This window comes from Amycolatopsis pretoriensis (assembly GCF_900107925.1).
In the GTDB taxonomy this organism is placed as follows: domain Bacteria; phylum Actinomycetota; class Actinomycetes; order Mycobacteriales; family Pseudonocardiaceae; genus Amycolatopsis; species Amycolatopsis pretoriensis.
This window is the reverse complement of record NZ_FNUJ01000008.1, coordinates 168,939-224,473: the sequence shown is the minus strand read 5'-3', so window position 1 is coordinate 224,473 and position 55,535 is coordinate 168,939. Positions and strand designations below refer to the sequence as shown.

At 71.5% G+C, this 55,535-nt stretch carries 59 protein-coding genes and 1 pseudogene (2 of these 60 cut by a window edge); 32 read left to right on the top strand and 28 right to left on the bottom strand.

Annotated features, from left to right (window positions below):
• A protein-coding gene (locus BLV96_RS34505; protein ID WP_208608397.1) for an anhydro-N-acetylmuramic acid kinase crosses the window boundary here: on the bottom strand, positions 1-1,054 show its 5' portion. It extends 146 nt beyond the left edge of the window; the window shows 1,054 of its 1,200 coding nt (coding positions 1-1,054); the start codon lies at positions 1,052-1,054; its stop codon lies beyond the left edge, outside the window.
• A gap of 140 nt (positions 1,055-1,194) precedes the next feature.
• Between BLV96_RS34505 and ftsY the strand changes: the two genes are divergently transcribed.
• Complete coding sequence (gene ftsY, locus BLV96_RS34500) at positions 1,195-2,466, top strand: signal recognition particle-docking protein FtsY (RefSeq protein WP_086679960.1); 1,272 nt, start codon at positions 1,195-1,197, stop codon at positions 2,464-2,466.
• Here ftsY and BLV96_RS34495 read toward each other — a convergent pair.
• Positions 2,463-3,278, bottom strand: a complete 816-nt coding sequence (locus BLV96_RS34495; protein ID WP_086679958.1) for a hypothetical protein — start codon at positions 3,276-3,278, stop codon at positions 2,463-2,465. The two genes, ftsY and BLV96_RS34495, sit on opposite strands and share 4 nt — an antisense overlap.
• Positions 3,279-3,467: 189 nt before the next feature.
• On the opposite strand from BLV96_RS34495, the gene BLV96_RS34490 reads away from it, so the two are divergent.
• Complete coding sequence (locus tag BLV96_RS34490) at positions 3,468-3,968, top strand: GNAT family N-acetyltransferase (protein WP_086679956.1); 501 nt, start codon at positions 3,468-3,470, stop codon at positions 3,966-3,968.
• 88 nt (positions 3,969-4,056) lie between these two features.
• Here the strand turns inward: BLV96_RS34490 and BLV96_RS34485 are convergent, their stop codons facing one another.
• Entirely contained in the window at positions 4,057-4,833 is a 777-nt protein-coding gene (locus BLV96_RS34485) for an IclR family transcriptional regulator (RefSeq protein ID WP_086679954.1), read from the bottom strand.
• Between the two features lie 112 nt (positions 4,834-4,945).
• Here BLV96_RS34485 and aceB point away from each other — a divergent pair, with 112 nt between their 5' ends.
• Positions 4,946-6,523, top strand: coding sequence for a malate synthase A (gene aceB, locus BLV96_RS34480; protein WP_086679952.1), 1,578 nt, complete (start codon positions 4,946-4,948; stop codon positions 6,521-6,523).
• The gene (locus BLV96_RS34475) at positions 6,523-7,710 is read left to right on the top strand and encodes a DUF6986 family protein (protein ID WP_086679950.1); all 1,188 of its coding nucleotides are present in this window, start codon (positions 6,523-6,525) and stop codon (positions 7,708-7,710) included. Before aceB ends, BLV96_RS34475 begins: the two co-directional genes overlap by 1 nt.
• Positions 7,711-7,740: 30 nt before the next feature.
• On the opposite strand, the gene BLV96_RS50035 is transcribed toward BLV96_RS34475, so the two are convergent.
• From BLV96_RS50035 to BLV96_RS34460, 4 genes are all read right to left on the bottom strand, one after another.
• Positions 7,741-7,890 carry a hypothetical protein gene (locus BLV96_RS50035; RefSeq protein ID WP_158104201.1) on the bottom strand — a complete coding sequence of 50 codons (150 nt, stop codon included), beginning with the start codon at positions 7,888-7,890 and terminating at the stop codon, positions 7,741-7,743.
• Between the two features lie 127 nt (positions 7,891-8,017).
• Positions 8,018-9,142: a DUF2786 domain-containing protein gene (locus BLV96_RS34470; protein WP_086679948.1), complete on the bottom strand. Its 1,125-nt coding sequence runs from the start codon at positions 9,140-9,142 to the stop codon at positions 8,018-8,020.
• Positions 9,143-9,164: 22 nt separating this feature from the next.
• The gene (locus BLV96_RS34465) at positions 9,165-9,647 is read right to left on the bottom strand and encodes a MarR family winged helix-turn-helix transcriptional regulator (protein WP_244180692.1); all 483 of its coding nucleotides are present in this window, start codon (positions 9,645-9,647) and stop codon (positions 9,165-9,167) included.
• Positions 9,648-9,649: 2 nt separating this feature from the next.
• Positions 9,650-10,966 carry a PucR family transcriptional regulator gene (locus BLV96_RS34460; protein WP_086679944.1) on the bottom strand — a complete coding sequence of 439 codons (1,317 nt, stop codon included), beginning with the start codon at positions 10,964-10,966 and terminating at the stop codon, positions 9,650-9,652.
• Positions 10,967-11,087: 121 nt separating this feature from the next.
• On the opposite strand from BLV96_RS34460, the gene BLV96_RS34455 reads away from it, so the two are divergent.
• Genes BLV96_RS34455 through pucD form a run of 4 tightly spaced genes read left to right on the top strand, consistent with a single transcriptional unit; the run spans position 11,088 to position 16,001 of the window.
• Positions 11,088-11,951, top strand: coding sequence for an FAD binding domain-containing protein (locus BLV96_RS34455; RefSeq protein ID WP_086679941.1), 864 nt, complete (start codon positions 11,088-11,090; stop codon positions 11,949-11,951).
• Positions 11,942-12,409 carry a (2Fe-2S)-binding protein gene (locus tag BLV96_RS34450; RefSeq protein ID WP_086679939.1) on the top strand — a complete coding sequence of 156 codons (468 nt, stop codon included), beginning with the start codon at positions 11,942-11,944 and terminating at the stop codon, positions 12,407-12,409. Before BLV96_RS34455 ends, BLV96_RS34450 begins: the two co-directional genes overlap by 10 nt.
• Positions 12,406-13,746, top strand: a complete 1,341-nt coding sequence (locus BLV96_RS34445) for an 8-oxoguanine deaminase (RefSeq protein WP_086679937.1) — start codon at positions 12,406-12,408, stop codon at positions 13,744-13,746. The genes BLV96_RS34450 and BLV96_RS34445 overlap by 4 nt, the downstream gene beginning before the upstream one ends.
• A complete protein-coding gene (gene pucD / locus BLV96_RS34440) occupies positions 13,743-16,001 on the top strand; it encodes a xanthine dehydrogenase subunit D (RefSeq protein ID WP_086679935.1) in 2,259 nt (752 codons plus the stop codon). Before BLV96_RS34445 ends, pucD begins: the two co-directional genes overlap by 4 nt.
• Here the strand turns inward: pucD and BLV96_RS34435 are convergent.
• From BLV96_RS34435 to BLV96_RS51475, 7 genes and pseudogenes are all read right to left on the bottom strand, one after another.
• Entirely contained in the window at positions 15,994-17,568 is a 1,575-nt protein-coding gene (locus tag BLV96_RS34435) for a glycoside hydrolase family 27 protein (RefSeq protein WP_086679933.1), read from the bottom strand. The two genes, pucD and BLV96_RS34435, sit on opposite strands and share 8 nt — an antisense overlap.
• 102 nt (positions 17,569-17,670) lie before the next feature.
• Positions 17,671-18,255 (bottom strand): TetR/AcrR family transcriptional regulator, encoded by a 585-nt coding sequence (locus BLV96_RS34430; protein ID WP_482746378.1) that lies wholly within the window; start codon positions 18,253-18,255, stop codon positions 17,671-17,673.
• A 192-nt stretch (positions 18,256-18,447) separates the two neighbouring features.
• Positions 18,448-19,329, bottom strand: coding sequence for a factor-independent urate hydroxylase (pucL, locus tag BLV96_RS34425; RefSeq protein WP_086679929.1), 882 nt, complete (start codon positions 19,327-19,329; stop codon positions 18,448-18,450).
• Positions 19,330-19,332: 3 nt separating this feature from the next.
• Complete coding sequence (gene uraH / locus BLV96_RS34420) at positions 19,333-19,650, bottom strand: hydroxyisourate hydrolase (RefSeq protein ID WP_086679927.1); 318 nt, start codon at positions 19,648-19,650, stop codon at positions 19,333-19,335.
• Entirely contained in the window at positions 19,647-20,099 is a 453-nt protein-coding gene (gene uraD / locus BLV96_RS34415; protein WP_086679925.1) for a 2-oxo-4-hydroxy-4-carboxy-5-ureidoimidazoline decarboxylase, read from the bottom strand. Before uraD ends, uraH begins: the two co-directional genes overlap by 4 nt.
• A gap of 55 nt (positions 20,100-20,154) precedes the next feature.
• Positions 20,155-20,613 (bottom strand): helix-turn-helix domain-containing protein, encoded by a 459-nt coding sequence (locus BLV96_RS51575; RefSeq protein WP_425266206.1) that lies wholly within the window; start codon positions 20,611-20,613, stop codon positions 20,155-20,157.
• Between the two features lie 39 nt (positions 20,614-20,652).
• Positions 20,653-20,883, bottom strand: a pseudogene (locus BLV96_RS51475) (helix-turn-helix domain-containing protein); the annotation flags it as partial.
• Positions 20,884-21,012: 129 nt separating this feature from the next.
• Between BLV96_RS51475 and allB the strand changes: the two are divergent.
• On the top strand, positions 21,013-22,341 hold the full coding sequence (gene allB / locus BLV96_RS34400) for an allantoinase AllB (RefSeq protein ID WP_086679972.1): 1,329 nt from the start codon (positions 21,013-21,015) through the stop codon (positions 22,339-22,341).
• Between the two features lies 1 nt (position 22,342).
• Positions 22,343-23,356, top strand: coding sequence for an allantoicase (gene alc / locus BLV96_RS34395; RefSeq protein WP_086679923.1), 1,014 nt, complete (start codon positions 22,343-22,345; stop codon positions 23,354-23,356).
• Positions 23,357-23,389: 33 nt separating this feature from the next.
• On the opposite strand, the gene BLV96_RS50030 is transcribed toward alc, so the two are convergent.
• The 4 genes from BLV96_RS50030 to BLV96_RS34380 form a co-directional block, all read right to left on the bottom strand.
• Positions 23,390-23,563: a hypothetical protein gene (locus BLV96_RS50030; RefSeq protein WP_167379832.1), complete on the bottom strand. Its 174-nt coding sequence runs from the start codon at positions 23,561-23,563 to the stop codon at positions 23,390-23,392.
• Between the two features lie 448 nt (positions 23,564-24,011).
• A complete protein-coding gene (locus BLV96_RS34390; RefSeq protein ID WP_091389937.1) occupies positions 24,012-24,767 on the bottom strand; it encodes an MBL fold metallo-hydrolase in 756 nt (251 codons plus the stop codon).
• 36 nt (positions 24,768-24,803) lie between these two features.
• Positions 24,804-25,280 carry a CoA-binding protein gene (locus tag BLV96_RS34385; RefSeq protein WP_086673006.1) on the bottom strand — a complete coding sequence of 159 codons (477 nt, stop codon included), beginning with the start codon at positions 25,278-25,280 and terminating at the stop codon, positions 24,804-24,806.
• Positions 25,277-26,563 carry an O-acetylhomoserine aminocarboxypropyltransferase/cysteine synthase family protein gene (locus tag BLV96_RS34380; protein WP_086673007.1) on the bottom strand — a complete coding sequence of 429 codons (1,287 nt, stop codon included), beginning with the start codon at positions 26,561-26,563 and terminating at the stop codon, positions 25,277-25,279. Before BLV96_RS34380 ends, BLV96_RS34385 begins: the two co-directional genes overlap by 4 nt.
• 278 nt (positions 26,564-26,841) lie before the next feature.
• Here BLV96_RS34380 and BLV96_RS34375 point away from each other — a divergent pair, with 278 nt between their 5' ends.
• The 5 genes from BLV96_RS34375 (at position 26,842) to BLV96_RS34355 (ending at position 30,584) form a co-directional block, all read left to right on the top strand.
• Positions 26,842-27,372, top strand: coding sequence for a DUF3887 domain-containing protein (locus BLV96_RS34375; RefSeq protein ID WP_086673009.1), 531 nt, complete (start codon positions 26,842-26,844; stop codon positions 27,370-27,372).
• A 39-nt stretch (positions 27,373-27,411) separates the two neighbouring features.
• Positions 27,412-28,710, top strand: a complete 1,299-nt coding sequence (locus tag BLV96_RS34370; protein ID WP_086673011.1) for a serine hydrolase — start codon at positions 27,412-27,414, stop codon at positions 28,708-28,710.
• Entirely contained in the window at positions 28,707-29,144 is a 438-nt protein-coding gene (locus BLV96_RS34365; protein ID WP_167379831.1) for a VOC family protein, read from the top strand. Before BLV96_RS34370 ends, BLV96_RS34365 begins: the two co-directional genes overlap by 4 nt.
• A 61-nt stretch (positions 29,145-29,205) precedes the next feature.
• Complete coding sequence (locus BLV96_RS34360) at positions 29,206-29,619, top strand: PPOX class F420-dependent oxidoreductase (protein ID WP_086673013.1); 414 nt, start codon at positions 29,206-29,208, stop codon at positions 29,617-29,619.
• Positions 29,620-29,726: 107 nt separating this feature from the next.
• Positions 29,727-30,584, top strand: coding sequence for a sigma-70 family RNA polymerase sigma factor (locus tag BLV96_RS34355; RefSeq protein WP_086677882.1), 858 nt, complete (start codon positions 29,727-29,729; stop codon positions 30,582-30,584).
• A gap of 6 nt (positions 30,585-30,590) precedes the next feature.
• Here BLV96_RS34355 and BLV96_RS34350 read toward each other — a convergent pair whose 3' ends face one another.
• Positions 30,591-31,217 (bottom strand): (2Fe-2S)-binding protein, encoded by a 627-nt coding sequence (locus BLV96_RS34350; protein ID WP_086677883.1) that lies wholly within the window; start codon positions 31,215-31,217, stop codon positions 30,591-30,593.
• A gap of 67 nt (positions 31,218-31,284) precedes the next feature.
• Positions 31,285-32,136 (bottom strand): putative RNA methyltransferase, encoded by an 852-nt coding sequence (locus tag BLV96_RS34345; RefSeq protein ID WP_341866124.1) that lies wholly within the window; start codon positions 32,134-32,136, stop codon positions 31,285-31,287.
• 173 nt (positions 32,137-32,309) lie between these two features.
• Between BLV96_RS34345 and BLV96_RS34340 the strand changes: the two genes are divergently transcribed.
• The 3 genes from BLV96_RS34340 to BLV96_RS34330 are packed head-to-tail and all read left to right on the top strand — an operon-like array spanning position 32,310 to position 36,353.
• The gene (locus BLV96_RS34340) at positions 32,310-33,698 is read left to right on the top strand and encodes an ammonium transporter (protein ID WP_167379830.1); all 1,389 of its coding nucleotides are present in this window, start codon (positions 32,310-32,312) and stop codon (positions 33,696-33,698) included.
• Positions 33,695-34,033, top strand: coding sequence for a P-II family nitrogen regulator (locus BLV96_RS34335; protein ID WP_086677886.1), 339 nt, complete (start codon positions 33,695-33,697; stop codon positions 34,031-34,033). Before BLV96_RS34340 ends, BLV96_RS34335 begins: the two co-directional genes overlap by 4 nt.
• A 10-nt stretch (positions 34,034-34,043) precedes the next feature.
• Positions 34,044-36,353: a [protein-PII] uridylyltransferase gene (locus tag BLV96_RS34330; protein WP_091389934.1), complete on the top strand. Its 2,310-nt coding sequence runs from the start codon at positions 34,044-34,046 to the stop codon at positions 36,351-36,353.
• A gap of 108 nt (positions 36,354-36,461) precedes the next feature.
• Here BLV96_RS34330 and BLV96_RS34325 read toward each other — a convergent pair whose 3' ends face one another.
• The 6 genes from BLV96_RS34325 to BLV96_RS34300 all read right to left on the bottom strand — a co-directional run bounded on the left by BLV96_RS34325 (position 36,462) and on the right by BLV96_RS34300 (position 42,318).
• Positions 36,462-37,793, bottom strand: coding sequence for an FAD-dependent monooxygenase (locus BLV96_RS34325; protein ID WP_091389931.1), 1,332 nt, complete (start codon positions 37,791-37,793; stop codon positions 36,462-36,464).
• Entirely contained in the window at positions 37,786-38,448 is a 663-nt protein-coding gene (locus BLV96_RS34320) for a VC0807 family protein (RefSeq protein WP_091389928.1), read from the bottom strand. Before BLV96_RS34320 ends, BLV96_RS34325 begins: the two co-directional genes overlap by 8 nt.
• Positions 38,445-39,047, bottom strand: a complete 603-nt coding sequence (locus tag BLV96_RS34315; protein ID WP_208608396.1) for a TetR/AcrR family transcriptional regulator — start codon at positions 39,045-39,047, stop codon at positions 38,445-38,447. Before BLV96_RS34315 ends, BLV96_RS34320 begins: the two co-directional genes overlap by 4 nt.
• 67 nt (positions 39,048-39,114) lie before the next feature.
• Positions 39,115-40,419, bottom strand: a complete 1,305-nt coding sequence (locus BLV96_RS34310) for a GGDEF domain-containing protein (RefSeq protein ID WP_086680503.1) — start codon at positions 40,417-40,419, stop codon at positions 39,115-39,117.
• Positions 40,420-40,957: 538 nt separating this feature from the next.
• Positions 40,958-41,710, bottom strand: coding sequence for a glucose 1-dehydrogenase (locus tag BLV96_RS34305; RefSeq protein WP_086680505.1), 753 nt, complete (start codon positions 41,708-41,710; stop codon positions 40,958-40,960).
• 23 nt (positions 41,711-41,733) lie between these two features.
• The gene (locus BLV96_RS34300) at positions 41,734-42,318 is read right to left on the bottom strand and encodes a TetR/AcrR family transcriptional regulator (protein WP_086680507.1); all 585 of its coding nucleotides are present in this window, start codon (positions 42,316-42,318) and stop codon (positions 41,734-41,736) included.
• Positions 42,319-42,439: 121 nt separating this feature from the next.
• On the opposite strand from BLV96_RS34300, the gene BLV96_RS34295 reads away from it, so the two are divergent.
• Both BLV96_RS34295 and ku read left to right on the top strand, forming a co-directional pair.
• On the top strand, positions 42,440-42,799 hold the full coding sequence (locus BLV96_RS34295) for a hypothetical protein (protein WP_244180691.1): 360 nt from the start codon (positions 42,440-42,442) through the stop codon (positions 42,797-42,799).
• A gap of 53 nt (positions 42,800-42,852) precedes the next feature.
• Positions 42,853-43,725 (top strand): non-homologous end joining protein Ku, encoded by an 873-nt coding sequence (gene ku, locus BLV96_RS34290; RefSeq protein WP_208608395.1) that lies wholly within the window; start codon positions 42,853-42,855, stop codon positions 43,723-43,725.
• A gap of 264 nt (positions 43,726-43,989) precedes the next feature.
• Here ku and BLV96_RS34285 read toward each other — a convergent pair whose 3' ends face one another.
• Together BLV96_RS34285 and BLV96_RS34280 are read right to left on the bottom strand one after the other, a co-directional pair.
• Complete coding sequence (locus BLV96_RS34285) at positions 43,990-44,454, bottom strand: MarR family winged helix-turn-helix transcriptional regulator (RefSeq protein WP_086680511.1); 465 nt, start codon at positions 44,452-44,454, stop codon at positions 43,990-43,992.
• Positions 44,455-44,463: 9 nt separating this feature from the next.
• Positions 44,464-46,254, bottom strand: coding sequence for an ABC transporter ATP-binding protein (locus tag BLV96_RS34280; RefSeq protein WP_086680513.1), 1,791 nt, complete (start codon positions 46,252-46,254; stop codon positions 44,464-44,466).
• Between the two features lie 184 nt (positions 46,255-46,438).
• Between BLV96_RS34280 and ffh the strand changes: the two genes are divergently transcribed.
• From ffh to BLV96_RS34220, 12 genes are all read left to right on the top strand, one after another.
• Positions 46,439-47,974 (top strand): signal recognition particle protein, encoded by a 1,536-nt coding sequence (gene ffh / locus BLV96_RS34275; RefSeq protein ID WP_086680515.1) that lies wholly within the window; start codon positions 46,439-46,441, stop codon positions 47,972-47,974.
• The gene (locus BLV96_RS34270) at positions 47,971-49,047 is read left to right on the top strand and encodes an amidohydrolase family protein (protein WP_086680517.1); all 1,077 of its coding nucleotides are present in this window, start codon (positions 47,971-47,973) and stop codon (positions 49,045-49,047) included. The genes ffh and BLV96_RS34270 overlap by 4 nt, the downstream gene beginning before the upstream one ends.
• A 45-nt stretch (positions 49,048-49,092) precedes the next feature.
• Positions 49,093-49,818, top strand: coding sequence for a CPBP family intramembrane glutamic endopeptidase (locus tag BLV96_RS34265; protein WP_086680519.1), 726 nt, complete (start codon positions 49,093-49,095; stop codon positions 49,816-49,818).
• Between the two features lie 103 nt (positions 49,819-49,921).
• Entirely contained in the window at positions 49,922-50,713 is a 792-nt protein-coding gene (locus tag BLV96_RS34260; protein WP_086680521.1) for a CPBP family intramembrane glutamic endopeptidase, read from the top strand.
• 159 nt (positions 50,714-50,872) lie between these two features.
• Positions 50,873-51,316 carry a 30S ribosomal protein S16 gene (gene rpsP, locus BLV96_RS34255; RefSeq protein ID WP_086680523.1) on the top strand — a complete coding sequence of 148 codons (444 nt, stop codon included), beginning with the start codon at positions 50,873-50,875 and terminating at the stop codon, positions 51,314-51,316.
• Complete coding sequence (locus tag BLV96_RS34250) at positions 51,313-51,552, top strand: RNA-binding protein (protein ID WP_003103110.1); 240 nt, start codon at positions 51,313-51,315, stop codon at positions 51,550-51,552. The genes rpsP and BLV96_RS34250 overlap by 4 nt, the downstream gene beginning before the upstream one ends.
• A 23-nt stretch (positions 51,553-51,575) precedes the next feature.
• On the top strand, positions 51,576-52,088 hold the full coding sequence (rimM, locus tag BLV96_RS34245; protein WP_086680525.1) for a ribosome maturation factor RimM: 513 nt from the start codon (positions 51,576-51,578) through the stop codon (positions 52,086-52,088).
• A gap of 1 nt (position 52,089) precedes the next feature.
• Positions 52,090-52,836, top strand: coding sequence for a tRNA (guanosine(37)-N1)-methyltransferase TrmD (gene trmD, locus BLV96_RS34240; RefSeq protein WP_086680527.1), 747 nt, complete (start codon positions 52,090-52,092; stop codon positions 52,834-52,836).
• Positions 52,837-53,000: 164 nt separating this feature from the next.
• Positions 53,001-53,369: a 50S ribosomal protein L19 gene (gene rplS, locus BLV96_RS34235; protein ID WP_086680529.1), complete on the top strand. Its 369-nt coding sequence runs from the start codon at positions 53,001-53,003 to the stop codon at positions 53,367-53,369.
• Positions 53,370-53,400: 31 nt separating this feature from the next.
• The gene (lepB, locus tag BLV96_RS34230; RefSeq protein WP_086680530.1) at positions 53,401-54,327 is read left to right on the top strand and encodes a signal peptidase I; all 927 of its coding nucleotides are present in this window, start codon (positions 53,401-53,403) and stop codon (positions 54,325-54,327) included.
• A 91-nt stretch (positions 54,328-54,418) separates the two neighbouring features.
• Positions 54,419-55,252, top strand: a complete 834-nt coding sequence (locus BLV96_RS34225) for a ribonuclease HII (RefSeq protein ID WP_086680532.1) — start codon at positions 54,419-54,421, stop codon at positions 55,250-55,252.
• Positions 55,249-55,535 carry the 5' portion of a DUF2469 domain-containing protein gene (locus BLV96_RS34220; protein WP_003096226.1) on the top strand. 37 nt of this gene lie beyond the right edge of the window, so the window shows 287 of its 324 coding nt (coding positions 1-287); it begins with the start codon at positions 55,249-55,251; its stop codon lies beyond the right edge, outside the window. Before BLV96_RS34225 ends, BLV96_RS34220 begins: the two co-directional genes overlap by 4 nt.

Here is a 55,535-nt window from a genome sequence, read left to right as displayed (position 1 = left end):
CGCACCAGGTGAGCCAGCCCAGCAGGGCGGTGAGGTAGGCCTCCTTGCCGTCGCCGGGCAGGCCGAGGTCGTCGCTGGTCTTGAGCACCGCGGAAGGCAGGCGCCGCGTCAGCGCCGTCATCAGCGCCGGGTTCGCGACCCCGCCGCCGGACGCGACGACCGTCGTGACGCCGTGGCGCAGGCACTGGTCGGCGACGGTCACCGCGGTGAACTCGGTCAGCGTCGCCAGCAGGTCGCCCGGGTCGACCGGCGGCAGCCCCGCGAGGGCGGCGTCGAGGTAGGGCGCGTTGAAGTGCTCCTTGCCGGTGGACTTCGGCGGCGCGGCGGCGAAGTACGGGTCGGCGAGCAGCCGGAGGAGCAGGTCGGAGCGCACCGAGCCGCCGAACGCGAGCCGCCCGTCGACGTCGCTGCGCTGCCCGGCGACGCGGTAGGCGGCGATGTCGAGCAGCGCGTTGGCGGGCCCGGTGTCGTAGGCGATCGCCGGCTCGTCCCCGGCGACGACGGTGATGTTCGCGATCCCGCCGAGGTTGAGCGCGGCGACCGGGTGGCCGGTGTCCTGGGCCAGGCCGCGCAGCCACAGCTGGTCGAGCGTGCTCGCCAGGGGAGCGCCGTGGCCGCCCGCGGCGACGTCGCGCGTCCGCAGGTCGGCGACCACCGGCAGCCCGGTGCGTTCGGCGATCCAGGCCGGCTGGCCCAGCTGCAGCGTGCCGCGGACGTGGCCGTCCTCGACCCAGTGGAAGACCGTCTGGCCCAGCGAGGCGACGAGGTCGGCGCTGCCGCCGGCCAGTTCTTCGGCGCCGCGGGCGGCCGCGTCGGCGAACGCCTGGCCGACGCCGGTGTCGAGCCGCGTCAGCTCGCCGGCGGTGCAGGGGTTCGGCGGCAGCGCGGCCAGGAGGGCTTCGCGCAGCGGTTCCGGGTACGGGACCTCGAGCTCGCCCAGCGGAGTCAGGACCACGGTGTCGTCTTCGGCGCGTAGGTCGGCCGCGGCCACGTCGATGCCGTCGACCGACGTGCCGGAAAGCAGGCCGATCACCCGATACCCGTGCGTCCCCATCCGGAGGGGTTTAGTGCAGGCACGCCGTGTGACGCAACCCACGTGGTGAAGTCTTGGCCCAATCGGGATCAACGTCGTTACGAATTGCCTGTGCGGACGGGGTGTCCGGGACCGCGCGGTGCGGATGAAAGGATGGGCGGGTGTCGAGCACCTGGTTCCTGTTCGTAGTCGTCGCCGTCGTCGTGCTGGTCGCCATCCTGGTGACCGGCCTGCTGGTCGCGCGCAAGCGCCGGATCAGCCTGGACGCGAAGCGCGAGGTCGAGGAGAAGCCGAAGGGCGGCTCCTACGCGGCGAGCGGGGGCATCGCGCTCGCGCCCGGCGGGACGGCCGAACACCCCGTCGAAGACCGGCCGGAAACCGACGGCCAGCCCGCCGTGGGCGACGACGCCGCCGTGCCGCGCGACTCGGCGCAGCGCACGGTCCGCGACGTCAAGCTGCCCGAAGCGCCTTCGGAAGCCGCCCCGGTCGTCGAGGAGATCGAGCCCGCGACCGGCCGCATGGAGCGGCTGCGCGGCCGGCTGTCGAAGTCGCGTTCGGTGTTCGGCACGAGCCTGCTGGGCCTGCTCGGCGCGGGCGACCTCGACGAGGACTCCTGGCAGGACGTCGAAGACACGCTGCTGATGGCCGACCTCGGCGCGGCCACGACGACCCAGATCGTCGACCGCCTGCGCGACGAGCTGTCCCGGCGGGCGATCCGCTCGTCGGCCGAGGCGCGCGAGGTGCTGCACGAGGTCCTGACGGCGCAGCTGTCGACGGACAGCGAGCGCGCGGTGCGGGCGCTGCCGCACATCGTCGACGGCCAGAAGCAGCCCGCGGTGGTCCTGGTGGCGGGCGTGAACGGCACGGGCAAGACGACGACCACGGGCAAGCTGGCCCGCGTCCTGGTGGCCCAGGAGAAGACGGTGGTGCTGGGCGCGGCGGACACGTTCCGCGCGGCGGCGGCCGACCAGCTCCAGACGTGGGCCGAGCGCGTGGGCGCGGAGGTCGTCCGCGGCAAGGAGGGCGCGGACCCGGCGGCGGTGGCGTTCGACGCGGTCAAGCGCGGCGTGGACACGGGCGTGGACGCGGTCCTGGTCGACACGGCGGGCCGGCTGCACACGAAGACGGGCCTGATGGACGAGCTGGGCAAGGTCAAGCGCGTCGTGGAGAAGCAGGCGAAGGTCGACGAGGTCCTGCTGGTCCTGGACGCGACGACCGGCCAGAACGGCCTGATGCAGGCGCGCGTGTTCGCCGAGGTCATCGACGTGACGGGCATCGTGCTGACGAAGCTGGACGGCACCGCCAAGGGCGGCATCGTGTTCCAGGTGCAGAAGGAGCTGGGCGTGCCGGTGAAGCTGGTCGGGCTCGGCGAGGGCCCGGACGACCTGGCGCCGTTCGAGCCCGGTGCGTTCGTGGACGCCCTGCTGGGCTAAGCGATCGGCTTCCCGCTGGACCAGTCGTAGAGGGTCTCGCCGAGCTTCAGGGCGGCGCTGTGGAACGGACACAGGCCGTTCGCGCCGGCCCGGACCGTGCACCGGGGTCCGAGGTCGGCGGTCGCCGCCCGGCACCGCTGAGCCTCGCCGGCCGAGGCCGCCTGGGCGAGAGCTTTCGCGTGGGCTCCCACCTTGGCGGCAGCATCCAGGCGCGCCTGGATCCCGGGCACTTCCGGGAGCTGCCGCGGCGCAGTGACCGGCTTCTGCGGCGCGATCTGGAACGGGCCGGCGCCATCGGGCCGCAGGAGCCCGAGCTGCCCGAGGAGGTCCGGCGTCGGCGCGGCGGTCCGGATGGTCAGCTGCTCGGTCCGGTTGCTCGCCACCCAGTGCCGTACCCCGCCGACGCCGCGCAGCACCGGCTTGCCGCCGGAGTTCGGGGGAGGATCGAGGACCAGCGCGCCGATCAGGTAGTCGCCGCGGGGCAGCGTCAGGTGTGCGGCCTCGCCGAGCAGCATCGGCACGATCACCCCGGAGGTGCGCTCGCCGGCGAGGGGTGTCGCCTGGAAGGTCAGCAACACCCGCTGCCCGCTCGACGGCAGGTGCCGCACGACGATGTCGATGTCGCTGGTCACGTCGCCGAGCCGGTGCCGCGGGGGCGCGTCCGGAGGCTCCGGAACGACGACGGTCTTCCGCCGTCGGTCGTCGAACCGGTCGACGAGCCGGTCCGCGCCCTTCTCGGCGAGCCGGCCGATGAAGACGTCGGCGGCCTTCTGACCCGCCCAGGCGAGCGGCGCGACGAACAGTTCGAGCATTCTTCCCCCTCCGGCCCGGAGACCGATTTTACCAGGTCAGAGGCGGAAAACGGCGTCCCGTGGGAGCGAAAACCGGGTGACGGCCGGCCCGGACCGGCGCAGAATCCCGGTATGCCCGGTTGACGCCCGTCCGCTCGTTCCCCTCCTCGACGTGACGTCCTTCGCCCGTCACGTCGAGAGGAACCGATCATGACCACCATCCACGGCGACCGGGTCGTCCTGCGCCCCGTCGCCGCCGGGGACCGCGCTCGCCTGCGCGAGATCCTCGCCACGCCGGAAGTCGCTCGCTGGTGGGGCGACCCGGACCAGGAGACCGAAGGGCTCTACACCGTCGAAGACGGCTACTCGCCCTACGCCATCGAGCTGGACGGCGAAGTCGTCGGCCTGATCCAGAGCTGCGAGGAACTCGACCCGCAGTACAAGCACGCGGGCATCGACATTTCGGTGCACCCGGACTTCCACGGCCGCGGCGTCGGCACGGACGCGCTGCGCACCCTGGCCCGCCACCTGCTGGACAACGGCCACCACCGGCTGACGATCGACCCGGCGGCGGCCAACGAGACGGCGATCCGGGTGTACACGAAGGTGGGATTCCGTCCGGTCGGGCTCATGCGCAACTACGAGCGTGCCCCGGACGGCACCTGGCACGACGGCCTGCTGATGGACTTGCTGGCCGGGGAACTCGGCTAGCGGGCCGCTTCATGGCGACGAGCTGCTCGGCGAGCACGTCGGACATGCACACAGGGTAGCGGCCGGATGCGATCGGTCACCGCTCGCGTCAGACCGTCACCGCCGACTGGGACAGGCTCGCGCCCAGGGCGTCGGCCACCCGCTGCACCGCCGGGGCGATGTGCGCCACCGCCTCGGCGGTCAGCCGGCCCGACGGGCCCGACACCGAAACCGCCGCCGGCACCGGCGCCCCCGGTACCGCCACCGCCACGCACCGGACCCCCAGCTCCTGCTCCGCCTCGTCCAGCGCATACCCCTGCGAAGCGATCCGCGAGAGCTCGACCGCCAGCGCGTCCGGGTCGGTGAACGTGTGCTCGGTGTACGCCGGCATGCCCGTGCGCGAAAGCAACGCCCGCACGTCCGGCTCGGGCAGGTGCGCCAGCATCGCCTTGCCCACTCCGGTGCCGTGCGGCAGCAACCGCCGTCCGACCTCGGTGAACATCCGCATCGAGTGCTTCGAAGGCACCTGGGACACGTACACGACTTCGTCGCGCTCCAGGACCGCCAGGTTCGCCGTCTCGCCGACCTCCTCGACCAGCTCCGCCAGCAGCGGCCGCGCCCACGCGCCGAACTGCATGCTCGCGTTCTCGCCCAGCCTGATGAGCCGCGCGCCCAGTGCGTAGCGGCGGTTCGTGTTCTGCCGGACGTACCCGAGGTCGACCAGGGTGCGGATGAGCCGGTGGATCGTCGGCATCGGCAGCCCGGACAACGTCGCCAGCTCGGACAGGCTGGCTTCGCCGCCGGTGTCCGCGAGGTGTTCCAGCAGCTCGAAGGCGCGCTGCAGGGACTGGACGCCGCCGTCGCGACCGTTCTTCTCCGCCGGCACGGTGGCCCTCCTTACGTCGGCGTTGAGGTTCCGCTATGCAGAAACTATAGTCCGGCTGGTAGAAAACCGTAGGGCCGTTATCCAAGATTCCGAACCTTCGAGGTGTTTCCCCATGTCTTCTGAAGTCCAGGTGCTGGGCGAGCCGGTCGAGCGCGGCGACGAGATCCTCACCGCGGAGGCGCTCGACTTCCTCGCCGGCCTGCACGACGCCTTCGCCGCCCGCCGCGACGAGCTGCTCCAGGCTCGCGGCAAGCGCCGCGAAGAGGCCCGGACCACCGGCCGGCTCGACTTCCTGCCGGAGACCCAGGAGATCCGCGACGGCGACTGGCAGGTCGCCGGCGCCCCGCCCGCGCTGCGCGACCGCCGCGTCGAGATCACCGGGCCGACCAGCCGCAAGATGACCATCAACGCGCTCAACTCCGGCGCGAAGGTCTGGCTCGCCGACCTCGAGGACGCCAACACGCCGCACTGGGCGAACGTCGTGTCCGGCCAGGTCAACCTCTACGACGCGATCCGCGAGACGATCACCCTCGAGAGCGGCGGCAAGAGCTACGCGCTCAAGGACGACGTCGAGCACGCCACGATCGTGGTCCGCCCGCGCGGCTGGCACCTGCCCGAGCGCGGCCTGTCCTTCGGCGGCCGCGAGGCCGTCGGCGCGCTCGTCGACTTCGGCCTGCACTTCTTCCACAACGCGGCCGAGCTGCTGAAGCGCGGCAAGGGCCCGTACTACTACCTGCCGAAGATGGAGAGCCACCTCGAAGCGCGGCTCTGGAACGACGTCTTCACCCACGCCGAGAAGACGCTCGGCATCGAGCACGGCACCGTCCGCGCGACCGTGCTGATCGAGACCATCCCGGCCGCGTTCGAGATGGAGGAGATCCTCTACGAGCTGCGCGAGCACGCGTCGGGCCTCAACGCCGGCCGCTGGGACTACCTGTTCAGCGTGATCAAGTACTTCCGCGACGCGGGCGAGAAGTTCGTGCTGCCGGACCGCAACTCGGTCACGATGACCGCGCCGTTCATGCGCGCCTACACCGAGCTGCTCGTGCGCACCTGCCACAAGCGCGGCGCGTTCGCGATCGGCGGCATGGCCGCGTTCATCCCGAGCAAGGACCCCGAGATCAACAAGGGGGCCTTCGAGAAGGTGCACGCGGACAAGTCCCGCGAGGCCGGCGACGGCTTCGACGGCTCCTGGGTCGCGCACCCGGGCATGGTCGAGCTCTGCGCGGAGGAGTTCGACAAGGTCCTCGGCGACAAGCCGAACCAGCTCGAGCGCACGCGTGACGAGGTGAGCGTCACCGCCGACCAGCTGCTGGACGTCGCTTCGACGCCGGGTGGCGCGACGGCGGCCGGCCTGCGCGCCGCGGTCGACGTCGGCGTCCGCTACATCGCGTCCTGGCTCGGCGGCAACGGCGCGGCGGCGATCCACAACCTGATGGAAGACGCGGCGACGGCGGAGATCTCGCGGTCGCAGATCTGGCAGTGGGTCAAGAACGGGACCACTTTGGACAGTGGCGACGTCGTGACGGCGGAGCTGGTGCGCGGCGTCCTGGCCGACGTCCGCGGCGAGCTGACCGGCGAGGTCGCCGCCGACCTGCTGGTGCCGGCGATCGAGCTGTTCGAGCAGGTCGCGCTGGCCGACGAGTTCCCGGACTTCCTGACGCTGCCCGCGTACGAGCGGATCAAGTAGTGCGCCTGCCCGAGGACGTCTACGACGCCGCCGACGCGCGCTTGGCCGAGGCCGACGCGCGCGTCGCGGCGTCGTACCCGGGGGAGCGCCCGGGGCGGCAGCCGGTGCACACGGTGTACGTCCCGGCGTCGCGGTACAAGACGCGCCTGGTCGCCGACTGGGGCAAGCAGGCGATGCGCGTGTTCATCGAGCACGGCGACCTCCTCGGCGTCGGCGAGGACGTGTTCGAGCGCGTCCGCGCGAAGCTGCTGACCGAGCCGATCGAGGACCTGCGCATCGACTTCGAGGACGGCTTCGGCCGCGTCGCCGACGACGTCGAGGACGCGGCGGCGCTGGCGGCCGGCCAGACCCTGGCGACGACCGGCGGGACACCGTTCTCGGGCATCCGCTTCAAGAGCTTCGAAGCGGCGACGCGCCGGCGTGGCGTCCGGACGCTGGACCTGTTCCTCACGGGACTCTTGGAACACGGGCCGCTGCCCACGGGTTTCGTCGTGACGCTCCCGAAGGTGACGGCGATCGAGCAGGTGTCGGTGGCCGCGGAAGTGCTGGCGCGCCTCGAATCCGCGTACGGGCTCGCCGAGGGCACGCTGCGCTTCGAGGTCCAGATCGAGACATCCCAGTCCATTGTGGACACCGACGGGACGCTGTCGGTCCCGCGGATCGTCCAGGCGGCGGCCGGCCGGTGTTCGGGGCTGCACTACGGGACGTACGACTACAGCGCCGGGCTCGGCATCGCGGCGGCGTACCAAAGCATGGAGCACCCGGCGGCGGACCTGGCGAAGGGCCTGATGCAGGTCTCGGCGGCGGGCACGGGTGTCCGGCTGTCGGACGGATCGACCAACAAGCTCCCGCTCGGCGACGCGCTCCCGGACGCGTGGGCCGAGCACCTCAGGCTGGTCCGCCGGTCCCTGGAGCGCGGGTTCTACCAGGGCTGGGACCTGCACCCGCACCAGCTGCCGACGCGTTTCGCGGCGACGTACACGTTCTACCGCGAGGGGTTCCCGGCCGCGGTGGAGCGGCTGCGGGCGTACGCGGAGAAGCAGTCCGGGGGAGTGTTGGACGAACCGGCGACCGCGCAGGCGCTGGCGGTGTACCTGCTGCGCGGGCTGGACTGCGGCGCGCTGGACGAGAGCGAGCTGTCGTTCGGGCGCCCGGAGCTGGAGAAGTACGCTCGCAGGGAGAGCTGAGGGAGCACTCCGCCGGAGTGCTCCCTCGCACTACTCACGAGCCGGCCGGCGCAAGGTCACGAAGGCCGGCACGATGAGCTGACCCGCGATCGCCCCGCCCGCCGCCCACGCCGAAAGCCCCGCCGGGGCCGCCGTCAACGTCAACGCCGGACCCAGTGCGGCTCCGAGCACGACCCCCACCTCCCGGATGGTGCCGAGCAATCGACGGGTCCGGCCGGGTGGTACCGCCACTTCGGCGTTCACCGCGGACGTCTCGATCCGGACGCGCGCGAACGGCCGCGACCAGCTGGTGAAGATCTTCCTGTAGTCACTCGCCGAGCCGGGCGCGGTCGGCGGCCTCGCGGCCCGCGTCCCAGCCTTCGGCGCTGCGGACAGTCACCGATTTGCTGACCACCGAGGGAAAGAGCGTGGTGAAGGCCGACTCCACCGCCAGGTCGTGCGACGCCAGCGCCGGCAGCAGCCGGTCCGGGGCGGGCGACTCCGCGATCGCCGCTTCGGCGGCCCGGTCGAGCCGCTCGCCGACGCGCGTCGCGTAGGAGACGAGGAACGACTTCCGGAACGCCCGGTCGCGGCCGGCGGGGTCCGCGATCATCGCCCGTGTCGCCTGGACCAGCAGGGATGTGGTCAGCAGCGCGACCGCGTCCAGATCGTCCTCGTCGCCGACCACGGTCACGAAGTCCCAGCGCGGGTCGAAGACAGCCCGGCAGCGGTTGGCCTTCGCGACCACGTGGACCAGCAGCGACTTCGCGTCGACGTACGGGGTGTCGAGCCAGATCCGGCGGGACGCGGGCACGTCGGGCACGGCTTCGACCAGCACGCGGTCGAGGGCGTGCCGCGTCATCAGCTCCTGCGCCTTCGCCGAAAGCGCCTCGGCCTCCTCCGGGAACGAGCTCGACTCGGCTTTCGCCAGCAGGGCGCGAACGCGGCTCAGCTTCTTCTCGTCCACCGTGTGGCGGGCCGGTGCCGCGGTGCCCGGCGGCGTCAGGACGGGCAGGGTCATCAGGAAGCCGAGGGCTTCGATGACGGAGGTCAGCGCTTCGGCCGGGGTCAGGATGTGCTTCGCCGCCCACTGCGTCAGGTGCGGCTCGGAGTCCGTCCACCAGCGGGCCGCACCCTGGTCGTGCGCGGCCAGCGTGTCGAGCGCGAAGGACCGGGCGAACTCGTCGACCCGCCGCCGGGCCGCCTGGTCGAGGTCGTCGGGCAGCCAGCCGCTCCGGGCGACCCGGGAGATCACCTGGTGCCCGGCCAGCCGCGCGCCTTCGGCCGCCCCGGCCGGCAGGTCGAGGCCGGGCACCAGCCGGTCCGCACGTGCCGCGCCGCGAACACCCCGCGCGGTCGCGGAGGCGGCGGTCAGCAGAGCGTCACGGAATTCCTCGGCGGTCCCGGGCCTCGGGGTCTCCCCGGCCGGAACGCGTCGCTTCTGCTTGCCCACCGGGCGAGTGTGCCGCAGCCCGCTAACGCAGCCGCGGCAGGGCGTCCCGTGCGAAGTGGCTCAAGATCCGCAGGTCCTCCGCGAACCGCTCCCGGTCCTCCGGTGGCAGCGGCTTGACGAAGAACTGCTCGATGTTCTCCACGTGCACCCGGCTGGCCCGCACCGTCGTCTCCTCGCCCAGCTCCGTCAACCGCACCAGCTGGACGCGCCCGTCGCGCGGTGACGGTGTCCGGGTCACCAGCCCCAGTGCCGACATCCGGTCGACCAGCCGGGTCGCCCCGCCCGTCGTCAGCACCTGCTCCTGGGCGATCGACCGCATCGTCAGCCCGTCCTGGCCCGTGCGGCCGACGATCAGCAGCACCTCGTACATCAGGTGCGTGATCCCGCATTCGCGCTCCAGTGCGCGCCCGAGCAGGTACTCCAGCCGGTTCGCCGCGCCCTGCAGCCGCCCGAACGCGAGCACCCTCGGGTCGTACCCGGCCTGCTGTGCCGACGTGATCTCCACACTCACTCCTCCATGCGCAACGCGAGGTAGACGTCGAGCTGGTCGGTGAACTCCGTCAGGTCCGCCCCGAGCAGCTCGCCCGCCCGGCCGATGCGGTAGCGCAGCGTGTTGACGTGGACGTGCAACGCCTTCGCCGCGCGCGTCGGCGAGCCCGAGCACTCCAGGAACACCCGCACCGTGTGCACCAGGTCCGTGTGCTGCTCGGCGTCGTAGGCCAGCAGCGGTCCGAGCACCCGGCGCCGCAACGCCGCGCGCAGCCCCTCCGGGGCGCCCGCCAGCAGCAGCCGGTGCGGGTCGACTTCGGCGGCCGGGACCACCACGACGCGGCCCGCGCGCCGGGCCGCCACCGCCAGCGCGTACCCGGCGACCTCCCGCGCCTCGCCGGGTTCGCCGACACCGCAGAGGATCCGCGGCGCCCGCAGCAACGGCTCCACAGTGGACAGATCGGTGACCGCCGAAGCGGGCCAGTGGCCCGTCGCGTACGAAGTGTCCCCTGTGGACTCCAGCAGGACGCCGTCCGGCAGCAGCTCGCGCAGGACGTCCGCGCTCTCGTCGCTGCCTTCGGTCCGCAAGGCGACAACGCGCGCTTCGCCGGGCAACTCGGCTTCAGGCGTGGCAGCACGCGCTCGCGTGACCCCGACGAGCCCCGCGAGCTCCTCGGCCAGCTCCGCCTGCGCGGTGCTCAACGGCCCGCCGACGGCGATCAGCCACGGCACGGCGTGCCGCCCCTCGACCGGGACCACGGTCAGCGACCCGGCCTCCTTCGCCGCGTGGCGCCGGATGACGTCGGCCGCCGCCACCGGCAGCGGCGCCGTCCCGGCGACCACCCGGCCCAAGCCCGACAGCACCCAGCACGGCAGGCCCAGCTCCGCCGACGCGCGTTCCAGAAGCGTCTCGACCGGCGCGTCCGCCGCGGCCTGCAAACGTTTGCGCGCGCTCTCGGACGCGGCCGCGAGCGCCAGCACCACCTGCTCGGTGATCACCGAGAACGACAGGTCGGTGGGCACTTCCAGCAGCGGGATCCGGTGTCGTTCGCAGGCGTCGGTCACGTCGGCCGGGATGCCGCCGGAGTCGGCGCCGGACGCGGCCAGCGCCGCCGCGCCCGCCCGGGCCAGCGCGGCCACGAACGGTTCGGCGTCGCCCGGGCGCCGCCACCAGAGCAGGCCGGACAGCACCAGTTCACCCGCGGACAGGTACCGTCCGGGGTCGGGCAGCTCCGTGACGTAGATGCGCGTCACCGGCCGGTCGAGCAGGTCGGCCCCGGCCAGCGGGCGCAGCCGCAGCCCCGGCAGGCCGAGCAGAGTTTTCACGGTCGTCATGAGGCTTGTAGGAAAGCACAAACGCCGGGGGTTTCGCTCCTGTGCGTTTCATGCGTGGTGCCGTTGCCGCCCGGACCGGGTTCGGCGTCTACTGGTCTATCGCCCTCACAAAGGAGCACGAGTGGAGTTCCTGCGTCCCACGACGCTCGCCGAGGCCCTGGCTCTGAAGGCCGAGCGGCCCGACGCCGTGCCGATCGCCGGCGGCACCGACGTCATGGTCGAGCTGAACTTCGACCACCGGCGCCCGGACGCCCTGCTGGACCTGACCACGGTCGGCGAGCTGACGGAGTGGTCCACATCGGACGGCACGGTCCGGCTCGGCGCCGGAGTCCCGTACAGCCGCGTCATCGCTGAACTGGGTGAATCCGTCCCGGCGCTCGCCATGGCGTCGCGCACGGTCGGATCGCCGCAGATCCGCAACCGGGGCACGGTCGGCGGCAACCTCGGCGCCGCGTCGCCCGCCGGCGACACCCACCCGGTGCTGCTGGCCCTCGACGCGCGGATCGAGGTGGCCTCCGTCCGGGGGAGCCGGATCCTCCGCGCGGAGGAGTTCTACGTCGGCGTGAAACGCCACGCGCTCGAACCGGACGAGCTGATCACCGCCGTCCACCTGCCCGCGCACGCCGGGCCACAGCAGTTCGCCAAGGTCGGCACACGCAACGCCATGGTCATCGCGGTCTGCTCGTTCGGGCTCGCCCTGCGCGACGGCCGCGTCGGGGCCGCGATCGGGTCCGCCGCGCCGACCCCGCGCCACGCCCGCGAAGCCGAGGAGTTCCTGGCCGCCGAGCTGCCGTGGGGCTCCTCCGAAGCGTTGCCCGACTCGCTGAAACGGCGCTTCGGCGAGTTAGTGGCCGAAGCGACGTCGCCGATCGACGACGTCCGCGGCAGTGCGGCGTATCGGAAGCACGCGCTCGGGGTACTCGCGCGGCGAACGTTGACCTGGGCTTGGGACGAACACCGGACGGGGGAGCGCGCATGCGCCTGAATGTCACGATCAACGGCGAGAAACGCGAGGCGGACGACGTCTGGGAGGGCGAAAGCCTCCTTTACGTCCTGCGCGAGCGGCTCGGCCTGCCGGGCTCGAAGAACGCTTGTGAGCAGGGCGAATGCGGCTCCTGCACGGTCTACCTCGACGACGTCCCGGTCTGCGCCTGCCTGGTCGCGGCCGGGCAGGCCGAGGGCCGCGTGGTCCGCACGGTCGAGGGACTGGCCGACGGCGACACGCTCGACCCGGTCCAGCAGTCCTTTGTGGACGCCGGTGCCGTGCAGTGCGGGTTCTGCACGCCGGGCCTGGTCGTCGCCGCGCACGACCTGCTCAACCGCGTCCCGGATCCCTCCGACGAGGAGATCCGCGAGGCCCTCGCCGGCAACCTCTGCCGCTGCACCGGGTACGAAAAGATCCTCGACGCGGTGCGCGCCGTCGCGAAGGGCGGTGTCGCGTGAAGACCCTCATCGCGAACGCGGCGATCGCCACCGTCAGCGGTCCCGAGCACGAGTCCGGGTACGTGGTCGTCGAGAACGACCGGATCGCCGAAGTCGGCGAAGGCGTCTACACGGGCGAGTTCGACGAGCGCGTCGACGCCTCGGGCTGCCTGGTCACGCCGGGCCTGATCAACACCCACCACCACCTCTACCAGTGGGCGACCCGCGGGCTGGCCGCGGACCACACGCTCTTCGAGTGGCTGGTCGCGCTCTACCCGGTCTGGAAGCGCCTCGACGCGGAGGTCACGCACGCCGCGGGCACGGCCGGGATGGCGCGGCTGGCGCTGACCGGCTGCACGACCGTCGCCGACCACCACTACGTCTTCCCGCGCGACGGCGGCGACCAGGTCGCGGCGCTGGCCGCGGCCCGGCAGCGGATCGGCGTCCGGCTGCACGTGGTGCGCGGGTCGATGGACCGCGGCGAGTCCGACGGCGGCCTGCCGCCGGACAACCTCGTCGAGTCGACCGAGGACGCGCTGACCGGCACCGAAGCGGCGATCGCCCGCTTCCACGACGCCGCGCCGGAAGCCCACCTGCAGATCGCCGTGGGTCCGTGCTCGCCGTTCTCGGTCACCGAACGGCTGATGTCCGGCGCGGCCGAGCTGGCCCGCCGCAAGGGCGTCCGCCTGCACACGCACCTCGCCGAGACCCTCGACGAGGAGAAGCAGTGCCTGGAAGAGGTGGGTTGCACGCCCGCCGAGTACGCCGACAAGCTCGGGTGGCTCGCCGACGACGTCTGGCTCGCGCACACCGTCCACCTCGCGCCCGACGCGATCCGCCGGTTCGGCGCGACCGGCACCGGCGCCGCGCACTGCCCGACGTCCAACGGCCGCCTAGGCTCCGGCATCGCCCCGGTCCGCGACCTGCTCGACGCGGGGGTGGCGGTCGGCCTCGGTGTTGACGGGGCCGCGTCCAGCGAGTCCGGCGGCCTCGCCGAAGAGCTGCACCAGGCGTTGCTGCAGGCCCGCCAGCGCGGCGGCCCGCGTGGGCTGACCACGCGTGAGGCGTTGTGGATGGGCACGATGGGCGGCGCGCGCTGCCTGGGCCGCGCCGACGACCTGGGCTCGATCGAGCCCGGGAAGCTCGCCGACCTCGCCGTCTGGGACCTGACCGGCCTGAACTACGCCGGCATCGCCGACCAGGTCGCGGCGCTGGTGCTGGGCACGACCCCGCCGCTGCGCCGGCTGTTCGTCGGCGGCAAGGCCGTCGTCGAAGACGGCACCCTGCGCGAGGCCGACGAATCCGAGATCGCCCGCGAGCTGGCGGCCGCGAGCGCCCGGCTGAGGGAGGGCAGATGACCACCACTTCCGTCACCACGCAGACCGCGAACGGCGTCGGCGCGTCACCCCGCCGCCCCGACGGCACGGTGAAGGTGCGCGGCGAGTTCGCCTACTCCTCGGACCTGTGGCACGAGGACATGGTGTGGGGCGTGACGCTGCGCAGCCCTCACCCGTACGCGCGGATCACCGGCATCGACCTCACCGACGCCTTGAAAGTGCCCGGCGTCCACGCGGTGCTGACCCACGAGGACGTCCCCGGCGTCAACCGCTACGGCCTGGAGCACGCCGACCAGCCGGTGCTCGCGTCCGACGTCGTCCGCTACCAGGGCGAACCGGTCGCGCTGGTCGCCGCCGACCACCCGGAGACCGCGCGCCGCGCGATGAAGCGGATCGTCGTTTCCTACGAAGAGCTTGCGCCGGTGACGGACTCCGAAGCGGCTGTCGCGGGTGTTGGGCCTTCGTTGCACGACGGCGGCAACGTCGTCCGGCACGTGAAGATCCGCCGCGGCCCGCAAGATGCCGCCGCCGACGTCGTCGTCTCGGGTGTCTACGAGGTCGGCATGCAGGACCAGGCGTTCCTCGGGCCGGAGTCGGGGCTCGCCGTGCCGGACACCGAAGGCGGCGTCGATCTGTACGTCGCGACGCAGTGGTTGCACGTCGACCAGCAGCAGATCGTCGCCGCGCTGGGCCTGCCGGTCGAGAAGGTGCGGTTGACGCTCGGCGGCGTCGGCGGCGCGTTCGGCGGCCGCGAGGACCTGTCGATGCAGGTCCACGCGTGCTTGCTGGCGCTGCACACCGGCAAGCCGGTGAAGATGGTCTACAACCGCGAAGAGTCCTTCTACGGCCACGTCCACCGCCACCCGGCGAAGATGTACTACGAGCACGGTGCCACTTCCGACGGCCGGCTCGTCTACGTGCGCACGCGGCTGTACCTCGACGGCGGCGCGTACGCGTCCTCGACCGGTGCGGTGGTCGCGAACGCGGCGACTCTGGGTGTCGGTCCGTACAAAGTGGACAGTGTGTCGGTCGACTGCTGGGGCACGTACACGAACAACCCGCCGTGCGGCGCCATGCGCGGCTTCGGCGCGGTGCAGGCGGCGTTCGGGTACGAGTCGCAGATGGACAAGCTCGCTCTCGCGTGTGGCGTGGACCCGGTCGAAATCCGCGTCCGCAACGCCATGAGCGAAGGCGACCTGATGCCGACCGGCCAGGTCGTCGACGCGGAAGCGCCGGTCGCCGAGCTGCTGGGCCTGGTGCGGGACAAGCCGATGCCGCCCGAGCGGCCCTTCGACCTGCGGCACATGCCGGGCGGGGTGTCGAACACGACGCACGGCGAAGGCGTCGTCCGCGGGGTCGGGTACGCCGTGGGGATCAAGAACGTCTGCTTCTCCGAAGGCTTCGACGACTACTCGACGGCCCGGGTGCGCCTGCAGCTGGTCGGCGGCGAACCGGCGGCGACCGTGCACACCGCGGCCTGCGAAGTCGGCCAGGGCCTGGTGACGATCATGCAGCAGATCGTGCGGACCGAACTGGGCGTCGACCAGGTGACGGTCCTGCCGATGGACACCTCGATCGGCAACGGCGGCTCGACGTCGGCGTCGCGCCAGACCTACGTCACCGGCGGCGCGGTCCAGGCCGCCTGCGCGGCGGTGCGGGCGCGGCTGCTGTCCCGGTTCGACCAGCGGGTGCGGGTGGTGGGCGGCAAGCTCGTCGCGGCCGACGGCCAGGTGGTCGCGGACCTGGTGGACGTCCTCGCCGACGACGTCTACGACGAAACGATCGAGTGGCGGCACCGGCCGACTTCTTCGTTGGATCCGGAGACCGGGCAGGGGAGCGCGCACGTGCAGTACGCGTTCGCCGCGCACCGGGCGGTCGTCGACGTCGACACGGAACTGGGCCTGGTCAAGGTGGTCGCGCTGGACTGCGCCCAGGACGTCGGCAAGGCGCTGAACCCCCAAGCGGTGCTGGGCCAGATCCAGGGCGGTTCGGCGCAGGGGCTCGGGCTCGCGGTGATGGAGGAGATCCAGACCTCCGGCGGGAAGATCCGGAACCCCTCCTTCACCGACTACCTGATCCCGACGGTCCTGGACATGCCGCCGATGAGCATCGACGTCCTGGAGCGCCCGGACCCGCACGCGCCGTACGGCCTGCGCGGGGTCGGCGAGCCGCCGACGATCTCGTCGACCCCGGCGATCGTGGCCGCGATCCGGGCCGCGACCGGGCTCGCGCTCACGCGCGTCCCGGTCCGGCCGGAGCACCTGACCGCTACTTGAGCTGCCAGTTCTGGTTGGCGTCGTCGTTGCAGCCCCAGAGTTCGAGCTGCGTGCCGTTGACGTTGCCGGCGGGCTTGTCGCCGCCGGTCACGTCGACGCACAGGCCGGTCTGGGTGCCGGTGATCGAGCCGTCGGGGTTGAGCTTGAACTTCTGGTTCGCGCCGCCGTGGCACGTCCAGACGATCAGCTTGGTCCCGGCGGTCGTGCCGCCCTCGTTGGCGTCGAGGCAGAGGCCGTTGGCCTTCAGCTCACCCGCGCTGGTGAACGTCCAGGACTGGTTCGGTCCGCCGTCGCAGTCCCAGATGTCGACCTTCGTGCCGGGCGTGGTGACGTTGCCGTTGATGTCGATGCAGCGTGACGACGACGCGCCCTGGAGTGCTTTCGCCGGGTTGCCGCCGCTCGCGTTGGGCGTGACGCGGTAGATGACGGTGCCGTGCGAAGGGACGTTCGCGCTGATCGTGCCGGTGCTGGTGGTCTGCTCCTTGGACCACAGGTTGGTGAGCCGGTAGCTCGACGCGGCGGGCAGCCCGGCCGCGGCGGTGGTCGTCGAGACGGTCTTCGTGGTGCCGTTTTCGTTGAACAGCACGACGGCGACGTCCCCGTTCTGCAGGGGCTTCTTCAGGACGTCGAGGCCGCCGCCGGACGAGATCCGGGTGGCCTGCTTGCCGAGCGGGTCCTGGTCGACGGCGATGACGTCGGCGTTGAGGTAGGTCGAGAAGGTGGCGACGCTGGCGCTGCGGAGGTCGGCGCCCGCGATCAGCGGCGCGGCCATGGCGGCCCAGAGCGTGAAGTGGGCGCGGTCCTCCTGGAAGTCCATGCCGTCCCCGACTTCGAGCATGTCGGGGTCGTTCCAGGCGCCGGGCTTCGCGGCCGAGGCGAGGCCGACGTTCTGGCGGTAGATCGAGTCGATGCTGCCCCAGTTGTTGGTGATGTCGCCGGTGGTGCGCCACAGGTTGCCGACGTCCGGCGCCCAGGTCGAGGGTGAGAAGTTGCCCCATTCGCAGATGCTGTAGGCGATCGGGCGGCCGGTGGCCTTGAGCGCGTCACGCATCGCGGAGTAGCGGCGCACGTAGTCCTGCTGGTTTTCCCCGGCGGGGCTGCCGCAGTTGTCGTACTTGAGGTAGTCGACGCCCCAGCTCGCGAAGCTGTTCGCGTCGGCCTGCTCGTGGCCGAGGCTGCCGGGGTAGTGCTGGCAGGTTTCGCTGCCGGCGCTCTCGTAGATGCCGAACTTCATCCCGCGGGCGTGGATGTAGTCGCCGAGCGCCTTGAGGCCGCTGGGGAACTTCGCGGAGTCGGCGACGAGGTTGCCGTTGCCGTCCCTCGTCCGGGTCATCCAGCAGTCGTCGAGGTTGACGTAGGTGTAGCCGCGGTCGCGCATCCCCGAGCTGACCATGAGGTCGGTGGTCTGCTTGACGAGCGTCTCGTTGATGTCGCACTCGAAGGTGTTCCAGGTGTTCCACCCCATGGGTGGCGTTCTCGCGAGACCGTTTTCGAGGGCCTGCGCGGGTGGGCCGGCCAGCCCGATCGCGGCGACGGCGGTGGCGAGGACGGCGAGGACTCGGCGCATGGGCAGCTCCAACCGACAGCGGTGGGGGAGGAGAAATTGCAGCTTCCGTGTCCACTGCTGCGCGGTCAAGCGCCATCTTGAGTATTTGTGTTGGATTCCCGACTAAAGTTGTGTGCTTTCTTGCTGGAGTCGCCGGGCGACCTCGACGGTCGCGGCGCCCGCGACGGCCATGGCCTCGGTGTCCCGCAGCGAGCGGCAGAGGACGAAGGCGCCTTCGAGGTTGTTGACGGCGGTGATGGTCAGCGTCCTCGCGGCGGTTTTGGTGAGCCCGAACTTCCCGAACTTCTCGGTCCCGGCGTCGATCCAGGCGGTGAAGACGTCGGCGGTGGCCTGCCGCAGCGGTTCGTTGGTGGAGGCGACCTCCAGGGCGACGGTCGCGATGGGGCAGCCTTCGACGTAGTCGGTGGCTTCGAGGGTGGCGATCCCGGCGGCGAAGAAGGCTTCGACCCCGCTGACCAGATCGGGCGCGGGCGCGATGAAGAGGTCGAAGAGCTGGATGTAGGCGAACCCGGAGGTCCGGACGACTTCCGCCCCGAGCTGTTCCTTGCCCCCGGGGAAGAAGTGGTAGAGCGACCCGAAGGGAGCGTTCGCCTCGGCGACGATCTGCTTCAGCCCGGTACCGCTGTAGCCGTTGCGCCGGAAGAGTTCCGCGCCGGCGGCCATGATCCGTTCCTTGGTCCCTGCCACGGGATCGAGGATACGCGGTCGTTAGAGCGTTCTACCGAGTCCGGCTTGTCCACACCCCCCTCGTGATGTGGACAAGCCGGCCCCGGAGCGGGCTTTTCACGGGTCCTGTCGCCCACCCCCGATACACTGGGTGCGGGGCCGGTCCCCCGGAGAGGGCGGGGGCTGCGTTGGGGGCGGCGGTCCGCCCCGCGGCTAGTGGATGTCCCAGGCCGGGCCCGGGTCCTCGGCGTCGTCGCGCAGGATCGTGCCCTCGATCAGGCCGTACGGCCGGTCCGCCGCGTAGAACACCTCGTTGTCGTTCTTCAGCCCGAACGGGCTCAGGTCCACGAGGAAGTGGTGCTTGTTCGGCAGCGACAGCCGGACTTCGGCGACCTCTTCACGGGCTTTCAGTACCGATTCGCCCATCGCGTACAGCGTCTGCTGCAGCGAAAGGCTGTGCTTCGTCGCGAACGTCTCCAGCATCAGCCGCCGGATCTCGCGGTGACTCTCGGCCCAGTCGACGTCCTCGCCCTCGTAACGCCACTTCGCCGTCACGGCGGTCGCGAGGATGCGGTCGTCGGTCTCGGCGAGCGTCGTGTACTGGTCGCGCGGGAAGCCGTGGAACTCCGAACCCGTGGACTTGAGCAGCGTCAGGCCGTCGATGCCGGACACGACCCACGCGCGACCGTCCCGGATCGAGACGGCCGTGGTGCGCCGTTCGTCGCCGGAGCGGCTGAACGCGTGGTCGTGCGGCTCGCCGCCGACGGCGATCCGGTCCCAGCCGTGCTCGTCGACCTTGACCCGCGCGCCGGTGATGTTGCCCTGCGTGCCGGTGAAGTGCCGCGCGAGGCGCAGGGCGAAGTCCTCGATCTCGCCGACCGGCGCTTCCTTCGCAAAGGCGTACACGGTGTTCTTCTGCGTGTCGGTCGCGAGCACGCCGGCGTTGTCGCCGGTGAGGTGCGTCGCGGCGAGCTCGCCCCGCAGCGACGTCGACACGGTCAAGTCCTTGAGGTGGTGCACGGGGCCGTCGCGGCGCACCGTCACCAGGCGGACCTCCGCCTTGCCGTACTGGTTGGGGCCCAGGGTGATGGCCACGGTTCAGCTCCCTCGGTAGGTCGAATAGGCGAACGGGCTGAGCAGGAGCGGCACGTGGTGGTGCGCGGTGCCGTCGGCGATCCGGAACGTGAGCGTCACTTCCGGGAAGAAGGCGTCCGGGCCCAGGTAGGCGCCGGTGTCGAAGACCAGGCGGTAGACGCCGGGCTCGAGGGTTTCCGGGCCGAGGTCGCGGATGCGGCCGTCGTCGTCGGTGCGCCCGTCGGCGATCGGCTTCCCCTCGGCGGTTTCGAACCGGACGGCGATGCCGGTGGCGGGGCGCCCGGTCGCCGTGTCGAGGACGTGGGTGGTCACGAGGCTCACGCGGTCACCGCTTTCGCGAGTCGGAGTTCGGCGATCTTGAGGAGTTCCCGCCCGGCGACGGCCAGTTCGGTCGCGGGATCGTTGTCCAGCCGTTCCCGGAGGATCTTCAGCAGCTCTTCGCCGCTGCGGCCACTGGCGCAGACGAGGTAGACGTGGCCGAACTTGGCTTCGTACTCGGCATTCGCGGCGGCGAAGGCGTCGGCATTGTCCACACCGGACTGTTCCGAGCGCGCCCAGCCGTCCGCCGGCTTTTCGCCGATCCGCGGGTGGGCGGCCATGGCCTGCCGGATTTCGTCGCCGCTCAGCGGACGGTCGGCAGCGGCCGTCAGCGCGTCCAGGTCGGCGTACGGCCGGTTTTCGGCGATGGCGTCCACCCAACGGGGGACGGCGAGGCAAGCCGTCAGCAGCGGCCGGACGTCGTCGGCGGTGTTGAACTCGGTGAGCAGCACGGCCTGACCGTACGTCGGTGCCGGAGTTCCGTCAACATTTTGTTGAAAGCGCTGGTCAGTCGGCTTCCCGGTTGAGGTAGTTGTAGACGGTGAACCGCGTGACGCCCAGCGCGTCGGCCACCGAGGAGACGGATTTCCGCAGGCCGAAGGCCCCGCGTTCCCGCAGGATCCGCACGGCCCGCTGCTTCCCGGCGCGGTCGAGTTCGCCCAGCCTGGCGCCCATTTCACGTTCGAGGTCGGCGATGAGCCGGGCCAACGCATCGGTCAGCTCGACGACGGTTTCCGGCGTGCCGGCGGTGCTCGTGCCGCGCGGTCCGGCCGTTGCTCCCGGCGTTCTCACGCTGGTTGGGTCGGAGGCCATGTCCGCGTCGGTCGGCTCGGCGGCCGTGCCTGCGCCGCGCGGCTCGGCGGCCGTGCTTACGCCGGCTGGTTCGTCGGCACCGGCCCGGCTCACTCCGGCCGGTCCGGCGGCCCTGCCTGTGTCGGCTGGTTGGTCCACATCGGCCCGGGCCACTCCGGCCGGTCCGGCGGCGTCGGCCGTGTCCGTGCCGGCGTGGCGCACCTGCAGCGTCACCTGCGTCGCGCCGCCCTCGAGCGCTGCCTTCGCGATGGCCGGAATGGCGTCGAGCAGAGCCTTCGCCTCGCCCCTCGCGAGCGTCCCGAGCGGCCCGAAGTCGGTCTCCAGCCCCGCTTCCACCGCGGCGTCGCGCGCGGCGAGCGCGTGCTCGGGCGGCGCACCTTCGCCGCGGAACGGTTCGCTGGTGAACTCCGCTTCCAGTCGCACGAGGATGACCGTAACGCGCCGCGTCCGTCGTTGACGAGCGGCGCGCGCCGTGGTTACTGTCGTTGTGCGAAACCGTCTTTCCGTTCTGTGGAATCGATGGTGCTCATCCTCCCGGCGAAGGGCTTTCGGATGGATCTTGTGGTGCGCGCAGCCCGGGCCGTGACGGCCGAGGGCGAGGTTCCGGCGACCCTCGGCGTCGACGGCGGCCGGATCGTCGCGGTCGAACCCGGCGGCGCCTCGCTGTCCGGCGACCGCGTCGTCGAGCTCGGCGACGACGTCGTGCTGCTGCCGGGACTCGTCGACACGCACGTCCACGTCAACGATCCCGGCCGTGCCGAGTGGGAGGGCTTCGAGACCGCGACCCGCGCGGCCGCCGCGGGCGGCGTGACCACGATCGTGGACATGCCGCTCAACAGCTTGCCGCCGACCGTCGACGTGGCGGCGCTGGAGGTCAAGCGCAAGGCGGCGACCGGCCGGGTCCACGTCGACGTCGGCTTCTGGGGCGGCGCGATCCCCGGCAACGTCGGCGATCTCCGTGCCCTGCACGAAGCCGGGGTGTTCGGCTTCAAGTGCTTCCTGCTCCACTCGGGCGTCGACGAGTTCCCGCCGCTCGACCCGACGGGACTCGACGAAGCGTTGCGCGAGCTGAGTTCCTTCGACGCGCTGATGATCGTCCACGCGGAGGACGCGCACGAAATCGATGCGGCACCGGAGCCGCACGGCGGTCGCTATGTCGACTTCCTGCACTCGCGACCGCGTGAAGCGGAGAACCTCGCGATCACGCACGTCATCGAGGCGGCCCGCCGCCACGACGCGCGAGCGCACATCCTGCACCTTTCGTCGGCCGAGGCGCTCCCGCTGGTCGCCGCGGCGCGACGCGACGGCGTGACGCTGACGGCCGAAACCTGCCCGCACTACCTCAGCTTCGTCGCCGAGGAAATCCGCGACGGCGCAACGCAGTTCAAGTGCTGCCCGCCGATCCGGGAGGCGGCCAACCGCGAGCTGCTCTGGCAGGGGCTCGCCGACGGCGTGATCGACACCATCGTCAGCGACCACTCACCCTGCACGCCCGAGCTGAAACGCTTCGACAGCGGCGACTTCGGTCTCGCGTGGGGCGGGATTTCCAGCCTGCAGCTGGGCCTGCCGGCGATCTGGACGCAGGCGCGGCAACGCGGGTTCGCGCTCACCGACGTCGTCCGCTGGATGGCCGAGCGTCCGGCGGCGCAGGCGGGGATGCGCCGCAAGGGCCATCTGGCGGCCGGGTACGACGCCGACTTCTGCGTGTTCGCACCGGACGAGGCGTTCGTCGTCGACGTCGCGAAGTTGAAGCACCGCAACCCGGTGAGCGCGTACGACCGGCGTCCGCTCGCCGGCGTCGTGCGCTCGACGTGGTTGCGGGGCACCGAAATCACCGGCGACGAGCCACGCGGCACGTTGCTGACCCGGGGGGACTGCTGAAATGGAGGCTGCCTTGTCCGACCGTCCTGAGTGGACCGAACTGCCCGACCTCGCGTCACGCCGCTTCGGCGGAACGGTGATGTGGGCGACCGACGAGCTGTTCGCCGAGAAGGAAAACCTGGTCAACCCGTGGACGCCGGCACACCGTGCCGAGACGTTCGGCCCGAAGGGCCAGGTCTACGACGGCTGGGAGACCCGCCGCCACCGCGAACCGGGCGACGACCAGGCGGTGATCCGGCTCGGCCTGGCCGGCACGGTCACCGGCGTCATCGTGGATACGGCGTTCTTCAAGGGCAATTACCCGCCGTTCGTCTCGGTCGAAGCGGCATCGGTGCCGGGCTACCCGTCGGCGGCGGAGCTGCAGTCGGCGGACTGGGACGTCCTGGTCGATCACGCCCCGGCTGCCGGCCACACGGAGAACTATTACGCGGTACTCGGTTCACGCCGCTACACGCACGTGCGGTTGACGCAGCACCCGGACGGCGGAGTCGCCCGCCTGCGCGTGCACGGAGTGCCGATCCCGGACCCGGACCTCCTGGATCTGGACGCGCTGGACTTGGCGGCGTTGGAGAACGGCGCCGTGGTGACGGGCTGCAGCAACAAGTTCTATTCATCGCCGAACAACCTGCTCTCCCCCGGACTGGCGGCGCACCAGGCAGAGGGCTGGGAGACGGCCCGCCGCCGCGACGACGGAAACGACTGGGTAACGCTCCGCCTCGCGGGCGCGGGCATCATCCGGTTCGCCGAGCTGGACACAAGCAACCTCAAGGGCAACGCCCCGGGCTGGGCCTCGGTGAGCGGCCGCGACACGTACGGCGAGTGGGTCCCGCTGCTTCCGAAGACGCGCCTGCAGCCGGACACGCGGCACCGTTTCGCGGTGAAGGACGGCCCGGAGGTGACGGAGGCCCGTCTGGACATCTACCCGGACGGCGGCCTGGCGAGGCTCCGCCTCTTCGGAAGGCTCACGGAGGCGGGCCGGACGAACTTGAAGGCCCGCTACGCCAAGACGCGCTGACCCGCCCGGCGGCGTCCGGCTGACAATTCGGGGTCAGCCGGCGTCCGGCCGGTTGAGGTAGGCAGAGGCCAGCGCGAGCACGCAGGCGCAGCCGATGATCGCGCTCACCCACCACTGCATCCCGGCCACGACGCTCCAGACGAAGCCCGCCGCCGCCAGCAGGGCGACGAGGATGTTCCGGAACTGCAGCGGGGTGGGTTTGGCCATGCCACCAGCCTCTCACGGGCGGGCGAGTGGCCACCGCGCGCCTACGCGTGTTGTGGCAGGGCTTGCACCGGGGCGCCGCCGGACGGCCGTTCTCCACCCGGTTCCTCGCCGACCGCCTCCGCCGCGGCGGCGAGCGGTTCGGCTGGGCGGAGCGTAACCCGGTCCGCCGCCGGACTGCGGTTGTGCCGCCGCTGTTGACGGCCAGGGCGGCACCCGCTCGCTCCTGCGGGAGCGCGCATCGGGCAGCTCGGGCGCTCGCTCGTCGCCTGAAGGGCTTGCGCCTTCGCGGGCGGCGAGGACCTTGGACGCGGTCAGGCCTGTGCCGGTTCGGCGTGCTTCCGGTTTGCGTGCCGGGCTTGCGGCCCGACTGCGGCCGGAGTGTCACTCGTCCCCGCCCCGCCCCGCCCCGCCCCGCCCCGCCCCGCCCCGCCCCGCCGCTCTCGTCGGCTCAGACCTCGGCGCGCTGGCCGGGGTCGAGCAGTACCAGCCGGTCGGTCAGACCGGCCTTCTCGAACTCCCTGCGCAGCGCGTCCGGCCCTTCGCTGAAGTGCTGCCAGCCGCGGAAGTGTAGCGGTACCACCTTCGCCGCGCCGAGCGCCTTGGCTGCCTCAACCGCGTTTGCGCTGGTCAGCGTCAGGGGAGCGCCGTCGAAGAACTTCGTGCGCGCCGCGCCGGCGAACAGGACCGCGATGTCGATGCGGAACCGCGACGCGATCTCCCGCACCAGCTCGACCGACGCGTTGTCCCCGCTGACGTACACCGTCGGCAGGCCGCTGCCGCTCAGTACGAACCCGGTCACCTCGCCCGTCGTCGGCTCGGCGCCCTCCGGGCCGTGGAGAGCCGGGACGGCCGTCACCGTCAGTGGTCCGACCTGCGTCTCCTCCCACGGCTTCAAGCCCCGCGCGGTCCCGCCCAGCCGTCCGGCTCCGCTGGGCGTGACCAGGGTCAGAGGCACCGTCTCGAGGTACGCACGTCCGCGGTCGTCCAGGTTGTCGGGGTGCTGGTCGTGGGACAGCAGGACCGCGTCCACCACGCCGACCGCCTCTTCGGTCAGCACGGAGTCCTCGGTCTTGACCAGCACGCGGTCGCCGATGGGATGGTCGCCGGGCGCGTCGAAGGTCGGGTCGGTGAGCAGCCGCACGCCGCCCAGTTCAAGGAGCGCGGTCGGGCCGCCGGACAAGGTGATCCCCAGGGTCTCGGTCATACCCGGGGCCAACAGCGGGAACGGGCGTTCTCTTCCCTAGGGTGCCGACTGCCTCCTCGAGCTGATCACGCCGGTGTTGAACCCGGCCAGGTGGAGCCCGCCCGCGAAGCGTGCGTGCTCGATCTTCACGCACCGGTTCATCACGACGTCCAGGCCCGCGTCCTGCGCCCGATCAGCCGCGGGCTCGTGCCACAGCCCGAGTTGCAGCCACAGTGTCCGTGCGCCGGCGTCGATGACTTCTTCGGCTACCTGGGGCAGGTCGTCGTGTTTCCGGAAGACGCTCACCAGGTCCGGCTCACCCGGGACGTCCTTGAGCGAGGCGTACACCGGTTTCCCGAACAGCGTGTCCAACCGCGGGTTGACGAAGTTGACTTCGTAGCGCGTCGACGAGAGCAGGTAAGTCGCCACGAAGTAGCTCGGCCGCGCCGGATTCGCGGAGGCGCCCACCAGTGTCACCGACTTCGTCCGGTTGAGGATCGCCCGCCGTTCGACGGCGCCCACCTCGTATGTCATCCGGCCACCGCCTTCCCCAGCGCTTGGTCGAGGTCCCAGAGGATGTCTTCGACGTCCTCCAGCCCGATCGACAGCCGGATCAGATCGGGGCCGACGCCCGCGGCCGCGAGCTGATCCTCCGACAGCTGTGCGTGGGTGGTCGACGCCGGGTGGATCACCAGCGTCCGCGCGTCCCCGACGTTCGCCAGGTGCGACAGCAACTCCACCGATTCGACGAACTTCTCGCCCGCCGCCCGGCCACCGTCGATGCCGAACGAGAACACCGCGCCCGGCCTCGCCGGCAGGTACTTCTTCGCCAGGTCGTGGTGCGGGTGGGAAGGCAGCCCGGCGTACGACACCCATGCCACCCGTGGGTCCGCCTGGAGGTACTCGGCGACCGCCTGGGCGTTGGCGACGTGCGTGTCCATCCGCTGCGGGAGCGTCTCGACCCCTTGCAGCAGCAGGAAAGCCGAGTGGGGCGATAGGACCGCGCCGATGTCCCGCAACTGCTCCGCGCGCAGCCGTGTGCAGAACGCGTACTCGCCGAAGTTCTCCCAGTACCTGAGTCCGCCGTAGCTGTCGACGGTCTCGGTCATCCGGGGGAACTTCCCGTTGCCCCAGTCGAACTTCCCGGACTCGACGACTATCCCGCCGAGCGTCGTCCCGTGCCCGCCGAGGAACTTCGTCGCCGAGTGCAGCACGATGTCGGCGCCGTGCTCGATCGGGCGACACAGGTACGGCGTCGCCAGCGTCGCGTCCACCACCAGCGGGATGTCGTGGGAGTGCGCGAGATCCGCCAGCGCCGCGAGGTCGGCGATGCCGCCGCCGGGATTGCCGATCACCTCGGTGTAGAGCAGCCGGGTCCGGTCGGTGATCGCCGCCGCGTAGTCGTCGATGCCGCCGCTGACGAACGTCGTCTCCACGCCGAACCGCCTCAGCGTGCCGGTGAGCTGGGTGACCGTGCCGCCGTAGAGGCCGCTCGCCGACACGATGTGGTCGCCCGCCTCGGTGAGCGCGCTGAAGGTGAGGAACTCCGCGGCCTGGCCGCTCGCGGTCGCCACGCCGCCGATGGCGCCCTCGAGACTGGCGATCCGCTCCTCGAACGCCGCCACGGTCGGGTTCCCGATGCGGCTGTAGATGTTGCCGTATTTCTGCAGCGCGAAGAGGTTCGCCGCGTCGGCGGCGTCCTCGAAGACGAAGCTCGTGGTCTGGTAGATCGGCACGGCCCGCGCGCCGGTCGCCGGATCGGGGGTGCCGCCCGCGTGCAGTGCGCGGGTCCGGAAGCCCCAGCTGCGTTCACTCATCGGTTCTCACCGTAACCGTCCTCCCCATCGGATGGCCACGCCTCCCAGGTGGTGGGCGAGGCCGTTTCGTGCTCTCGACGGTAGCACGCTTTGAAATTCCGTGCGCTACACTCGAAAGCATGAAATGCGCCGCCTGTGGCAAACCGCTGCCACCTCGCCAAGGTTCCGGGCGAAATCGCCAGTACTGTGATGCCACGTGCCGGAGCGCCGCCCGCCGGCGGCGAGAGCACGTAAAGACGGACTTGACACATCCGGATCGTCAATACATTCTTGACAGCGTGCCGGCCCACGGCCCGCTGGGTTCGGTTCGCGAGGCGTTGCGGAAGCTCCGCGACGCGGAAGAAACGCTGCGGGACGCGGTGGACGTGGCCCGGACGGCCGGGCACACGTGGCAGGAGATCGGCGACCTGCTCGGCACGAGCCGGCAGGCGGCTTTCCAGCGGTTCGGCCGGCCGGTCGATCCGACGACGGGAGTGTCCATGACGGACTTGAAGCCACCGGACGCGCTCGACCGCGCCCGGGAGCTCGTGGCCGAACTCGTCGGCTGCCAGTGGCAAGAGGTCCGCCGGGATTTCGACGACCGCATGCGCGCGGCGGTGGGCGAGCACGAGCTGCAGCTCGCCTGGGCGCAGGTGGCCGGGTCGGTCGGACGGTACGAGGGGATGGGGGAGCCGTATGCGCGGTCGACGGGCGACCACACCGTCGTCCGCATGCCGCTGGCCTTCGAGGCGGGCGAGCGGACCGTGCAGGTGACCTACCGCGAAGACGGCCAAGTGGCCGGGTTGTGGATCCGGCCGCCCGAAGAGTAGCCGGTGATCAAGGGGAACGATGGAAGCACAGGGGGAGAGATGAAAACAGCGATAGCGGGCGTGGTCGCGGTTCTCGCGGCACTGGTGGCCCCGGCCGCCCAAGCCGCCGAGGTGCCCACGGCGACGCAGCAGCTCGAGTGGGTCGTCGACGCGACCGGGCGCGTACCGGTGCCCGACACCGAAGTCCGTGCGCACGTCGCCCAGGTTCTGCTGGACGCGGTCGGCGGCACGGCGGGCGTCAACGGCGCGCTCGGCGGATTCGGCCCGCTCCAGGTGAAACGGATCGTCACCGAAGCGCCGGACCACGTGGAAGCGGCGGTGCACGGAACCGCCGACGACTACCTGCTCGGCCTGCACGTGGACTCCGCCGGGCTGATCGACGGGCTCACGGCGAAACCGGACGACCCCGTCCCGGCTTCGTGGCCGGAGGTCGACGCGCAGCTGGCGGCACTCGGCGGCCGGGTGTCGTTCGGCGCGTCGGAGATCCTCCCGGACGGACGCTGCCGGGACGTGCACGGCGTCCGCGACGACGTCCAACGACCACTGGGTTCGGCGTTCAAGCTCTATGTCCTGGGCGCGTTGGGCAAGGCGGTCGCCGAGCACAAAGCGTCGTGGGACGAGCAGCTGGCGATCCGCGACGACTGGAAGAGCCTGCCGTCCGGGGACCTGCAGAACCAACCGGCGGGCACCAAGCTTCCGTTGTCCACGTACGCCGACAAGATGATCTCGATCAGCGACAACACCGCGACCGACCACCTCATCCGCCGGCTGGGGCGGGACGCCGTGCAGCGGCAGCTGACGACGTTCGGCAACCAGCGGCCGTCGGCGAACATCCCGTTCCTGACCACGAAGGCGATGTTCGAGCTCAAGGCCACGCAGTACCCGGCTCGCGCCGACGCCTACCTGGCACTGCCCCGCTGGGCGCGTCCCGCGGCGGTGGCCGGGCTGGAACGGCTTCCGCTCACCAGTCTGCAGGGCTGGCAGGCACCCCAGAAGATCGACGACATCGAGTGGTTCGGTTCACCGGACGACATCTGCCGGGCGTTCTCCGGGCTGCAGAAGGAAAACCAGCCGGAGATCGGGCACGCGTTGTCGCTGAACGACGGTGGCCTCGCGCTCGACCGGGCGAAGTTCCCCGAGGTCTGGTTCAAGGGTGGCAGCGAACCCGGCGTGCTGACCTTGAACTACCGGGCGCGCACGGCGGACGGCCGCTCACTGGTCACCAGCATCATGGTGTCGGACCCGGTCAACGCGTTGGCCGAAAGCCACGTGGCGGCGCGAGGAATCGCCGTCGCGAAGGGCGCGGTAGCGCTCCTCGCGGCTACGCTTCGTCCGTGACGGTGCGGTGGAGCCTGACGATCGATTGCGCGGAACCCCGCTCGCTGGCGAGGTTTTGGGCGGTGGCCCTCGGCTACATCGAGCGGCCACCACCCCCGGGCTTCGCGAGCTGGCAAGACTGGTTCTCGCACCACGGCGTGCCCGAGGCGGAATGGGACGACGGCGCCTACCTGACCGATCCGGAAGGCGTGCTGCCGAGCCTGAGCTTCCTCAAGGTGCCCGAGGGAAAGAGCGTGAAGAACCGCGTGCACCTGGACGTCCAGGCCGGTGGTGGCCGGGACGTTCCGTGGGAGACGCGGTGGGAGCGGGTCGTCGAAGCAGTCGCCCGCCTCACCGCGGCGGGGGCGACCATGCTGCGCGAAGACGTGCTGGACGGCCGCCCGGACCACGTCGTGATGGCCGATCCGGAGGGCAACGAGTTCTGCGTGCTCTGAGCTGTCGATCCGGGCGTGGTGCGTTCGTGTAGGGGGTGGATCCGAACACGAAGGAGTGCTCATGACGTTCACCGACGAAGAGATCGGCTACCTGCGCTCGCAGCCGCTGGCCCGCGTGGCCACGCTCGGCGCCGGCGAGCAACCGGACGTCGTTCCGCTCGCGTTCGAGTTCGACGGTGAGTACTTCTGGGTCGGCGGGACCGGCGCGGCGGTGGCGGCGACCCGCAAGTTTCGCAACATCTCCGCCGGCCGGCGGAAGGTCGCGCTGGTGGTGGACGACCTCGTGTCGTTGCAGCCGTTCGTCGCGCGGGCGATGCGCGTGTACGGCGAGGCGGACGATCCCGTGGAACGGACCGGGTTGGTCGGCCCCGGGTTGTACACGCGGATCACCCCGCGGATTTCGTGGAGCTGGGACATGGCCGGAGAGCCGGTGGGCGAGACGTGGTACGAGCCGAGGAGGGTGGTTCATGGGTAGCTGACCGCCGGATGACCCAGATCACGGACGACGTCTCCACGTTCCGGTCACATCGGCCGCCGCCGCGGGGTCTACTGCTACGACCGCGGCGGAAGGAGCAGGACACGGTGGACACGCTGACCGAACGATTCGAGCAGGAGCGGCCGCGGCTGCGTGCGGTCGCCTACCGGATGCTCGGCTCGGCGAGCGAGGCCGACGACGCCGTTCAGGAGGCGTGGCTGCGGTTCGACCGCACCGACCTGGGCGAGGTCGAGAACGTCGGCGCGTGGCTGACGACCGTCGTCGCCCGGGTGTGTCTGTCGATGCTGCGGACGCGGCGCAACCACCGCGAGGAACCTCTGGACGGGCGGCCCGAACAGGGCGAGGACCGCCGGGACCCCGAACAGGAGGCGGAGCTGGCCGACACCGTCGGGCTGGCGCTGCTGGTCGTGCTCGACGCGCTGGCGCCGGCCGAACGGGTCGCGTTCGTGCTGCACGACATGTTCGCCGTGCCGTTCGACGAGATCGCGCCGATGATCGACAAGACGCCGGCGGCGGCCCGTCAGCTGGCGAGCCGGGCCCGGCGGCGGGTCAAGGGCGGCGCCACCGTGGACGCGGACCTGCCGCGGCGGCGGAAGGTCGTCGAGGCGTTCCTGGCGGCGTCCCGGGGTGGCGACTTCGAAGCGTTGCTCGCGCTCCTCGCTCCGGACGTGGTGCTGCACGCGGACCGGTTCGTCGGTCCGAGTCCGGCGCCGGTCGTGCTGCGTGGCGTCGAGAACGTGCGCAAGGGCGCGGTCCTGGCCTCCGAACGGGCCCGCACCAGCGAGCTGGCCCTCGTGGACGGCTCGCCGGGGCTGCTCTGGATGCCCGACGGCCGGCTGTCGGTCGTCCTGGCGTTCCGGGTCGAAGGCGACCGGATCGTCGGCATCGACGTCATCGCCGACCCGGAGCGGCTGCTGGAGCTGGAGCTGGCCGTCCTGGACTGACCCCGGTCAGCCGAGGGCGGCGCGGAGCCGGGCGTCGCGCTCGGCCGGCGTCTGACGGGGGCAGCTCACGCACTTCGGGTTGCCGACCTCGTAGATCAGGCAGCACGAGGCGCGACGCACAGCAGGCGTCCGGCCGACGCGCACGAAGCGTGGCTTCGGCAGGTCCAGGCCGATCGCGGCGACGAGCGGCTCGGCCAGGGCCATCGCGCGCTCCGGGTCGGGCGTCCACAGGAGCCGGTTGCCGATCGAGTCGGTCGCGATGGCGCCGAGGGCACGCGCACGGGCTCCAGTGACGTCGGCGATCGTCGCGATGGCGGTCCCGAGCGCCTCGCCGAACGCGGCGCCCAGCTCGGGCAGCCCGCCGGCGAGGGGGCGGGTGGACCGGGCGCCGAGGAACCGGCCGTCGGCGAGGAGGTCGATCTCCACGGCGTCGAGCGAGGGGTCGGCCGGTGCCCCGGCGACCAGGCCTTCGAGCGCGGGAGCGACGAGCACCGACGAGAGCGAGTACCACCAGATCGTGCCGAGCACCTCCGGCGCGGCGCAGCCGTAGAGCTTGGCCGCGCCGCCGATGCGGGCGCGGACCCACTCGGGGTCCGCGAGCAGGGTCGCGGGCGCGGTCCAGTCGGGCTTCACGGCACCCAGCCTTCCAGACGGCGTCGGCCGGGACGGCGTCGCGAAGCCCGGGGAACCGTCGGGAACCTCACAACCGACGGTAGGTGGAGACCGTGAAGGACACCGTCACGGCCTGGGGCTCGCTCAGCGCGTCGAGGCGGGAACGGCGGTCACCGCGATCGAGGTGGAAGGCCGTCGGGCCCATCTCGACCGCCTGGCGGATCTGCCGCGGGCTCAGCTCGGTCGTCCGGCGGACCTCCGTGCGTCCGGTGCGGGCGAAGTACTCGCCGAGGGTGCCGTCCAGCCGCTCCTCCTTGCGCTCGTCCACCGACAGCACCAGGTCGCCCAGCTCGCGGAGGTGGTCCGGGGCCGGGGCCGCGACCGTCAGCAGACCGCCGGGACGCAGGACGCGGTGGAACTCCGGCCCGTTGCGGGGCGCGAAGACGTTCAGCACCGCCGACGCCACCTCGTCGCCCACCGGCCACGGCTCCCACAGGTTCCACACCGCCGCGCCCAGCCGCGGGTGGGCCCGGGCCGCGCGGCGCAACGCCACCGCGGAAACGTCCAAGGCGAGCCCGAGCGCCGCGGGCGCCGACTCCAGCACGTGCGCCAGGTAGTAACCCGTTCCGGCGCCGGCGTCGATCACCAGGCCGTCGGCCTCCGCGCACACGCGGGCGAGCTCGTCCGCCAGCGGGCGGCAGGCGCCGGAAGCGAGGAAGTCCGCGCGGGCCGCGACCATCGGGGCCGTGTCGGCCGTTCCGGCCGGGATTCGCGCGTGCAACAGGTTCACGTAACCCTGGCGGGCTAGATCGAAAGAGTGGCCCGCCGAGCAACGCAGCGTGCGCTCGACACTCTTCAGCGGCGAAGCGCACACCGAACAGCGCAACGCCTCGACGACCCGGGGTGGCAGTGGGTCATTCCCGTGGTCGGCTCCGGTCATGGGGCTATTCGACCACGACGTAAAGCAACCGGACACTCCAGCACACCTCCCGGGAAACCTGGCCGTAACAACCGGGCGCGGACAGTTCACGTAGGCGAAACCTCTCGCGCCGCCCCGTGAAACACCGCGCGCCAAAACTGCCATCGCACAGACCCAGGGCACGGGAGGACGATGTGCTGAACGCAGGAGACACCGCATGGGTATTGGCCAGCGCCGCGCTGGTCATGCTCATGACACCGGGATTGGCCTTCTTCTACGGCGGCATGGTCCGCGCGAAGAGCGTCTTGAACATGCTGATGATGAACTTCATCGCGCTGGCCGTGGTGGGGGTGCTGTGGGCGCTGTACGGCTTCTCGATGTCGTTCGGCGACGACGCCTTCGGTGGCCTGCTCGGTAACTTCCACTTCGCCGGCTTGGAGAACACCTTCGGGAAGCTCGCCGGCTTCGCGGTCGCCGCCACCGACTCGGCGCCCGCCGTGGCGTGGCCCGGCACGGACGCGCTGCCGGTGCTCGCGTTCGTCATGTTCCAGCTGATGTTCGCCATCATCACGCCCGCGCTGATCTCCGGCGCCATCGCCGACCGTGCGAAGTTCTGGGGCTGGACGCTGTTCGTCGTCATCTGGGTGACGGTCGTGTACTTCCCGGTCGCGCACTGGGTGTTCTCCTTCAACGGCTTCATCGGCGAGAACTCCGTCGGCGGCTGGATCGCCAACAACCTCAAGGCACTCGACTTCGCCGGTGGCACCGCGGTCCACATCAACGCCGGTGCCGCGGGTCTCGCGCTGGCGATCGTGCTCGGCAAGCGCAAGGGCTTCCCGAAGGACACCGGCCGCCCGCACAACGTCCCGTTCGTGCTGCTCGGCGCGTCCCTGCTGTGGTTCGGCTGGTACGGCTTCAACGCCGGTTCGGCGCTGGCCGCCAACGACCTCGCCGCCGTCGCGTTCACCAACACCACCGTCGCCACCGCGGCCGCCGTCCTCGGCTGGCTGATCGTGGAGCAGCTCAAGTTCGGCAAGCCGACCACCCTCGGCGCGGCTTCCGGCGCGGTCGCCGGCCTCGTCGCCATCACCCCGGCGTGTGGTTTCGTCAGCCCGATCGGGGCCATCGCGATCGGCCTCATCGCTGGTGTCGTCTGCGCGCTCGCCATCTCGCTCAAGTTCAAGTTCGGCTTCGACGACTCGCTCGACGTTGTGGGCGTCCACCTGGTCGGCGGCATCGTCGGCACGCTGCTGATCGGCTTCTTCGGCACCACCAGCGTCAACGCGCTCGGCGCCGACGGCCTGTTCTACGGCGGCGGCTTCACCCAGCTGGGTCGCCAGGCGCTGGCGGCGGGCGCGGTGCTCGTGTACTCCTTCGTGCTGTCCTTCATCATCGGCTTCGTGATCAAGAAGGCGGGCGGCTTCCGCGTCAGCACCGAGGACGAGGTGTCCGGCATCGACGAGGCCCAGCACGCGGAGAGCGCGTACGACTTCACCGGTTCGGGCGGTGGCCTCGGCCAGCCGACGATCATCCCGGTCAAGTCCGCCACCGGCACCGCGAAACTCGAGGAGAGCAAGGCATGAAGCTCATCACGGCGATTGTCAAGCCGTTCACGCTCGACGACGTCCGCTCCGCGCTGGAGCAGCTGGGCGTGCTGGGCATGACGGTCAGCGAGGTCCAGGGCTACGGCCGGCAGAAGGGCCACACCGAGGTCTACCGCGGCGCGGAGTATTCGGTGGACTTCGTGGCCAAGCTGAAGATCGAGGTCGTCACCGACGACACGAACGTGGAGAAGGTCCTGGAGGCCATCACCACGGCCGCGCACACCGGCAAGATCGGTGACGGCAAGGTGTGGGTGACCCCGGTCGAGACGGTGATCCGCGTACGGACCGGCGAGCGCGGCACGGACGCTCTCTAGGGCGTCCGGGATGGCCGACGGGGGCGAACTGGTCAAGGCCACCGAGCGTTTGCTCGAGGGCAGGCACGGGAGGCTGGGGGCGTCCGCACTGCGGGCGGCCCTGGTCGACCTCTACGAGTTCTGGCTGGGCAGGGGAGCCTCGGCGGCCGGCGTCGACACCGCGGAACCGGGTGTCGCGCTGGTCGCCGTGGGCGGGCTCGGCCGCCGGGAGCTGGTGCCGTTCTCCGATCTCGACCTGCTGCTGGTGCACAACGGTAACAGCGGCGTCGGCGAGATCGCGGACGCGCTCTGGTATCCCTTGTGGGACGCGAAAGTCGGGCTGGACCACTCGGTCCGCACGCCCGGCGAAGCGCTGAAGGTCGCTTCGGAGGACCTTCGCACGGCCATGGGCCTGCTCGACGCCCGGCACCTCGCCGGCGACGCCGAACTGTCCGGCCGCCTGGTTTCCGCGGCGCGCGACCAGTGGCGCCGCACCGCGCGCAAGCAGATCCCGGACATGACGGCGTCGGTCCGGCAGCGCTGGAGCCGCAGCGGCGAGATCGCGCAGTCCGCCGAACCCGACCTCAAGCACGGGCGGGGCGGGCTGCGGGACTTCGCCGTCCTGGAAGCGCTGGCCGCGGCGCAGCTCACCGCGCGGCCCGGCGAAGAACTCCTGGCGGCCAAGGAACTCCTGCTCGACGTCCGCACCGAGCTGCGGCGGGAGATCCGGCGTGAACGGGACGTCTTGGCCGCGCCGGAAGCCGAGCTGGTCGCCGCCGAACTCGGTTTCGGCGACCGGTTCACGTTGGCACGCAAGCTTTCCGGTGCGGGCCGCACGATCGCGTACGCGCTCGACGTCGCACTCCGGTCCACTGTGGAGCCACCGAAGCCGCGGTTCGGACGACGTCCGTCGCGCACGCCGCTCGCCGAAGGCGTGGTGCTGCACGGGAACGAGGTCTCGCTGGCGCGGGACGCCGTCCCGGCCAAGGATCCCGCGTTGCTGCTGCGGGTCGCCGCCGCGTCGGCGCGCACGGGCAAGCCGATCGCGCTCGGCACGCTCAAAGCACTCGGGGAAACGGCGCCCGAGCTGCGGGCGCCGTGGCCGCCGGACGCGCTGAACGCCCTGGTCGAACTGCTCGGCGCGGGGGAGGGCCTGGTCGACGCGGTCGAGTCGCTCGACCGGACCGGCCTGTGGGCCCGGCTGTTCCCCGAGTGGGGCGCGGTTCGCGACCTCCCGCCGCGCTCGCCGGTGCACCAGTGGACGGTCGACCGGCACCTCGTCCGCACCTGCGTCGAGGCGGCGAAGCTGACCACGACGGTGTCGCGGCCGGACCTCCTGCTGATCGGCGCGCTGCTGCACGACATCGGCAAGGGGCGCGACGCCGACCACTCCGAGCTCGGCGCCAAGATCTCGGCCCAGGTCGCGACGCGGCTCGGGCTGAACGCGGCGGACGCGGCGACGGTGTCGGCGATGGTCCGCCACCACCTCCTGCTGCCGCACACCGCGACGCGCCGCGACATCAGCGAGCCGGAGACGGTCGCGCGAGTGGTGAAGACCCTCGACGGCGACATCGTGCTGGTCGAGCTGCTGCACGCGCTCACCCAGGCCGACTCGCTGGCCACCGGACCCGGCGTCTGGACGGACTGGAAGGCGCGGCTGCTCGCCGAGCTCGTCACCGGCTGCGAAGAAGTGTTGCGCGGCAAGGGGTTCACCGCGCCCGAGCCGATGGACGACGAACAGCGCGAGCTGGTAAAGCAGGCCGTCGCTTCGGGCAACGGCGAGATCCGGATCAGCGCGCACGGCAAGGTCGTGACGGTGCTGCTCGCCGTGCCTGCCCGCGCAGAGCTGCTGGCCCCGGCGGCCGGGGTGCTGGCGTTGAACTCGATGGAAGTGCATTCGGCGGTCCTGCGCGGGCACGACGGTGGCCGCGCCGGGGTGTTCACGGCGTCGCCGAAGTTCGGCTCGCTGCCGGACGCGACGCTGCTGCGCGAACAGTTCGCCCGCGCGGTCGCCGGGACGCTCCCGCTCACCCAGCGCCTGGCCGCGAAGGAACGCGACTACGGTTCGCCGGCGCCGGTCGCGCCGAAAGTCCTTTGGTTCGACGACGAGACGAGCGGCCCCGACACGGTGGTCCTCGAGCTGCGCGCGGCCGACCGGATCGGCCTGCTGTTCCGGGTCGCGGGGGCGCTGCGCCGGTGCGACGCGGAGGTCCGCTGGGCGAAGGTCTCGACGCTGGGTGGCGCGGTGGTGGACTCGTTCGCGGTGACGCCGAGGAGCGGCCGCATCGAGCCGGGCTGGCGGCGCGAGGTGGAGCAGGCGATCCTGGCCGCGGCGTCCTGACTGCACGGGCTCAAGCGCCCCAATGTGGCCTTCGGTGCGTCAGACGCACCGAAGGCCACATTGGGTGCGTCAGACGCAACCAAGGCCACATTGGGGCGCTCTGGCCGGCTACGCGGGCGCGCCGAGCCAACGGTGCAACGCCTCCTCCAAGCCCGGTCCGCCGTCCCACGCGATGTACCCGTCGGGCCGGACGAGCCGAGGTGCCGCCCCCTCGCGGCCCTCGACCCGGCCGGCCCAGCCCGCCGGCACCGCCGCGCCCACCAGTACGGCGCGGCCGTCGGTGCTCGCCGGGACGTCCGTGGCCCGGCCGGTGATCCCCGGGTACGTCACCCCGAGGCCCGACAGCTCCGCCGCGACCGCGCGCCGCGCCTCCGGGACGGCCAGCAGCTCCGTGACGACCTGCCGGACCGCCGCCGCGTCCGGGTCGGGTACGCCGAGGACCCCTTGGGCCCGCGTGCTGACCAGCACGCGCGCCGCGATCGGGTGGCGCTCGTCGTGGTAGCTGTCGAGCAACCCCGCCGGTGCCGTGCCGTGGACCGTCGCGGCCAGCTTCCAGCCCAGGTTCACCGCGTCCTGCAGGCCCAGGTTGAGCCCCTGGCCGCCGACCGGGAGGTGGACGTGCGCCGCGTCGCCGGCGAACAGCACCCGGCCGTGGCGGTAGCGCTCCAGCTGCCGGGACGCGTCGCCGAACCGGGAGGCCCACAGCACGTCGCCCACGCGGATTTCCGGCCCGTGCGCGGCGGTCAGCGCGCGCTGCACCTCGTCGGCCGTGACCGGGGCGTCGCGGCCGAGCCGTTGCTGCTCCTCGCCGAAGACGATCGTGCGGTAGCGGCCTTCGGACAGCGGCAGCAGGTAGCCCGACCCCGACGACGGCAGGGTCCAGTCGTCGGCCAGGCCGGCGGGTTTGGCGGCCAGGGTGATGTCCGCGACGACCAGTGAGATCCGTGCTGACCTGCCGGGGAACGCGGCGCCCAGCAGCGTCCGGACCGTGCTGTGCCCGCCGTCGGCCGCGACCAGCCAGCCGGCCCGGTGCGCACGCCCGCCCGCCGTGACCGTCACGCCGTTTTCGTCCTGCGCCACGGCGGTGACGGCCGCGTCGCGCAGCACCTGGGTGCGCAGCCGCGCCTCGATCGCCGCCGCGACGTGCGCCTGCTCGACGCCGAGCTGGTACGGGAAGCACGTCGGCAGGTCGGTGTAGTCGATCGGGAAGCCCGAGAAGTGCCCGGCGGGCAGCTTCGCCCGCACGTGCGGCTCGATCGCGGCGAGCAGGCCGCGATCGGCCAGCACCTCGACCGACCGGGGCTGCAGGCCGAGCGCCTTCGACTGCGGATCGGGCCCGGCGTCCCGCTCCACGACCAGGACGTCGACGCCGGCGCGTTCCAGCTCGAACGCGGTCAGCAGGCCGGTCGGGCCCGCGCCCGCGACCAGGACGTCAGGCATCGAGGTTCTCCTTGCGGAGGTACCAGACGTGCCAGGCGATCAGCACGGCCAGCGCGCCGAACCAGGCCACGTTGGTGACCAGCGCGATGAGGTCGATAGGCAGCGTGTAGACGAGCACGACGTGCACCACCGCGCTGCCCAGCAGCACCGCGCCCCAGGCGGCCGTGTTGATCCGCAGGCCGCGCCGGAACCGGGCGTCGGTGTCCCAGCGGCCCACCCACGCGTCCGCTCCTTCGGCGCCGCGCTTGACCTCGGCGATCGTGCGGCCGAGCGTCAGCTGCGCCGGGCGGCCGATGAAGACCGTCACCAGCATCCACGCGCCGAACAGGCCACCCAGCGCGGCGGTCCAGCCTTCGCGGATCACCAGCGTGCGCGGGTCGTCCGACAGCAGGCCGAGTACGACCGACAGCACCAGCACGCTCAGCGTGACCAGGGCGACGAGGTCGATCTTGCGGTTGCGGGCGACGGTCCACAACACGTACGGCGCGGCCACGAGGACGCCGGCCATCAGCGCCCACCACTGGCTCACGCCGACGGCGCGCAGGCCGTAGAACAGCGCCATCGGCACGATCACTTCGAACACGACGTTCAGCACGTTGGCGCGGACGACCCGGCGCAGGCCGGCGTCGGGTTCGGTCCTCTGCTCGATCATCATTCGGGTTCCCCAGTGGTTTCGGGTGCGGTGGCCCGCACGAACAGATCGGCGAGCTCGCGGCCGATGCGCGTGAGCTCGGCGGGTTCGGGCACGTTCGCCGCCGCGGTGGCGACGACGGCGTCGAGCCCGGCGGTCAGGGCGAGCGCCGTGGTCCGGGCGTCGAGCGGCCCGAACGCGCCCGCCGCGTGCCCGGTGCGGAAGTGCTCCTCGAACAGCGCGAGCCGCCCGTTGACGGCGCCGCTCTGCGAGCCGGCGTTCTTCACCAGGTCGATCAGCGCGCGGATTTCGGCCGGGTGCTCACCGACGAGTTCGACGTTCGATTCGACGAAGGCGCGCAGCTGCGCGACGTGCCCGACGGCGGCGTCGATGCGCGGCTGCATGAACGCCCCGGTGACCTCTTCGATCTCCGTGACGCACGCCTTGAGCAGGTCTTCCTTGCCGGCGAAGTGGTAGCTGATCATGCCGGTGCTCGACAGCCCGGCGTGCTTCGCGATCCGGCTGAACGACGCCTTGAGGTAGCCGGCTTCGGCGATCACTTCGATCGCCGCCCGCACGATCTGGGCCCGCCGACCGGACTCGGTGAACGTTCTTGCTCGCATGAGCAAAATTTAGCTCAGCCGAGCAAATCTGACAAGTCGCCAGGTCAGGGGTGGTTTTCAGAAGGGATCAGGCGGGGGCGGTGCCGTCGACGACCTGGTTGCGGCCCGCGTCCTTCGCCCGGTACAGCGCCTTGTCCGCCGCCTGCAGCAACCGGTCCACAGCCGTCCCGCCGTCCGGGTACGTCGCCACGCCGATGGACGCCGACAGGCCGCCGATCGCGCGGATGTGGCTGCCGTCCTCGTACTCGACCCGCAAGGACTCGATCGCCGACCGGATGCGCTCCGCCACCGCCAGGACCGCCGCCGGCCCGATGTCCGGCAGCAGCACCACGAACTCCTCGCCGCCGAAACGGCCGACCGAGTCGTAGTCGCGGACCGCGCTCTTGATCGTCGCCGCCACCGCGCGCAGCACCGTGTCGCCCGCCAGGTGCCCGTGCTCGTCGTTGATCAGCTTGAAGTAGTCCAGGTCGATCATCAGCACGCCGAACGTGCTGCGCGTGCTGCGCTGGGCGCGGGCCAGTTCGCGCGACGCGAGCAGGTGCCACCCGGTCGTGTTGAACAGGCCCGTCTTCTCGTCGGTCGTCGCCGCGATCTCCAGCTGCTTGATCAGCACCGCCCGGTGCAGCACCAGCAGCGGCGGCACGATCGCGATGGCGAGTGCGGGCAGCGTCGCCAGCGTCAACGCCGTGAGCAGGCCCAGGCAGAGCGTCGCGACCTCGAGGAGGTTGTCCCCGAGACCGCCGAAGAACGCCTTGAGCGAGCGCTTGGTGATCGTCAGCGCCGGGAGGATCGTGATCGCCGCGACGAGGAAGTACGTGACCGCCGCGAGCGCGATGGCGGTGATGCCGCGCCAGCCCGCCGTCAGCGCCGTGTACATGTCCGGGACGCCGAGGCGGCCCAGGACGAGCTCCGCCGAGTAGCAGGTGACGACGACCAGCGTCGCGTTCAGCGTGGTCCGGAACGGCGGGACGCGCTTGATCCGCGCGAGGCTGCGCGTCGCCAGGTGCGTGTAGAGGACGGCGATCAGCGCCGTGACGAGTGCCGGCGGCAGGAGCAGCACGCCGGCGAACGTCCAGACCGACGTCAGGTTGATGTGCGGGGTGTCGGACACCAGGCGCCGGACGCGTTCGATCTTGCGGCCCAGCTCGGCCTGCAGCACACCGAGGCACGCGAGGACGGCGAAGACGACCAGATCCCAGCTGTGCGCGGGCACGGCGACAGCCGCCCAAACCGTGGCCACGAGCGCCACGGACTCGACGAGGAAGCAGTAGAAGATCAGCGATCCGCGCTGCCGCCAGAGGGTCCAGTGAGCAGGATTCAGCGCCCCACGGATCCGGCCCACGCGGGGTTCGGCCGGACGGGCGCCGTCCATACTCAAGGCGGTGCAACTCCCCTGGGTGATCCGACGATCCGCGTCCACTTCACCACATCGGGCGACCGCGATCGATGATTGCCACACGTTCGGAGCAGCGAAGGGAGGCCCTCATGCGCAACCGCGAGTCCTGAGCCCCCGCACCCTCGTCCGAACGCCTGAGAGGAGCCGTGCTGTGCGCAACCGCGAGTCGTGACCTCCAGCCCCTTGTCCCTTCCCTCGGAAGGAGTGCCGCTGTGCGCAACCGCGAATCGTGAACCCGCAGGTCAACCGTCCGTTCGTCCGCCCGGAAGGAGCCGTGCCGTGCGCAATCGCGAGTCCTGAGTCCCGACATCCGCCGCTACGCGCGAGAGGAGCGCCCCGTGCGCAACCGCGAGTCCTGAACCGCAGGTCAACCGTCCGTCCGCCCGGAAGGAGCCGCGCCGTGCGCAACCGCGAGTCCTGACCCCGCCGCCGCCCAATCCGTCCCGCACGAGAGGGGATCGTCACCATGCGCAACCGTGAGTCCTGAAGGAGCCGCGGGCCCGGGTGGGGCCGCTCAGGCGGTCGCGCCGCCGTCGACCACCAGGTCGTGCCCCACGGTGAAGGCCGCTTCGTCCGAAGCCAGCCACAGCACCGCGGCGGCCACTTCGGCGGTGGCCCCCACCCGGCCCAGCGGGATCGCGCCCTTGAGCCGGTCCGCGCGATCGGCGTCCGTCTCGCCGGGACGCCGTGACATGTCCGTGTCGGTCGCGCCGGGGCTGACCGCGTTGATGCGGACGCCGTCGGCGATGTGGTCGCGCGCCGCCGTGCGGGTCAGCGCGCTCACCGCGGCCTTCGACGCCGCGTAGGCCGCCATGTTCGGCAACCGGCCGTGCGCGCCGATGTTCGACGCGATGTTGACGATCGCGCCGCCGCCGTGCGCCCGCATGTGCGCGACCTCGTGCTTCACGCTCAGCCAGGTCCCCGTGACGTTCGTGGCCATGACCGCGCCGAAGCCGTCCTCGTCGAGGTCCGCGGCCGGCGCCGGCGACCCGAGGATGCCCGCGTTGTTGACCGCCACGTGCAGCCCGCCGTGCCGCGCGACGACCGTCTCGACCATCCGCGCGACGTCCCCCGAGTCGGTGACGTCGACGGTCACCGCGCTCGCGTCCCCGCCGAGCTCCTTCACGGTGGCGGCGAGCCGCTGCTCATCGCGCCCGGCGACGACCACCGTCGCGCCCTCGGCGGCGAACGCCCGCGCCGTCTCCCGCCCGATGCCCGAGCTGCCGCCCGTCACCAGGACGACCTTGCCCGCGAACCGTGCCCCCATCGTGTACCTTCTTTCTGGTCCGATCAGTCTTGAATAAGCCGCATGGCCTGGGAAATGGCCGCGTCCAACCGGCTCGCCGCGTCCGTGCCCTTGCCCAGGACGCGCAGTCCTTGGAGGACGGTGAGCAGGAACCGCGCCAGCATCGCCGGGTCGCTGCCGCCGGGCAGTTCGCCCTGGGATCGAGCGCGTTCCAACGCCATGGTGAGAGCGACCTCGAGGGTGTCCCAGCTGCGCTCCACCAGCCGCGCGACCTCGGGGTCGTGGGGGAGCAGCTCGATCGCCGCGTTGACGACGAAGCAGCCCATCCTGGTCTCGTCGCCGAGGATTTCCGCCTGGTAACCGTCGAAAAGCCGGCGCACCGCGGCCACGCCGGAGCCTGGTCCCGACAACTCGGCCACGACCCGGGTGTCGGTCCGCTCGGCGTACCGCTTCAACGCCGTCAGGTAGAAGTCGTGCTTCGTGCCGAAGGTGGCGTACAGGCTCGCCTTCGCCACGCCGAGGTGCGTGACGAGGTCGTTGACCGACGTCGCTTCGTAGCCCTGACGCCGGAAGAGCACGAGCGCGGCGTCGCAGGCTTCGTCGACGTCGAACTCCTTGACTCGGGACATGACCGAAATCCTACTTCTTTCGAGAACGTCCGGTCAAATATGCGGGCGTCGGTGTGTCGGCTCTCCTGACGGCGGGTGCGGTGGCACCATGACTGCTTCGACCCGGCCGAGGGGGTGAGTGGTGCACGACGTGACGCTGCCGCCGACGGTCGTCGCCACCCACCTGCGCTCCTGTGCCGAAGAGCTCGCCGCGAGCCTGCGCAGTGGCGGCCCGGGCGCCACGACGACCGAACTCACCGACGTCGTCGCCCACCTGATCGCCGGCCAGGAGGCCATCTCCCACGCGCTCGCCGGGCTCGCTGCCCGCGTCGAAGGCGGGACGAACGCGCTCGCCGCGGCGCCGCCCCTGGACGTCGAGGTCGTCACCGAGGTGCTCCGCGCGGCGGCCATCGCGGCCCGCTGTTCGGCCGAAGCGCTCGACGAGGTCACGCCGTCGTTCGAATGTGTGAGCGAATCCGTCGCGCCTGACACCCGTTTGTAGCTGTCGGTGCGCGCGGACGGCTGACTAGCCTGGGAGCTGCGGAGGTGGCTCGCATGCGCGCGATCTGGACGGGCACGATCGGGTTCGGCAGCTACGCCATTCCGGTGAAGGCGTACAGCGCGACCGAAGACCGCGAGCTCCCGCTGCACCAGGTCCACGAGGCCGACGGCGGCCGCGTCCGGGTGAAGCGGGTCTGCGAGGTCGACGGCGCCGAGGTGCCGCCGGAGCAGATGGTCCGCGGGTACGCCGTCCCGGGCGGTGACGTCGTGCTGCTGTCGGACCACGAGCTCGCGTCGCTGCCGATGCCCGGCCGCACGATCGCGATCCGCGGGTTCGCGCCGCTCGCCGACGTCGACCCGATTTGGTTCGCGAAGAGCTACTACCTCGAGCCGGAGCCGGCGGGCACGAAGCCGTACGTGCTGTTCAGCGAGGCCCTGCAGCAGTCGGGACGGCTCGCGCTGGTGACCGTCGCGCTGCGCCGCCGCGAGACCCTCGGGGCACTGCGCGTCCGCGACCAGGTGATCGTGCTGGAGACGATGCGGTGGCCGGACGAGGTCCGCACGCCCGACTTCCCGTTCCGGCACGCCGACGTCGACATCCGGCCGGGTGAACTCCGGCGCGCGGTGAACCTCGTCGAGGAGCTGACCGGCGAGTTCGACCCGGGCCGCTACCCCGACCGTTACCGCGAGGCGTTCCAGGCGTTGGTCCAGGCGAAGATCGACGGCGCGGAGGTCGTCCAGCCGACGGCGGCCGAGCAGGCCGAAGGCGTGACGCGGCTGCTGGCGGCCCTGCAGGAGACGGCGTCCGAAGCCGAGGACGCGCGCAACGCGGCCGTGGCGAAGGCGAAAGCCGCCGCGTCGAGGGCCGCGAAGGCGCGTACGACGGCGAAGCGCGCGGCTGGTCGTGGCCGCGCGAAGACGCCTTGAGTATTACTACCCACGGGTAATTGAGGGTTCTCCCACTGCTGGCCGGGTACCCGGCCGCGGCAGACTTCGTCCTGCCAGCGGGTACCGGACCGCCGGCAGGGGGGAGAACCGGACGGCCCCTGGGGAGGTGAGCCGTCCGGGGACCAGGGTTCCGGGGCGGGCCGACGGAGGAGCGGCCCGTTCCCGGAACCCGCATCGCACCGCGGGGAGGCGGCGCGAACGCCGAAGCCGCCGTGGAGGGATCGAGGGGTCTCCGCGGCGGCTTTAGGCGTCCGCCACCCGCAGCATCAGCTCCGATGCCAGGCTCAGCAGCTGCCGTTCGGTCGGCGACAGCGTCGCCTCGATCGCGCCGGCCAGCCAGCGCTCGCGGCGGATGCTGTACTCGCGCAGCACCGCAAGGCCGGCCGGGGTGATGCTCACCAGCGACCGGCGTCCGTCCGCGGGATCCGGGGTGCGCGTCACCAGTTCGCGTTCGGTCACCCACGCGAGGATCCGCGTCAGCGACTGCGGCTGCAGCCGTTCGGCCTCGGCCAGCTCGGTCGGCGTGTGCGTGCCCGCCCGGTAGAGCCGGCTCAGCACCGCCAGCACCGCCGGGCCCGGGCCGCTCAGGTCCCGCTCCGCGCGCATCCGCCAGTTCAGCCGCCCGACGCCTTCGCGGACCCGGTGGGCCAGCTCGGCCAGCTCGGGGTCCGCGCTGACCGGCGCGGCGACGTCGGGTTCGGGCTGCATGGCCCCAGATTAGGCGGTTCCTCGAACCAGCCGGGCATAACGCCCGTCGCGCGCCAGCAGCTCGTCGTGCGTCCCGCGTTCGACGATCCGGCCCTCGTGCAGCACGACGATCTGGTCAGCGTGCTCCACAGTGGACAGCCGGTGCGCGATCGTCAGCGTCGTGCGGCCCGCGGCGAGCCGGTCGAGCTCCGCCTGCACCGAGCGTTCGGTGCGGGTGTCGAGGGCGCTGGTCGCCTCGTCGAGGATGAGCACCGGCGGGTTGCGCAGCAGGATCCGCGCGATCGCCATCCGTTGCTTCTCGCCGCCGGAGAAGCGGTAGCCGCGCTGGCCGACGACGGTGTCGTAGCCCTCGGGCAGCCCGGACAGGGTGTCGTGGATGTGCGCGGCCTTCGCGGCGGCCTCGATCTCTTCGTCGGTCGCGTCCGGCTTCGCGAAGCGCAGGTTCTCGCGGACGGTGTCGTGGAACAGGTACGTCTCCTGCGACACCATCCCGACCCCGGCGGCGAGCGAGGCCAGGGTGACGTCGCGGACGTCGGTGCCGTCGATCGTCACCGTCCCGTCGCTCACCTCGTACAGCCGCGCCACCAGGTAGGCGAGCGTCGTCTTGCCGGACCCGGTCGAGCCGACGAGCGCCGTGGTCGTCCCGGCTGGGACATCGAGGTCGATGTCCTGCAGCGTCAGCGGGCCCTCGTCGTCGTAGCGGAACGACACGCCCCGCATGGCGACGTCGCCGCGGCGCACGTCGAGGGTGCCCGCGCCGGGCTTGTCGCCGATCTCCACCGGCAGGTCCAGGACCTCGAAGATTCGTCCGAACAGCGCCTTCGACGTCGCCACGTTCTGCCCGATGGTCTGCATCGCGCTGGCCGGCGCGACCAGCCGGTTGAGCATGCTGGTGAACGCCACGACCGTGCCGAGCGAGATCGGGGACGCGCCGCCCGCCAGCGCCAGCCCGGCGATCCAGTAGACCAGCGCCGGGATGACCGTCAGGCTCATCGCCCGCGACGCGATCTGCCAGCGGCCGGCCAGCGCCGCCGCTCGTTCGAGGGACGCGATCTCCCGCGACTCCTCGCCGAACCGCTCGCGCATCGCCCGTTCGTTGCCCATCGTCTTGGCGAGCAGGACGCCGGTGACCGAGAGGGACTCCTCGACCATCGTCGTCAGCCGGGCCATCCGGCGGGTCCGGCCGCGGGCCAGGTTCCGCCGCTTCTTGCCGAGGCGCAGCGTGAACAGCAGGAACAGCGGGACGACGATCAGCGAGAGCGCCGCGAGCTGCCAGTCGAGGAAGATCAGTGCGACGGTGATGGCGGTCGTCGTCGTCAGGTTCTGGACCATCGACCCGGCGGTCGTCGTGATGACGTTGTCGACGCCGCCGATGTCGTTGAACACCCGCGAGAGCACTTCGCCGCTCTTCGTCCGGGTGAAGAAGCCGAGGGACATCCGCTGCAGGTGGCCGTAGACCGCCACGCGCAGCTCGTTCATCACGCGCTGCCCGATCGTGTTGGACAGCCCGGTGGTGGCCACGCCGAGCGACGCGCTGCCGACGGCGCAGGCGATCATCCCGCCCGCCAGGAGGCTCAGCAGCAGCGTGTCGCGGTGGGGCAGGGCGTCGTCGAGGATCTCGCGCAGCAGGAACGGTGAAGTCACGCCGAGCCCGGCCTGCACGACGATCAGCGCGAACAGCGCGCCGAGGGGACCGCGGTGCGCGCGGAACAGGCCGGCGATCCGCCGGAGGGGGACCGGCTCGTCGGTGTCGGTGGTGGGCTCGGCGAGCGACGGACGGGCTCTGGTCGCGGAGGTCATACACGTATGTTTACCAAAAATCGGGCGAGTATCCAGCCATTTTCGGAAATCCGGCGTTGAGGTAGTACACGCACACGTACAAAGCGCGCGTACCCGTGAGGCGGGAGACCCGGAGCGACTACCCTCGGAGGGGCCGGCCTCGTCCGGCGCGCCACTCTCGACCCCAGCTGGAGCGTGCACACCCGTGTTCGACACCCTGTCCGATCGGCTCACCGCCGCCCTTCAGACGCTCACGCGCAAGGGCAAGCTGTCCGACGCCGACATCGACGCCACCGCGCGCGAGATCCGCATCGCGCTGCTGGAGGCCGACGTCGCCCTCGGCGTGGTCAAGACCTTCATCGCGAAGATCAAGGAGCGGGCGAAGGGCGCCGAGGTCTCGCAGGCGCTCAACCCCGCGCAGCAGGTCATCAAGATCGTCAACGAGGAGCTCGTCGGCATCCTCGGCGGCGAGACGCGCCGGCTGAACCTGGCGAAGAACCCGCCGACCGTGATCATGCTCGCCGGTCTGCAAGGTGCCGGTAAGACGACGCTCGCGGGCAAGCTCGCGCTGTGGCTGAAGAAGCAGGGCCACGCGCCGATGCTGGTCGCCTGCGACCTCCAGCGCCCGAACGCCGTCACGCAGCTGCAGGTCGTCGGCGAGCGCGCCGGCGTAGTCACCTTCGCGCCCGAGCCCGGCAACGGCGTCGGCGACCCGGTCGACGTCGCCCGCCGCGCCATCGCCGAGGCCAAGCACGCCCAGCACGACGTCGTCGTGGTCGACACCGCGGGCCGCCTGGGTGTCGACGAAGAGCTGATGAAGCAGGCCGCGGACATCCGCGACGCCGTCGAGCCGGACGAGGTCCTGTTCGTCGTCGACGCGATGATCGGCCAGGACGCCGTGACGACGGCCCAGGCGTTCCAGGACGGCGTCGGCTTCAGCGGCGTCGTGCTCACCAAGCTCGACGGCGACGCCCGCGGTGGTGCCGCGCTGAGCGTCCGCGAGATCACCGGCCAGCCGATCCTCTTCGCCTCCAACGGCGAGAAGCTCGAGGACTTCGACACCTTCCACCCGGACCGGATGGCGTCGCGGATCCTCGGCATGGGTGACGTCCTCACCCTGATCGAGCAGGCCGAGCAGGCCTTCGACCAGAACCAGGCCGAGAAGGCCGCGGCGAAGCTGTCCAGCGGCCAGCTCACCCTGGAGGACTTCCTCGAGCAGATGCTCGCGGTCCGCAAGATGGGCCCGATCGGCAACCTGCTCGGCATGCTCCCGGGCGCCGGCCAGATGAAAGACCAGCTGGCCCAGGTCGACGACAAGCACCTGGACAAGCTGCAGGCGATCATCCGCGGCATGACCCCGGCCGAGCGCGAAGACCCGAAGATGATCAACGGCTCGCGCCGGCTGCGCATCGCGAACGGGTCCGGGGTCACCGTCCGCGAGGTCAACGACCTGGTCAACCGGTTCTTCGAGGCCCGCAAGATGATGGCCCAGATGGCCGGCCGGTTCGGCTTCGGCGGCGGGGGCGGCTCGAAGTCCCGCAAGGGCAAGAAGGGCAAGAAGGGCCGCGGCCCGACGCAGCCCAAGGTCCGCGGCGGCTTCCCCGGCGGCATGCCGATGCTGCCCCCGGGCGGGCAGATGCCGGGTGGCATGCCCGACCTCTCGCAGCTGGGCGGCATGAACGACGTCCCGGGCTTCGACCCGTCGAAGTTCAAGCTGCCGAAGAACCCGAAGGACAATTGAGCACGGCGCTCCACGCCGCCGGGGTGGTCCTGCCCGGCGGCGAGTCCCGGGACCTCTGGATCTCCGGTGGCCGGATCTCGTTCGAGCCGGTGCTGGACGCCGAGACGCTGGGCCGGGACGTCTTCCTCGTGCCCGGCCTGGTCGACGCGCACTGCCACCCCGGCATCGGCGTCGGCGGGGCCGTCTCGCTCGAAGAGGCGACCGAGCAGGCGCTCACCGACCGCGCCGCGGGGACGCTGCTGATCCGCGACTGCGGGCTGCCGATCGACGTCCGGCCGCTGCAGCGGCGCGCCGACCTGCCGACGATCATCCGCGCCGGGCAGCACCTCGCGCTGGCCAAGCGGTACATCCCCGGGCTCGGCATCGAGCTGGAGGACGCTTCGCAGCTGCCGGACGCCGTGGCCGAGCAGGCCCGCGACGGTGACGGCTGGGTCAAGCTCGTCGGCGACTGGATCGACCGCGGCGCCGGCGACCTCGCGCCGCTCTGGCCGGACGACGTCCTGGCCGAGGCCGTCAAGGTCGCGCACGACAACGGCGCCCGCGTCACCGCGCACGTGTTCGGCGAAGCCGCGCTGCCCGGCCTGATCGCGTCGGGCATCGACTGCCTCGAACACGGCACCGGCCTGAACGCCGGCCAGCTCGCGGAGCTGGCGCGCAACGACGTCGCGCTGGTCCCGACGCTGATCAACATCGAGAACTTCCCGGGCATCGCGGACAAGGCGGGCAAGTACCCGGCCTACGCCGACCACATGCGGGCGCTGCACGCCGGCGTCGGCGAGATGGTCGCTTCGGCCATCGAAGCGGGCGTACGCGTCTTCGCGGGCAGTGACGCGGGCGGCATGGTCGAGCACGGCCGGCTCGTCGACGAGATCGAGGCGCTGCACCGCGCGGGCATGACCCGCGAGGCGGCGCTGGCGAGCGCGTCGTGGGCGGCCCGCGACTGGCTCGGCCACCCGGGCATCGCCGACGGCGCGCCCGCCGACCTGCTCGTCTACGCGAGCGATCCCCGCCAGGACCTGGGCGTCCTGCGGCACCCTTCGCACATCGTGCTCGGCGGAGTGGTGTACGCGTAGACCCCGCCGTTTTCCTTGCGGGGTCGGCACTTTAGCGTTGGGCCCGTGACGGACGACGACGGCGCACGGCGCGTGCTGGGGGCGCACTGGTGTTTCGTGGCGTTCTTCGCGGGGATCGCCGGCTACTACCTGATCAACCTCCTCATCGCCGCGGCGGTCAACCGCAACGTCGGCGAGTTCGACCCCCTCGAACTGCACGACATCGGCCCGCTGCTGCTCCTGGCGTTCGTGCCCAACCTGCTGCTCGGCCTCGGCCCGGCGGTCGGCTCGTGGACCTGGGGGAGTGGCCTGCGTACCGACTTCGGGCTGAAGCCGACCTGGCGCGACGTCCGGATCGGCCTCGCCTGCGGCGCGCTCGCGCTGGTCGTCGGCTACGGGCTCAACCTCGTGCTGATCGCCGTCTACGGCGCCGACGACGTCTCCGACAGCCCGCTGAGCGACCTCGCCGACACCTTCGACGGCGACACCGTCTGGCTGGTGCTCGCCGCGGTGATCGTCATCGCCGGCGCGCCGATCACCGAAGAGCTGCTGGTCCGCGGCACGCTGTGGAACGCGCTGGCGTTCCACCGGGTCCCGCCGTGGGTGGTGCTGCTGCTCACCTCGGTCGTGTTCGCCCAGCTGCACGGCGAGCCGACGCGCACGATCGCGCTGATCGGCCAGGGCATCGCGATCGGGCTGGCCCGGCACCTGTCCGGCCGGGTGAGCGCCGGGGTGATCGCGCACGCGGCCAACAACCTGCCGCCGGCGGTGCTGCTGTTCGTCGCGCACTGAGGGTGTTGCGAGAATCGTGCACAGTAGTCGGACGGACACTGTGCGATCACATCGCGGCCGCTAGGCTCGTCGTCAGGAGCCGAGCGACCGCGGAGGGCCAGGCGTGACCACTTCCCAGCCCCGGGACCCGGCTTCCGACGCGCTGCCGGAACCCGAGGAGCCGGCCGCGTTCCTCGAGCCCCCACGACGGCACCGGTGGGGCTTCGGGGCCTTCCTGCTCGTCGAGGCCACACTGCTGGCGTCGGCGGCGTTCGTCTCCGTGCTGGTCGGCGACACCGGCCCCGGCCCGCTGCCCATCCGGGTCGTGCTGCTCGGCACGATGCTGCCGACGATGATCGCGGCCGGTGTCGCGGTGCTGATCACCTACTTGCGCGGCAACGGGCCCGTCGCCGACCTGCGGCTGGAGTGGCGCTGGGCCGACGTGAAGACCGGGTTCCGCTACGGCTGCGTCGGGCTCGTCTTCACCACCCTCGGCGCCTACCTGTGGACGCGGCTGGTCGGCAACGCGAACGCGACGTCGGCGATCAGCGCCCTGGTCGAAGACCGGAAGATGTCGATCTCGGCGGCCATCGTGATGTTCGTCTACCTCTGGCTGCTCGGCCCGATCTGCGAGGAGATCATCTACCGCGGGCTGCTCTGGGGCGCCGCCGAACAGCTGCAGTGGCGCAGCGAGCGCTGGGGCCGCGTCGCGGCGTTCCTGCTGTCGACGGCGGTGTTCGCGGCCAGCCACCTCGAGCCGCTGCGGACGACGTTGCTGCTGGTCATCGCGGTGCCGATCGGCCTGGCCCGGCTGGTCACCGGGCGGCTGCCGGCCAGTATCGTCGCGCACCAGGTGAACAACTTCCTCCCGGCGCTGACCATCCTGCTCGGGGCGCTCGGGGTGGCCTCTTTCTAGGGGCGCGGGCGCCGTCTGGCAGAATGGGTCACTGCCTGCTTCCGCCGGACCCTCTCACCGTGCGAAAGCTCCTGACCTTCGGGTGCCCGCGTCCGTGTCCCCACTCGGCTCGCGTGCGCCCAGCCCAGCACCAGAGAGACTCGAGGAGAACCCACACCCGTGGCCGTCAAGATCAAGCTGCAGCGCCTCGGCAAGATCCGTGCGCCGTACTACCGCATCATCGTCGCCGACGCGCGCACCCGCCGGGACGGCAAGGCCATCGAGACGATCGGCAAGTACCACCCGAAGGAAGAGCCGAGCCTGATCGAGGTCGTCTCCGAGCGCGCCCAGTACTGGCTGGGTGTCGGCGCGCAGCCGACCGAGCCGGTCCAGCGCCTGCTGGAGATCACCGGTGACTGGCAGAAGTTCAAGGGCCTGCCGGGCGCCGAGGGCACCCTGAAGGTGGCCGAGCCGAAGCCGTCCAAGCAGGACCTGTTCAACGCGGCCCTGGCCGCCGCCGGCGAGGAGCCCTCCACCGAGGCCACCACGCCGAAGAAGAAGTCCGCCCCCAAGAAGGCCGAGGCCGAGAAGGCCGAAGCCGCCGAGGGTGAGAAGGCCGAGTGAGCTTTCTGGCTGACTCCCTCGAGCACCTGGTGCGCGGGATCGTCGACAACCCGGACGAGGTCCGGGTCGAGCTGCTGACCACTCGTCGTGGCCGCACGCTCGAGGTGCACGTGCACCCCGACGACCTCGGCAAGGTGATCGGCCGGGGTGGTCGCACGGCGACCGCCCTGCGCACCGTCATGGGCGGCATCGGTGGCCGCGGCGTCCGCGTGGACGTCGTCGACACCGATCGCTGAGCCCCTTTCGGAAAACGGTCAGGATGGACGTCGTAGTCGGCCGCATCGCCAAGGCGCACGGCATCCGCGGGGAACTCGCGGTGGACGTGCGCACGGACTCGCCGGACGAGCGGTTCAAGGTCGGCGCGGCCGTGACGACGAAGCTGCGTGACGGCAGCAAGAGGGAACTCACCATCGCAGCCGCCCGCGAACACAGCGGGCGGCTGCTGGTGCGTTTCGAGGAGGTGCTGACCCGCGACGTCGCCGAGACGCTGCGGGGAGCGCTCCTGCTCGCCGACACGGACACGCTGCCGCCGACTTCGGACCCCGACGAGTTCTACGACCACGAGCTGGCCGGCCTGCGGGCCGAGCTGGCCGACGGGACGGTCGTCGGCAAGGTCGTCGAGATCGTCCACTCGCCCGCGGGCGAGCTGCTGGAACTCGACGTCGACGGCCGGGACGTGCTGGTCCCGTTCGTCCGCGCGATCGTCCCCACGGTCGACGTCGCGGGCGGCCGGGTCGTGCTCGACCCGCCGGAAGGGCTCCTGGACGCCTGAGATGCGCATCGACGTCGTCACGATCTTCCCCGAGTACCTCGACCCCCTGCGCGCCGCGCTGCTGGGCCGGGCGATCGACCGCGGCCTGATCGAGGTCGGCGTGCACGACCTGCGCGACTGGACCCACGACGTGCACCGCGCGGTCGACGACGCCCCGTACGGCGGCGGCCCCGGCATGGTGATGAAACCGCAGGTCTGGGGCGCGGCGCTGGACGACGTCTGCGGCGAAGCGACGCGGCTCGTCGTGCCGACGCCGGCGGGCAAGCCGTTCACCCAGGAGCTCGCGCACGCCTACGCGGCGGAGAAGCACCTGGTCTTCGCCTGCGGCCGGTACGAGGGCATCGACCAGCGCGTCGTCGACGACGCCGCGCGCCGGATGCCCGTCGACGAGGTGTCGATCGGCGACTACGTGCTGGTCGGTGGCGAGGCGGCCGTGCTGGTCATCGTCGAAGCCGTCGTCCGGCTGCTGCCCGGCGTGCTCGGCAACGCGCGTTCGGCCGCCGAGGACTCCTTCTCCGACGGCCTGCTCGAAGGGCCCAGCTACACCCGCCCGGAGGTGTGGCGGGAGCTGGCCGTGCCGGACGTCCTGCGCTCCGGCAACCACGCGCTGATCGACCGCTGGCGCCGCGACCAGGCCCTCGAACGCACCGCCCGGCGCCGCCCCGATCTCCTGGCCGCGCTGCCGGAAGGTAGTCTCGACAAGCACGATCGCGGGGTCCTGGAGGGCTTGGACCCCGGGCAGGCATAGGGCCGGTTCGTTCGCCCGAACCGCCGTCTGCGATACTTGACAGGTTGGCGTGAGTGGACCTCCTCGTTCACGAGCCCGCCATCAGCCCCCGGGTCGCCCGCAGCGTGACCGTTGCGCGCCCGGGACGTGTACGCAAGCCATACGAAGACGAGGACGGACCACCGATGAACACCCTGGACGCGCTGGACAAGCAGTCGCTGCGTTCCGACATCCCGGACTTCCGCCCGGGCGACACGCTCAAGGTGCACGTCCGCGTCATCGAGGGCAACCGCGAGCGCAACCAGGTCTTCCAGGGCGTCGTCATCCGCCGTCAGGGCGGTGGCATCCGGGAGACCTTCACCGTTCGCAAGATCTCCTTCGGCGTCGGCGTGGAGCGGACCTTCCCGGTCCACTCGCCGAACATCGCCGAGGTCGAGGTCCACAAGCGCGGTGACGTGCGGCGCGCGAAGCTGTACTACCTGCGCGACCTGCGCGGCAAGAAGGCCAAGATCAAGGAGCGCCGCGAGAACCGCGAGACGGCCTCGGCTAACTGAGTCACAACCCGGTTACCGGTAGCCTGACGACGTGGCCGAACCCGTGTCCCAGAACGCTCCTGAGGATGACCCCGATCGCTCCGAAGAGGACAAGCCAAGGCTGTCCCGCTCCGAGGAGCGCGGGGGATCCCGCCGGCGGCGAGCCAAGCCCGCCAAGAAACGGTCGTTCTGGAAGGAACTGCCGATCCTGCTCGTGATCGCCCTGGTGCTCACGATCCTGATCCAGACATTCCTGGCGAAGGTCTTCATGATCCCCTCGGGGTCGATGGAGGCCACGCTGCACGGGTGCCCGGGCTGCACCGGCGACCGGATCCTCGTCGACCGGGTCACCTACGACTTCACCGAGCCGTCCCCCGGCGACGTGATCGTGTTCAAGGGCCCGCCGGCGTGGGTGAACAACGAGATCCCGCCGCAGGAGTCGAGCAACATCGTCGTCCGCGGCCTGCGCGGTCTCGGCTCGCTGGTCGGGTTCGCCCCGCCGGACGAGCGCGACTTCGTCAAGCGCGTGATCGCGGTGGGCGGCCAGACCGTCCAGTGCTGCGACACGCAGGGCCGGGTCGTGGTGGACGGCAAGGGGCTCGACGAGCCCTACGTCTACTGGGAAAACGCGGACAACCAGGCGGAGCGCCCGTTCGACCCGGTCAAGGTCCCGGCCGGGACGGTGTGGGTCATGGGCGACAACCGGAACAACTCCGACGACTCCCGGTTCCAGGGCGGCGGCGGAGTGAACGGCGCGGTCCCCGTGGACAACATCATCGGCAAGGCGCGGATCATCGTCCTGCCGCCGAGCCGGTGGGGCGGGATCACCGACCACAACCCGCAGGAAGCCGCGCAGCCGGCGGCCCTCGGCGCGCCGGCCTGGCAGAGCGGTATCCCGCTCGGCGCCGGGATCGCGGCGGCGTGGCCGACGCTCTTCCTGGGGCGCAAGCTCAAGTCCGGACTGCGCCGGAAACGCTAGCCACCCCGATCCGTGTCGGCAGACGGGTGATCCAGCCTTGACTCTTCCCGTTCCCCTCACCGCGGCCGAGCCGATCCGGCCGCCGCGGGCCGTGGTGCGCGGCGACCTCTTCTGGGGGTTGCAGGGCGCGCTCGACCGCCGTGGCCTCGGCCCGGTCGCCGGTGTGGACGAAGCGGGCGCCGGGGCGTGCGCGGGGCCGCTGGTGGTCGCGGCCTGCGTGCTCAAGCAGGGTGACGCGAAGCTCACCGAGCTGACGGACTCGAAGCTGATGACGGCGAAGGCCCGCGACCGGGTCTACGACCTGATCCTCAAGCGGGCCGTCGACTACTCGGTGATCGTCATCCCGACGGCCGAGGTCGACCTCTACGGCATCCGGGTGATGAACCTGGAGGGCATGCGGCGCGCCGCGGCGGCGTTGCGCGTGTCGCCGGGCTACATCCTGACCGACGGGTTCCGCGTCCCGGGCCTGACGGCGCCGAACGCGGCGGTGATCAAGGGCGACCGTTCGGTGGCGTGCATCGCGGCCGCGTCGGTGCTGGCGAAGGTGACGCGCGACCGCATCATGGCGGGCCACCACGACGACCTCCCGCACTACGGTTTCGACGTGCACAAGGGTTACAGCACGTCCGACCACCTGGCGGCGCTGCGCGAGCACGGCCCCAGCGACGTCCACCGGTGGTCGTACACGAACGTCGCGACGGTGGCCGTCAAGCACGGCCTGCGGCCGACGCGGCCGGTCGTGCTGACCTACGCGGCGCTGGAGAAGGCGATGGAGTCCGGGGCCTCGGCGAGCCTGACCGCGGTCCTCGACGAGGCACTCGAGCCACAACTCAGCCTGCCGCTGCATGCCCCGGGCGCGGGTGTGGGTCACAATGAACGCTCCGCCGGAGCAGAACGAGCCCGAGGAGGGGCGCGGATTTCATGAGCGCAGAGGATCTCGAGAAGTACGAGACCGAGATGGAGCTCTCGCTGTACCGCGAGTACCGCGACATCGTCGGCCAGTTCTCGTACGTGGTGGAGACCGAGCGGCGGTTCTACCTGGCGAACGCGGTCGACGTCCAGGTCCGCGACGGCGGCGGCGAGGTGTACTTCGAGGTCCGCATGTCCGACGCGTGGGTCTGGGACATGTACCGCCCCGCCCGGTTCGTCAAGCACGTCCGGGTCATCACGTTCAAGGACGTCAACGTCGAAGAGCTCGACAAGCCGGA

Bases quoted from the DNA above. Each gene is read 5' to 3' on its own strand.
- BLV96_RS34495 (WP_086679958.1), bottom strand. From the start codon at position 3,278: ATGCTCGAACTGTTCGTCGCGCCGCTCGCCTGGGCGGGTCAGAAGGCC.
- BLV96_RS34490 (WP_086679956.1), top strand. From the start codon at position 3,468: ATGACCACCATCCACGGCGACCGGGTCGTCCTGCGCCCCGTCGCCGCC.
- aceB (WP_086679952.1), top strand. From the start codon at position 4,946: ATGTCTTCTGAAGTCCAGGTGCTGGGCGAGCCGGTCGAGCGCGGCGAC.
- BLV96_RS34460 (WP_086679944.1), bottom strand. From the start codon at position 10,966: ATGACGACCGTGAAAACTCTGCTCGGCCTGCCGGGGCTGCGGCTGCGC.
- BLV96_RS34450 (WP_086679939.1), top strand. From the start codon at position 11,942: ATGCGCCTGAATGTCACGATCAACGGCGAGAAACGCGAGGCGGACGAC.
- pucD (WP_086679935.1), top strand. From the start codon at position 13,743: ATGACCACCACTTCCGTCACCACGCAGACCGCGAACGGCGTCGGCGCG.
- BLV96_RS34435 (WP_086679933.1), bottom strand. From the start codon at position 17,568: ATGCGCCGAGTCCTCGCCGTCCTCGCCACCGCCGTCGCCGCGATCGGG.
- allB (WP_086679972.1), top strand. From the start codon at position 21,013: ATGGATCTTGTGGTGCGCGCAGCCCGGGCCGTGACGGCCGAGGGCGAG.
- alc (WP_086679923.1), top strand. From the start codon at position 22,343: ATGGAGGCTGCCTTGTCCGACCGTCCTGAGTGGACCGAACTGCCCGAC.
- BLV96_RS50030 (WP_167379832.1), bottom strand. From the start codon at position 23,563: ATGGCCAAACCCACCCCGCTGCAGTTCCGGAACATCCTCGTCGCCCTG.
- BLV96_RS34390 (WP_091389937.1), bottom strand. From the start codon at position 24,767: ATGACCGAGACCCTGGGGATCACCTTGTCCGGCGGCCCGACCGCGCTC.
- BLV96_RS34385 (WP_086673006.1), bottom strand. From the start codon at position 25,280: ATGACATACGAGGTGGGCGCCGTCGAACGGCGGGCGATCCTCAACCGG.
- BLV96_RS34380 (WP_086673007.1), bottom strand. From the start codon at position 26,563: ATGAGTGAACGCAGCTGGGGCTTCCGGACCCGCGCACTGCACGCGGGC.
- BLV96_RS34370 (WP_086673011.1), top strand. From the start codon at position 27,412: ATGAAAACAGCGATAGCGGGCGTGGTCGCGGTTCTCGCGGCACTGGTG.
- BLV96_RS34360 (WP_086673013.1), top strand. From the start codon at position 29,206: ATGACGTTCACCGACGAAGAGATCGGCTACCTGCGCTCGCAGCCGCTG.
- BLV96_RS34345 (WP_341866124.1), bottom strand. From the start codon at position 32,136: ATGACCGGAGCCGACCACGGGAATGACCCACTGCCACCCCGGGTCGTC.
- BLV96_RS34335 (WP_086677886.1), top strand. From the start codon at position 33,695: ATGAAGCTCATCACGGCGATTGTCAAGCCGTTCACGCTCGACGACGTC.
- BLV96_RS34330 (WP_091389934.1), top strand. From the start codon at position 34,044: ATGGCCGACGGGGGCGAACTGGTCAAGGCCACCGAGCGTTTGCTCGAG.
- BLV96_RS34325 (WP_091389931.1), bottom strand. From the start codon at position 37,793: ATGCCTGACGTCCTGGTCGCGGGCGCGGGCCCGACCGGCCTGCTGACC.
- BLV96_RS34320 (WP_091389928.1), bottom strand. From the start codon at position 38,448: ATGATGATCGAGCAGAGGACCGAACCCGACGCCGGCCTGCGCCGGGTC.
- BLV96_RS34315 (WP_208608396.1), bottom strand. From the start codon at position 39,047: ATGCGAGCAAGAACGTTCACCGAGTCCGGTCGGCGGGCCCAGATCGTG.
- BLV96_RS34310 (WP_086680503.1), bottom strand. From the start codon at position 40,419: ATGGACGGCGCCCGTCCGGCCGAACCCCGCGTGGGCCGGATCCGTGGG.
- BLV96_RS34305 (WP_086680505.1), bottom strand. From the start codon at position 41,710: ATGGGGGCACGGTTCGCGGGCAAGGTCGTCCTGGTGACGGGCGGCAGC.
- BLV96_RS34300 (WP_086680507.1), bottom strand. From the start codon at position 42,318: ATGTCCCGAGTCAAGGAGTTCGACGTCGACGAAGCCTGCGACGCCGCG.
- ku (WP_208608395.1), top strand. From the start codon at position 42,853: ATGCGCGCGATCTGGACGGGCACGATCGGGTTCGGCAGCTACGCCATT.
- BLV96_RS34285 (WP_086680511.1), bottom strand. From the start codon at position 44,454: ATGCAGCCCGAACCCGACGTCGCCGCGCCGGTCAGCGCGGACCCCGAG.
- BLV96_RS34280 (WP_086680513.1), bottom strand. From the start codon at position 46,254: ATGACCTCCGCGACCAGAGCCCGTCCGTCGCTCGCCGAGCCCACCACC.
- rimM (WP_086680525.1), top strand. From the start codon at position 51,576: ATGGACGTCGTAGTCGGCCGCATCGCCAAGGCGCACGGCATCCGCGGG.
- trmD (WP_086680527.1), top strand. From the start codon at position 52,090: ATGCGCATCGACGTCGTCACGATCTTCCCCGAGTACCTCGACCCCCTG.
- rplS (WP_086680529.1), top strand. From the start codon at position 53,001: ATGAACACCCTGGACGCGCTGGACAAGCAGTCGCTGCGTTCCGACATC.